Source organism: Lysinibacillus sp. RS11 (genome assembly GCF_042019215.1).
In the GTDB taxonomy this organism is placed as follows: Bacteria; Bacillota; Bacilli; order Bacillales_A; family Planococcaceae; genus Lysinibacillus; species Lysinibacillus xylanilyticus_A.
Window position 1 is genome coordinate 57,672 of the sequence record NZ_CP168124.1, and the last position, 57,671, is coordinate 115,342.

The window sequence follows — 57,671 nt, forward strand, 5'->3', positions numbered from 1 at the left end:
GGTTGTTGTTGGTTTTGACCGTAAAACCATTGAAAAAACAATGCAATTGGTTGAACAATATGATTTTGTTTACGGTGTCATAGGGTGGCACCCAGTAGATGCGATTGATTGTACGCAAGAGGAATTAAATTGGATTGAGGAATTAGCAGCACATCCAAAAATAGTTGGTATTGGTGAAACTGGGTTGGACTACTATTGGGATAAATCCCCAAAGGATGTTCAACAAGCACTTTTCCGCAAGCAAATCCATTTAGCGCAAAAGTTAAATTTACCAATCATTATTCATAACAGGGATGCAACAAAAGATGTTGTACAAATTTTACGTGAAGAAAATGCAGCATCTGTGGGGGGCGTGATGCATTGTTATAGTGGTAGCGTGGAAACAGCACGTGAATGTATTGCTATGAATTTTATGATTAGTCTTGGTGGGCCAGTAACATTTAAAAATGCACGTATGCCAAAGGAAGTAGCGACAGAAATATCGTTAGAGCATTTGATGATTGAAACAGATGCTCCTTATTTAGCGCCTCATCCATATCGAGGAAAGCGTAATGAGCCAGCATTAGTGCCATTAGTTGCAGAAGAAATTGCTCGTTTAAAAGGGTTAAACGTTGAGGATGTTGCACAGGTCACAACAGCAAATGCGAAAAAATTTTTTGGGATTGACATTTAGTAGCTGAGACGCCTCCAATGCTGGGTTTGTGGTTGGGTGAAAAGGCAAGGTCAAATTTCTTTTTCAAAACATTCGGGTTGACAGTGCCAAAACTAGTCCGTATAATCCAACTTTGTATTAAGGAGGCGTTTTTTCATGTCAAATAATTCCATGAAAAACTTGTTCTTAGGATCATTGAGGAGTAAGCAAACAGTGATAAGCATTATTTCACTTGTCCTGTTTGTAACTGTAATTTCATTTGTACTTTATCAAGTTACTAAAAAAACCGTAACGCTTGATGCAAACGGGGAAATAATCAACGTAGTAACACATGCCAAAACTGTAGAACAATTATTACAAGATCAAAATATAGACGTAGCAGAGCATGACAAAATATCACCCTCTCTGAATACCAAAATTGCAAATGGTTTAGCAATTACATGGGAACAGGCAAAAGAAGTAACTATTTCAGTTGATGGAAATCAGTCAAAAGTTTGGACAACTGAAACACAAGTGAAAGACATTTTGAAAGAAGCAAATATCGAAGTATCAGAGCATGACTCATTAGCACGAGGTCTAGATACAGAAGTAGGAGCAGATAACAAAATTGATATTCAAAAAGCGTTTCAAGTAACGCTTGTCGATGGTGTAAACAAAAGACAAGTATGGTCCACTTCGACTACGGTCGCTAACTTTTTAAAACAACAGGGAATTCAGCTAAATGAATTCGATCGTGTCGAGAATAACCTGAAGGACGTAATCACTCCGGGAAGTAAAATCACAGTAGTTCGCGTAGAAAAGGTTATCGATGTAGTGGAAGACTCTTTAGATTTCGCAATTGAAAAGAAGCAGGATGCTTCATTACAAAAGGGAAAACAAAAAGTTGTAACAGCTGGCCAGGAAGGCGTAATTACCCGAACGTATGAAGTCGTGAAGGAAAATGGCAAAGTTGTAGCAAAAAATCTACAATCTGAAAAAGTTGTAAAAGAACCAAAGAAACAAGTGGTAGCAGTAGGTACTAAATCTGTAGTAGCAAGTGCTGCAACTGTATCACGTGGTTCAAAAGAGCCAGCTAGCGGTAAAGAATTTTATGTAACGGCAACAGCCTATACACCTTATTGTAATGGTTGCTCGGGTACATCTGCCACTGGCATTAATTTGCGCTCAAGCTCTGGATTGAAGGTAATCGCAGTAGACCCATCTGTTATTAAGCTGGGCTCAAAAGTTTGGGTTGAAGGCTATGGAACGGCTATAGCAGGAGATACTGGTGGTGCAATTAAAGGTAATAAGATCGACATACTTGTACAAACTGAAGCCCAAGCTAGCAATTGGGGAGTTAGGAAAGTGCGTATAAAAGTATTAAATTAAAAAAATTGTAAAATTAATCAATATGTTTTTTCGCTAATTAGTAGCTTTCCTGTTTTGACTGGCAGGAAAGCTTTTTTATCTTTTTTTAGTCATTTTTATGTTCTAGAGAATGAATCGTAACTAAATTAAATTTACATAAGGTAAGCTGTAGCGACAGAGGCAATAAGTCTGCGCGAAATTGATGAACAACAATACTCAATTCAAGTAAAGAGTATTATATAAGAAGGTGAACGACCGTGTATTTCTGTACAATCGTACAGTGCAGTTGTAAAATGGTCTGAAGATAAGGTAGAAAAGAGGAGCCTTTTTGCAAATAAAAGAAATTATTGTTGTTGAAGGAAAAGATGATACAACAGCTATTAAGCGGGCTACACAGGCAGATACAATAGAAACAAATGGATCGGCTATTTCAGAGGAGACACTCAAGCGAATTCAACATGCACAGGATAAAAGAGGCGTTATTGTTTTTACTGATCCAGATTATCCAGGTCGTCGGATTCGTGCCATTATCGAGGAGCGTGTAAAAGGAGTGAAACACGCTTTTTTACCAAAAGCTAAAACAATTGCAAAAAACGGTAAAGGACTAGGCATTGAGCATGCAGCAGATGAGGATATACGAGAGGCATTACGACATGTCTATACCCCAAATAGTGTTGAGTGCATCATCGATGATATTACTCTGGAGGATTTAATGACAGCACGTTTGATTGGCCATCAACAGGCAAAAAATCGTCGTGATCGCCTTGGAGAGATTTTGAATATTGGTGCAACAAACGGTAAACAACTTCATAAAAGATTGAAAATGTTTCAAATTACAGAAAAGCAATTTGGTGCGGCCGTCGCACAGTTAGATCAGGAGGAAAACAATGCATAAGGATATTGCAACACCAATTAGAACACAAGAGATTTTAAAGAAATATGGATTTTCATTTAAAAAAAGTTTAGGTCAAAATTTTTTAATAGATCCGAATATATTACGTAATATTGTTAGCCATGCAAATTTAACTGAGAATAGTGGTGCAATCGAAGTTGGTCCTGGCATTGGAGCATTAACAGAGCATTTAGCAAGAAGTGCCAAAAAGGTTGTATCTTTTGAAATTGATCAGCGCTTATTACCTGTATTAGAAGATACACTTAGTCCATATAACAATGTTACTATTGTACATTCAGATATTTTAAAGGCCGATGTTGAGAAGGTAATTAATGAAGAGATGCCGGGAATTGAAGATATTATGGTTGTAGCAAATTTACCTTATTATGTGACGACACCGATTTTAATGAAATTGCTCAATGATCGTTTGCCAATTCGTGGCTTTGTGGTCATGATGCAAAAAGAGGTAGCGGAACGTATTACGGCTAAACCTGGAACGAAGGAGTACGGTTCTTTATCAATTGCGATCCAATACTATGTAAAGGCTGATATAGCTATGACAGTACCGAAGACTGTTTTCATGCCACAGCCAAATGTAGATTCTGCGGTAATCCGTCTTATTAAACATGATGAGCCTCCGGTAAAGGTAATTGATGAGGACTTCTTATTTGTGGTAACTCGAGCGTCGTTCGTACAGCGTCGAAAAACGATTTTTAATAATTTGCAATCAAGTTTACCGAATGGAAAGGAACATAAGGAGAAAATTATGGAGGCCTTAACTGCAGTAAATGTTGAACCAACACGTCGAGGAGAAACACTTACTATACAAGAGTTTGGGAAATTGGCAGATGCACTATATCCAACGTTTGCAAAGTAAAGCTTTTTTGTTAATTTTTTTGAGTTTACGTAAAAAAAATAATTTTTTTCATAAAAAATAAGTTGACAATATTTATTGTAGGCTGATAAAATATTATATTTTGTTGACATTTTTGGGCGAATCGCTTATACTAAGTAGTAGTGAGGTGTAAGCGAAAATGCCAAAAACTTTAGCGGACATTAAAAAGTCGTTGGATTGTCATTTGGGTAAACGTTTGCAGTTAAGAGCAAACGGCGGTCGCAAGAAAACGGTCGAGTGTGCAGGGGTATTGCGTGAGACATATCGCGCTATTTTTGTAGTTGAGCTTGATCAAGAGGACAATACGTGCAAGCGCGTATCGTATAGCTACACAGATATTTTAACTGAAGCAGTAGAGATTACATTTTTAGACGAAGCAAAGGCTGCTGTCGCAAAATAGTTTCTAGTACTTATTTCTATATTTTGAAACGCTCATGTATGTTCAAAACTGCATGAGTGTTTTGCGTTTTCTGGGACATACTAAATTCGTCAGTTGTTAAAGGAGGAGTTTATATGCCTAGAAAAGGTATCATGTCACCTCGTTTAAAAGAAGAGATCGCTAAAGAACTTGGATTTTATGATGTTGTGCAACGAGAAGGTTGGGGCGGCATAAAAGCTCGAGATGCCGGTAACATGGTGAAGCGTGCCATTGAAATGGCTGAAAGAGCAAGTAGTGAGCAAGAGCATAATAAGTAGACTATTTTTGAAATAGACCACTTATAAAAGGTAACTTCATTTCAGCAGGGATGAAAACTTCCTGTCGACACAACAACACAACTGACGAGAGAGAACCGTTACACCAAACAGGGGTATACGGTTCTTTTTTTCCGTTTTCGCTTTCCCGTTATGGTAAAATAAAATGAATAATCTTTGTGAAAGATGAACGGCTGTTTATACTAAGGAGGAAGAAAGATGCTTTATGTAAAGGCGCCTGCAAAAATAAATTTAACATTAGATGTACTTTATAAAAGACCAGATAATTATCACGAAGTAGAGATGGTCATGACGACTGTCGATTTAGCTGATCGTATTAGTCTGGAATCTCGCGAAGATGGCGTAATTGAAATAATTTCGACTGATAATTTTGTGCCAAATGATCACCGTAATTTTGCTTATCAGGCAGCGCGTCTAGTTAAAGATACATACGGCATTGGACAAGGTGTATCCATTACTATAGAAAAAGAAATACCAATTGCAGCAGGGCTAGCAGGTGGAAGTAGCGATGCGGCTGCTACACTAAAAGGTTTAAATGAGTTGTGGAATTTAGGGCTATCTATAGACGAGTTAGCTGAATTAGGTGCTAAAATTGGTTCAGATGTTTCTTTTTGTGTCTATGGTGGCACGGCATTAGCAACAGGACGTGGAGAAATAATTCAGGAATTACCTGCACCACCAAACTGTTGGGTAGTCTTAGCTAAGCCAAAAATAGGTGTCTCTACTGCTGAAGTGTATGGTGGACTAAAGGTTGAAGGATTAGCACATCCAAATACGAAACAAATGATTCATGCTATTGAAACAACAAATTATGAGTTACTCTGTGCATCATTAGGAAACGTTTTAGAAACTGTAACATTTAAACTTCATCCAGAAGTAGTAATGTTAAAGGAACAGATGAAGCGCTTTGGGGCAGATGCAACATTAATGAGTGGAAGCGGTCCAACTGTGTTTGGTTTAGTGGATAGTGAAGCTCGTGTAAGCCGCATTTACAATGGTTTACGTGGTTTTTGTGAAGAAGTATATGCTGTCCGAATTTTAGGCGAGCGAAATACACTTGCTTAAAAACGCAAATTTATGTTAATTTTACCTATAAATATTCGTGTTTAGGAGAGGGTCGCATGAAATGGAAACGTAGTGAACGACTAGTTGATATGACGTACTATTTACTAGAGCATCCACATCAGTTGATCCCGCTAACTTATTTTTCAGAACTATATCAATCTGCAAAGTCTTCTATTAGTGAAGATTTAACGATTGTAAAAGAAACTTTCGAAGAAAAAGGAATCGGGTTATTGATAACAGTACCGGGCGCTGCTGGGGGAGTTAAGTATATTCCTAAAATGTCCGAGGCTGAGGTCCGTTTAGTTATTCAGGATTTAAAGGCGGAGCTTGAGCATTCAGATCGTTTGTTACCAGGCGGTTATTTATTTATGACGGACTTACTCGGCAATCCAGATTTAATTAATCGAGTTGGAAAGGTTTTTGCATCAGCTTATGCTGACCAGCAGATTGACGTCATAATGACTGTGGCGACAAAAGGGATTTCTATTGCCCACGCTATTGCAAGACATTTAAATGTACCAGTTGTTGTTGTTAGAAGAGATAGTAAGGTAACGGAAGGCTCTACAGTCAGCATCAACTATGTATCTGGTTCTTCCAGAAGAATTCAGACAATGGTATTATCAAAAAGAAGTATGAAGAGTGGACAAAGGGTGCTTATTACTGACGACTTTATGAAGGTCGGTGGTACAATGAACGGCATGAAAAATCTATTAGAGGAATTTGACTGTCAGTTGGCAGGTATTGCAGTACTTGTAGAGGCTGAGCATGCAGATGAGACGTTAGTAGATGATTATTATTCACTAGTGAAGCTTCATGAGGTCAATGAAAAGGACCGTACAATTGCATTAAGTGAAGGTAACTATTTTTCTAAAAAGGGGAAATGACAAATGAAAGTAGTAGCAACAACAAATGCACCAGCAGCAATCGGACCATATTCACAAGGTATTATTGTAAACGGCATGTTTTATAGCTCAGGTCAAATTCCATTAACAGCAGCTGGCGAATTAGTAGAAGGCGACATCACAGCTCAAACAAATCAAGTATTTGCTAATTTGAAAGCAGTTTTAGAAGCTGCTGGAACTTCTTTAGACAATGTTGTGAAAACAACTGTTTTTATGAAGGACATGAACGACTTTGTTGCAATGAATGAAGTATATGCTAGTCACTTTGGCGATCATAAACCAGCTCGTTCAGCAGTAGAGGTTGCACGTCTACCGAAGGATGTAAAAGTAGAAATTGAAGTTATTGCCATCGTTAAATAAGAAATTTTTTAATCCCGCTAGAAGAGAAGTGATTAGCTCTTTTAGTGGGCTTTTTTTTTAAAGTGTCAGAGCAGCTGACAAACAATTGTCAAAATTTCCGTAATTTAGATGAAATATTATACTAATGAGTATTCAAATTTTTTAGAAAATTTGATAGACTAGAAAAAGGAAAATATTCGGTAATAAAGAATATTAGATTTTTATTTAGGCATCTAAGATGAGAGGTGGTGAGAAAATGGAAGTTACTGATGTAAGATTACGTCGTGTACAGACGGATGGTCGCATGCGTGCGATTGCTTCCATTACACTCGACAATGAGTTTGTGGTTCACGATATTCGTGTAATCGATGGGAATACTGGTTTGTTTGTTGCTATGCCAAGTAAACGAACGCCAGACGGTGAATTTAGAGATATTGCGCATCCTATTAATTCAACGACTCGCAATAAAATTCAGGAGATTATTTTAAACGAGTACCATAATTCAAGCGAAACAGAAGAAGCCGAGAAAACAGAAGAATTAGAAGGAATTGGCGTATAGTTACAAAAGAAATAAGTGTTCATGTAAAAAGCTATTGGCTCATCTTCAAAAGTTGGAGATGAAATTTGATAAAACCTATGCCTTGTATATAAGTTGATTGGATGCTGGGCGACTCATCGGAGCCTAGGTTGGGACTGAAAATCAACCCCATGCTAGGGTAATAATCCAATCTATTCAAATTTTAGTATACATCTGGTTATAGTGTATAATTAGAGCTCTTCTTGATTGGAGAGTTCTTTTTATTTTGTGAATAAGAGAAATAGAGCAGTTTTGGGAAATACATATTAACATTCGAGCATAAGGTGCATTTGATTTGGAAATTCATCTTTTTGTCAAGTCTACACACCTTGAAAATAGATGGATTTTGCTATATAGTCATAAGAGAAAATGAGCGTATTGGAGGACTTACAGATGAGCAACATTTTTGCTGTCATTTTGGCTGCAGGTCAAGGTACACGTATGAAGTCCAAATTATATAAAGTGCTCCATCCAGTATGTGGGAAACCGATGGTACAACATGTGGTGGATCACATTCAAACGTTAGATGCGAATCGCATCGTAACGGTTGTAGGACATGGTGCAGAAAAGGTAAAACAACAGCTTGGAGATAAAAGCGAATATGTTTTACAGGCTGAACAGTTAGGGACAGCTCATGCTGTACAACAGGCTGAGGAAATTTTAGGTAGCGAAGAAGGTACAACATTAGTTGTTTGTGGTGATACGCCACTTATTCGTCCTGAAACGATGCAAGCTTTGTTCGAGCATCATCAAGCAAAGAATGCTAAGGCTACTATTTTAACAGCGATTGCTGAAAACCCAACAGGCTATGGTCGTATTTTACGTGGCGACAATGGACAGGTGGAGCAAATTGTTGAACAAAAGGATGCTTCAGCAGAGCAACAATTAGTTAAAGAAATTAATACGGGCACGTACTGCTTTGATAATAAAGCGTTATTTGAGACATTAAAGCTTGTGAAAAACGACAACGCACAGGGTGAGTTTTATTTACCTGATGTGATTGAAATTTTACAAAAACAAGGCGATGTCGTGGAAGCATATGTAACAGAAGACTTTGAAGAAACACTCGGTGTTAATGATCGTGTGGCTTTATCACAAGCAGAAGGGCTAATGCGTGCAAGAATTAATGAAAAACATATGCGTAACGGTGTGACAATCATTAATCCAGAGACAACGTATATTAGCGCAGACGCAGTGATTGGTAGAGATACTGTCATTCAGCCAGGCTCAATGATTGAAGGTGCGACTGTTATTGGCGAAGATTGTATAATCGGACCAAACACACAAATCATGGATAGCCGAATCGGTGACCGAACAACTGTGCATTCTTCTGTTGTGCGTGAAAGCGCTGTAGCGGAAGACACAGCTATTGGGCCGTTTGCGCATATTCGACCACTTTCTGACATTGGTAGTCATGTGAAGATTGGTAACTTTGTAGAAGTGAAGAAAAGTAAACTGGGTAATGACACGAAAGTATCACACTTAAGCTATATAGGTGATGCTGAAATCGGAAGTAATGTCAATATTGGCTGTGGTTCCATTACAGTAAACTATGATGGGAAAAACAAGTTCCAAACAATTATTGAAGATGATGTATTTGTAGGATGTAACACTAACTTAGTAGCGCCAGTGAAAGTTGGAAAAGGTTCATTTATTGCAGCAGGATCTACAATAACAAAAGAAGTTCCTGAGGATGCACTTGCAATTGCTCGTGCAAGACAAGAAAACAAACCGAATTATGTAAGCAAACTAAATTCAAAATAATTATCAACTAAACAGGAGGCCATCATGCCGTATCATTATGCAAACTCACAATTAAAAATATTTTCTCTTAATTCAAATAATCCACTTGCTCAAGAAATTGCGCAAGAAATGGGTGTTGAATTAGGTAAATCTTCTGTTAAGCACTTCAGCGATGGAGAGGTTCAAATTAGCATTGAAGAAAGTATTCGTGGTTGTGATGTGTTTATCGTGCAGTCTACTTCTGCACCTGTAAACGAACATTTAATGGAGCTTTTAATTATGGTAGATGCTGTAAAACGCGCATCTGCTCGTACAGTAAACGTTGTAATGCCTTACTATGGTTATGCTCGTCAAGACCGCAAAGCAAAGGCACGCGAGCCAATTACAGCTAAATTAGTAGCAAACTTACTTGAAACTGCTGGTGCAACACGTGTTATCGTTTTAGATTTACATGCACCACAAATCCAAGGCTTCTTCGATATTTTAATCGACCATTTGATGGCAGTACCTTTATTATCTGATTACTTCAAATCAAAAGGTATCCCAGAAGAAGAAATCGTTGTTGTTTCTCCAGACCATGGTGGTGTAACACGTGCTCGTAAAATGGCAGAACGTTTAAAAGCACCTATTGCAATTATTGACAAACGCCGTCCAAAACCAAACGTTGCAGAGGTAATGAACATTGTTGGTAATGTTGATGGTAAAGTGGCAATCTTGATTGATGATATTATTGACACTGCAGGAACGATTACAATCGGCGCGGATGCATTACGTGCTGCTGGTGCGAAAGAAGTTTATGCTTGCTGTTCTCACCCAGTATTATCAGGTCCAGCAATCGAGCGTATCGAAAACTCTTCAATTAAAGAATTAGTTGTAACAAATACAATCCAGCTTCCTGAAGAGAAAAAATCTCCAAAAATTACAGAGCTTTCGGTAGCTAAATTAATGGCAGATGCAATCTCTCGTGTTTATGAAAACAAATCTGTAAGTACTCTATTTGATTAATATAAATAAAGATATTGAAAGTGCAGTAATATATGGCGAAAAAAGGACAAATCTACGTTAAAAAGTAGATTTGTCCTTTTTATATGTGTTTTTGTGTGAATTTTCTTATAAAAGAGTATATAGTAAATGTGACTTAATAATATTTACACTACTTTAAAAAAATAGAGGTTTATCACCTAAAGATGGGGATACATTTTGTTAAAACATATTTTATATGAAAAAGTTGATTGGAGTGGAGACTGAGCGACTCCTGGGGGATTAGCGATAGAGGAACGAATACTAAGTGCATCACATCTTGTGATAACGCCTTCGTGACCAACATCGGTGCTGTTGCCGCTGCCGCTTCGCTTTCGCGCAGATAAAAACCTTTTGCTGCCGCTAAGTTAGCACTAAGCTTCCGCACAGAAAACACTTGTTATCCCGACGCCCCCAGGAAAGCGCCCAGTCGGAACGAAGATCAACCCCATGTTATGGTGATGAGCCGAAATAGAGGTAAATATTATTATAGCCTTCAACATATGTCATTATATTTTAAAAAGTGATAGTGACATTGATCGTAAGGCGTAAATAATTTTTCTTGGAAGGGGAAGTATAGATATGAGTACAGTATTAAGTGTTAAAAAGCGCGAAGCTGGGCATCGTTCGACATTAACCCAACTTAGAAAAGGGGGAGCCATTCCTGCGGTTATTTACGGCTATAATTTAGATTCAACCCCAATTTCTATTTCAGCGAAGGAATTCAGAAAATCTATTTTAAAAAATGGACAAAACAGTGTATTTCCAATGGATTTGGACGGGAAAAAAGTGAATGTTGTTGTGTCAGAAATACAACAAAGCTCTTTGAGAGATGAAGTAAATCATATAGACTTTTTTGCAATTAATATGTCTGAAGCATTAGAAGCTGATGTGCCTATTAAACTTGTCGGAGATTCAGTTGGCGTAAGTGAGGGTGGTATTTTGATGCAGCCTAACTTAGAGTTGAAAATTAAAGTAAAACCAACTGATATGCCTGAAGTAATTGAAGTGGATATTACTAAACTCTTAATTGGTGAGTCTATTACAGTAGCAAATATTCGTGAAACAATAGATTTTGAGATTGTTAGTGAAGATGAGCGCATATTAGCAACGATGATGGCTCCAGCTGTAGTAGTTGAAGGAGCAGATCGTACTGAATAAGAGTAAAAATAGATAATCAGGAAAGGCTGTTAAAGAAGGCTATACTTCTTTAACAGCCCTTTTGTGTTTTATGGAAATCCATATACCTCATATAATTAAAAGATTAACAAAGGAGAACGATACTTTATTTGAGACCTATCTGTTTTTTAGTGGATTCTCAACTATAGCTTTTGAAAAGAACCTATACTTTTCTTAGTTAATCAGAGCTTTTGTATTTTTGAATTTTTTCCATTCAAGAAATGTACGAAATGCTTTCTTGGCACACGGTATGGTAAAATAATGACTATTAGATTTGAAAGAAGAGAGGTACTTATGAAAATTATCGTCGGTTTAGGGAATCCGGGTAAACCTTATGAACATACAAGACATAATATTGGCTTTGATGTTATTGATGCTATAGCTGAAAAATGGGGTACACCTTTAACTAATTCAAAGTTTAACGGTATGTATGCAACAGTACATCGTCCTGAAGGAAAGGTTCTACTTGTTAAACCTTTAACATATATGAATTTATCAGGGGAATGTGTTGGTCCCCTTATGGACTATTTTGATATTGATGTGGAAGATTTAATTGTTATCTATGACGATTTAGATTTAGAAACAGGTAAATTACGTCTGCGTCAAAAAGGTAGTGCAGGTGGACATAATGGTATTAAATCATTAATTCAGCATTTAGGCACGCAAGAATTTAATCGCATCCGTGTTGGGGTTAATCGCCCGCCAACTGGCATGAAGGTAGCAGATTACGTGTTATCTAAATTTTCAAAAGAAGACCAAGCTATTGTTGGGGACGCTATTGAAAAGTGTGTAAATGCTATAGAAGCATCTCTTTCAGAACCATTTCTTGATGTGATGAATCACTTTAACAGTAGTAAATAAATATATAAAGAGTTAAAGCTTATTGTGGATATTGCGATCGGTAGCTTGCGACTACGGCCAACTAAACTGTATAGCGTAGTCTTCAACACAATGCAAAAATTATTCTCTTTTCTGAAGGCATAGTAACTATGACATTTAAGCTGAGTGAGAATTGGAAAGTGCATAATCCTTTTTAGAAATGTCTATACTTTAAGTAGAAAGTTGCTTAAAGGAGGATGATTTGGAGATGTCAGTTCGCTATCGATGTCGACATTGTGAAGTAGAAATAGGGACACTACCATTTGATGCAGATGATACAATTCGAAAACTGCATATTTTCGAAATGGGAGAAGCGGATGATTATGTTGAGAAAGATCAACATGGACAAACGACGGTGCACTGCATTTGTGAGCAATGTGAGGATTCGCTGAAACAATATCCAGATTATCACGCACTCAATAAATGGATTCAATAATTGGAAGGATGCTTTGGCGCACTTTCGTGCGTTCAAAGCTTTTTCCGTTTAAAAAATGGACAATAAAGATGCGTATTATAGTACTAGATTCGTAGTAATATGACGAATAGAATTACGCGCTGAAAGGAGCTTTTGACTGTGGAAGTTTTACGACAGCTTGTGTCGCAGGACAAACATATCACATCATTTTTACAGGAGATTCAGAGCGGTCATACTGCATCACAACTTATTACAGGATTAACAGGAAGCGCACGTCCGGTAATGGTCGATGTGTTATTTGAATATGTTAAAAAACCAATCTATATTGTATCTCCTAATCTATTGCAAGCTCAAAAAATGGCTGACGAGCTTGTGGGACTTTTAGGTGAGGAGCATGTTCATTATTATCCTGCGGATGAGTTTATTGCCGCAGACTTGTCTGTAGCCTCTCCAGAGTTACGTGCAGAGCGAATCGCGACACTCGATCACCTAGCTAGAGGTGAAAAAGCTGTGTATGTGATACCAGTTGCGGGCTTACGCAAAATGATGCAGCCTAAAGAGCATTGGCTACAATATTTTTTACAAACAGCAGTAGGCGAGGAAATTCAGACTGAAGAATGGCTACAAACATTAGTAGAGATGGGTTACGTACGTAATTCAATGGTGACGACACCTGGCGAATTTGCGCTACGTGGTGGCATACTAGATATTTATCCACCGTATTTAGAGTCACCTATTCGTATTGAGTTATTTGATACGGAAGTAGACTCTATTCGAACATTTTCAGCGGATGATCAACGTTCCATTGATAAATTGCAAAAAGTTCGCATCCTACCAGCGTCTGAAGTTATTTTGACGAAGAAAGAAAGAGTCGCGTTGGCAAGTCGTTTAGAAGCGGCGTTAGCGACAAGCTTAAAGAAAGTCAAAAAACAAGAGACAAAGGAGTTACTTTATCAGCATATACAATATGATATTGAGTTGTTACAGCAGGGGAATTTACCAGACTACGTAAACAAATATGGTTCGTTATTGTATGAGAAAACTGCTTACTTAGGTGACTATTTTGCACATGATGGGATTGTGCTATTTGATGAGCTTGGCCGTATTCAGGAGGTTATGGAAGCCTGGGAACGTGAAGAGGATGAATGGTTTTTATCGTTAATTGAAGAAGGAAAAATGGTGCATGATGTAAAGCCTGCCTTCTCTTTAAAAGAAATATTAGCAATGCTGTCACAGCAAAAATTATATTTCTCATTATTTTCACGGACATTTGCAGGTGTAACATTTAATAAGACGACAAACTTTTCTTGTAAGCCAATGCAGCAATTTCATGGTCAAATGTCTTTATTACAAAGTGAGGTTGAACGCTGGCTACTTGGTAAATTTACTGTACTTATCGTTACTAGGGATAAAGAACGTGTTAAACGTGTACAGGAAATGCTTGAGGAATATGATATTCATACGACAATCGGTGATCCAACAGAGCCGGGTATTTATATTGTGGATGGTTCACTGTCTAGTGGCTTTGAATTGCCATTACAACGTTTAGCGATCGTGACAGAGGATGAATTATTCAAACAACAGGCGAAGAAAAAAGCACGTCCTCAAAAAATGACGAATGCCGAACGTATTAAAAGCTATACAGAAATTAAACCGGGTGATTATGTTGTACATGTACATCATGGTATTGGGAAATATATTGGTGTAGAGACATTAGAGGTAAATGGTACACATAAGGATTACTTACACATTCGATATCGTGCAGATGATAAATTATATGTACCAGTAGAGCAAATCGATTTAATTCAAAAATATGTGGCATCTGAAGAACGTGAACCGAAGCTACATAAATTAGGTGGAGCAGAGTGGAAAAAAGCCAAAGCAAAGGTATCGTCTGCTGTACAAGATATTGCTGATGATTTAATTAAACTTTATGCGAAGCGTGAAGCAGAGAAGGGCCATGCATTTGCGTTTGACAACGATGATCAGCGTAATTTCGAGGCTTCATTCCCGTATGAGGAGACAGAAGATCAGCTACGTTCAATTGTTGAAGTAAAACGTGATATGGAACGTGAACGCCCTATGGATCGCCTCGTATGTGGTGACGTAGGCTATGGTAAAACAGAGGTAGCAATTCGTGCCGCATTTAAAGCAATTCAAGATGGTAAACAGGTCGCTTTCCTAGTTCCAACAACAATTTTAGCGCAGCAGCACTATGAAACTATTCGTGAACGATTCCAAGACTTCGCTATAAACGTAGGTCTCTTGTCTCGTTTCCGTACAAAAAAAGAACAAACAGCGACATTAAAAGGTTTAAAAGAAGGACAAGTTGATATTGTCGTTGGAACACACCGAATTTTATCTAAGGATCTAACATTCCAAGACTTAGGACTGCTCATTGTTGATGAAGAGCAACGTTTTGGCGTTACACATAAGGAAAAAATTAAACAACTAAAAACCAATGTCGATGTATTAACGCTCACAGCTACTCCAATTCCAAGAACGTTGCATATGTCGATGGTAGGTGTTCGTGATTTATCGGTTATTGAAACTCCACCAGCCAACCGTTTCCCAGTGCAAACGTATGTAATGGAGCATAGTGGTGCATTAGTGCGTGAAGCCATTGAGAGAGAAATGGCACGTGGAGGCCAAGTATTCTATTTATACAATCGTGTAGAGGATATGGCTCGAAAAGTCGAGGAGATTCAACTGCTTGTTCCAGAAGCACGTATAGGGCATGCACATGGGAAAATGACGGAATCCGAATTAGAATCTGTAATATTAGCCTTTTTAGAAGGTGACTATGATGTGCTAGTAACGACAACCATTATCGAGACCGGTGTGGATATACCAAATGTGAACACATTGATTGTCCATGATGCTGATCGAATGGGCTTAGCACAGCTTTATCAATTGCGTGGTCGTGTAGGGCGTTCTAATAGGGTGGCATATGCGTACTTTATGTATCAACGTGATAAAGTTCTTACAGATGTGGCTGAGCAACGATTACAGGCGATTAAAGAATTTACAGAGTTGGGATCAGGTTTTAAAATTGCTATGCGTGACTTATCCATTCGTGGAGCTGGTAACTTGCTTGGGGCCCAACAGCATGGCTTTATTGATTCTGTCGGTTTTGATTTATATTCACAAATGCTAGAAGAAGCAATTGCCGAGCGTCAAACAGGTGTGAAAAAAGAAGAAAAGCCAGACATAGAAATTCTATTGAGTGTTGATGCATATATCCCAGATGCATACATTCCTGACGGCTATCAAAAAATTCAAATGTATAAACGTATTAAAGCAATGGATCATGTGGAAGAATATAGCGAAATCATGGAGGAATTAGCGGATCGCTTCGGTGATCTTCCGATTGAAACAGAACGCTTACTGCGAATTGCACGTATGAAGGTATGGGGATTAGATGCAGGGGTATTATCTGTGAAAGAAAAGCAAAAGATTGTCACACTATTGCTGTCTGCAGAAGGTACAGCGCGAGTTGATGGCGGTAAAATTGTTGAGGAATCCATGAAATTTGAACGTGCTGTCGGTTTTGGTATGGATGGTATGCAATTGAAATTTACGATCGATGAACGAAAATGTGGAAAATACCAACCCTTTGATATTTTAGAAGAAATGATGCAAATTATTGCTAATGCAAAAAAACAACAATAGATGAAAAGCTGATCTTACCTCACGTGGGTAATGATCAGCTTTTTTATTTGGCTAAGCATAAAATGACAAGCGTCGAAACGTCAAAGTCGAATTGATTATTATGGTTCACTAAATTTTTTCATAAATCATTTATAGAAATTTGTTCTGTGGTTAATCTAAGATAAGTTGATTGAAGTTAAAATTCTACATGTTAGAAGCATTTAGAGCAATGGCTTAGGCTTTCCAAAACCTTTTTGAAAAATAAAGTTGGCTGTGAAATCCTTTTTCTTCAGTTTTTGCATAGATTGCTTCATAAAAAACCATACTATTGTTGAATAAAAATTTCATTGTAGCGAAAGCGAGGCATTAAGAATGAAGGCAACAGGAATTGTTCGTCGTATTGATGATTTAGGGCGTGTGGTTATTCCAAAAGAAATTCGTAGGACGCTACGTATTCGTGAAGGTGACCCGCTAGAAATTTATACAGACCGTGAAGGTGAAGTCATTTTAAAGAAATATTCTCCAATTAATGATTTGGGAGAATTTGCGAGAGAATATGTAGAAACATTATATGAAACGTTAGGTACTCCAGCATTTGTAACCGACCGAGATGAAGTAATTGCTGTTTCAGGAATCGGTAAGAAAGAGTACATTAATCGTCGTATTACATCCTTTGCGGAAAGTTTTATGGATGAGCGTTCAACAAAAATAGAAAAAATGGAAACAACTATTGAGATTGTCCCTGGACAATATGAGCAAGTGAAGTCATATTGTGCAACGCCTATTATGGTAAATGGTGATCCAATCGGCTGTATTATCGTTTTGTCTAAAGTGCATTTTGTTGGTGAGGTTGAAGTAAAAGTCGCAGAAACAGCTGCTAACTTCTTAGCGAAACAAATGAATAGTTAATGAAAATTTAAAGTTATTGCGCTGACCTTTTAGGCTGAACAATAACTTTTTTTGTACATAGTTGTATACAGAATATTTATGATGGTGCAATCGGGCGCGTCAAACTTTTGAGATATGCTATACTATTGGCATTGTTATAGAAGGAAAGAGGGCAATTTATGTCGGAACGTTTTGGCATGAAAAGCTACATGAAGGGCGCGGCATTACTTACAATTGCTGCTCTTATTGTGAAGGTTCTTAGTGCAATTTATCGTGTGCCTTTTCAAAATCTTGTTGGTGATGAAGGTTTTTATATTTACCAGCAGGTTTATCCAATAATATCCATTTTTGTTGTGTGGACATCTAGCGGCTTTGCAGTAGCCATTTCTAAAATGCTAGCAGATAATGATTGTATTTTAGACCCGTTGGAGCGAAATCGGAAACGTAGCGGTATTATACGTATTGTTTTTCGCTATTTAACATTACTATCGTTGTTGTTTTTTGGTGTTTTATTTGGTGGTGCTGAAATACTTGCACAGCTCATGGGCGATACTGAGCTAGCACCTTTAATACGGACTGGTTCATTTATAGTGCTTGTCATGCCAGCTCTCGCTATTTTGAAGGGTGGCTTTCAATCAAGAGGTATTATGGAGCCGATTGCTTATGCACAAGTCCTTGAACAAGCTGTGAGAGTATTTGTCATTTTAGCAGGTACATTTATTATTATGACGACGACAAAGTCACTATATAGCGCAGGGCAAATGGCCATTATAGGTACGGTAATTGGCGAAATTGTAGGCTTTTTATTACTGGCGTTTATCTTTAAAAAACGTTTTGGCCTATTGAAAGATCAAAAACTACAGCAACGTGTCGAAAGTTTTTCCGTTATTAAAGAGGTAACGTTACTAAGCTTAAGTGTGAGCATGAGTGGTCTATTGTTACTAGGCTATCAGCTAGTGGATTCCTTTACTATTTATTCACTATTAATCGAAGGTGGTATGGATCAGACGGTAGCTAAGGAAACAAAAGGTATTTATGACCGCGGGCAGCCATTGGTACAGCTTGGAGTTGTCATTGCTTCTTCTCTTTCGCTTGCTATTGTGCCTCTTATTGCACATATGTCTAAAAAACAGGATGGGCGTAGTGCAATTCCGTTTATACAGCTAACGTATAGAGCGTCTGTATTATTTGGATGGGCAGCATCTCTAGGTTTAATACTCGTTATGCCTTATATTAATGCAATGCTTTTTAAAACAGATGCACTATCAGAAGTGCTTATGGTATATGTGTTACAAATTGTTCCTTTGTCGATTATTTTGACATTTACAGCTATTCTGCAAGGTTATGGAAAATTAAAAAAGCCAGCGTTATTTTTAATTATAGGTTTTATATTAAAAATAATATTAAATGTGCTGATAGTTAGTTTCTTCGGAGTATTAGGTGCGGCCATTGCTAATAATGTGGGTCTATTATTTACAGCACTGATGCTTGCTTTCTATTTGAAGAAAATGACGGCAATTCAATTAGCGCCAGCCGATTTTTACAAAAAAGTTGGAATTGCTTCACTCAGCATGGCAATTGTAGTATTAGTTTGGTTACAGTTTGTGCCAGAGTTGTTAAACCAATTTTTATCACCCCGATTTGTCGCAGTGATAGCAGGTTCTACAGCCGTATGTTTAGGTGCATTTGTAATGATTACAGTAATCGCTAAGTTACGAGTACTGGCTGAAAAAGAGTGGTACTTACTGCCGTTTGGGCGCAGAATGGCTGTTTATCAATTATGGTTAAATCGGAAGAAGTAGGTGGATGGATTGAATACATTAACAGTTATTGGCTTAGGTGCGGGTGATTTTGATCAACTGCAAATGGGTGTCTATAAAAAAATAAAAGCGGCTAGAAAATTATATGTTCGTACAGTGGATCATCCAGTATTAGATGAATTATCAGCAGAAGGCTTACAATTTGAAAGCTTTGATGCAGTCTATGAAGAACATAATTCATTCCAGCCTGTGTATGAGGAAATTGCAGAAAAACTTGTGGCTGCGGCATTAATGGAAGATGTAATGTACGCTGTACCAGGACATCCACTTGTTGCGGAGCAGACTGTACAGTTGCTTATTGCAGCGGCGGATGAGGGAAAGGTAAATTTAATCATTGAAGGTGGGCAAAGCTTCTTAGATCCAATATTTGGCGCGTTGAAAATCGACCCGATTGAAGGCTTTCAATTGCTAGATGGCACTAACTTTTCTATGCATGACATTAACATGCGTCAACATATTTTAATAGCCCAAGTATATGATACATTTAGTGCATCAGAAGTAAAGCTAACGTTGATGGAGAAATATGATGATGAATACCCTGTTACTGTAGTTACGGCAGCGGGATCAGCACAGGAAAAGTTAGTAACAGTACCACTTTATGAGCTCGATCAAAGCGTTGAGGTGAACAATTTAACAACGGTATATGTGCCGCCTGTGAAATCACAAGAGGGGGCATTACGAGACTGGACCACTTTCCGTCAAATTATTGCTACTTTAAGAGGGCCAGATGGCTGTCCGTGGGATCAAAAGCAAACGCATGAATCATTGAAAAAATATTTATTAGAAGAGGCACATGAATATTTGGCAGCTGTAGATGCAGAGGATGACTTTGCAATGATTGAGGAGCTTGGAGATGTGTTATTACAAGTATTCCTTCATGCACAAATTGGAGAAGATCAAGGCTACTTTACATTGGAAGATGTTTTAGCTTCAATCAGTGAAAAAATGATTCGTCGACACCCGCATGTATTTGGTGATGTATCGGTAGAAGATGCAGAAGGTGTTGTAGCCAATTGGGAAGCTATAAAAGCAGAAGAAAAGGGTAAAAGTGAGAAGCCGCTATTGGAAGAGGAATACCGAGCGTCCTCAGCTTTACAAACAGCATATAATTATCAAAAAAGAGCTGCAACGGTAGGATTTGATTGGCCTGATGTGGATGGTGCATGGGACAAGTTTGCGGAGGAATGGCAGGAATTTCGTAATGAGGTGACGAAAGGTACAAGTGCGTCACGTCTTGATGAATTTGGAGATGTCTTGTTTACACTTGTGAATTTAGCACGTTTCTACAAGCTATCTCCGGAAGAGGCTATGTTACATGCGAATGAGAAGTTCGCGAGCCGTTTTGGCTATGTGGAAGCAAAGGTAAAGGAAAGCGGAAAACCGTTTTCTGATTATACATTAGAACAATTAGATGCTTTCTGGAATGAAGCAAAGCAGTTAGAAAAGGAGTAAAAATATGCGATTAGATAAATTTTTAAAGGTATCGCGTTTAATTAAACGTCGTACATTAGCGAAAGAAGTGGCAGACCAAGGCCGTATTACGATTAACGGTAAGGTAGCAAAAGCTAGTAGTGCTGTTAAAGCTGGCGATGAGCTAGCCATTCGTTTTGGACAAAAAATTGTGACAGCACGTGTAGAGGAATTACGTGATACTGTGAAAAAAGAAGATGCAGCAAAAATGTTCACTATTTTGAAAGAAGAGCGTCTTGAAAAAATTGAACCTGAATTTATTGATGATGAAGACTAAGTAATACGGACTTATATGTTTGTCTCGTCCTCTTTTGAAGTCCTCAAAAGTTGTTACTGCATATAGCTACAAAAATGCGAATGAATGGTAAAAGTTTAGCAACTTTAATAAAGTTGTCATGCTTTTAAGGTTGTCCGCATAAAGTGAACAGAAGCTAGGACGACTAAAGGAGGAAGAAAATGACGCTACATCAAGAAAGTAACCGTTACACAATTCCATCTGGAGAACATATTTTAACGATTCGTAATCGTAAAAGAATGGACATGACTTCTGTAAAATCAATTGAACGCTTTGATCAGGAAGAGTTTTTTATCAAGACGTCCCAAGGGCATTTGTTAATCCGTGGAGAGGAACTGCATATCGTTCATTTAGATGTTGATAAAGGGTTATTGACACTTGAAGGAACTGTGAAAACCTTACAGTATGACGAGGAGGAAAGTGGCTTCTCGAAAGGTTTCCTTCATAAGCTGTTTGGATGATTGTTAGTGAACAATTTGTTCAACTATTAGTCATGGTTTTGAGCGGTATAGCAGTTGGGTTCATAATTGATAGTGTACGGCTTATTGTTTTTTCGACTCCAAAAAGGTCAAGCCTTCGAAGGTGGATGATGGTATTTGAATTACTCACTTGGATTCTACTGGGAGGGCTGACATACTATTTATTATTTTGGCTGAAGGATGGCGCTTGGCGGGCTTATGACCCGCTAGCGCAAATTGCCGGAATTTTTTTGTATCAAACATTTTTTCAAACATTTTTACGTTTCATCGCAAAAGTTTTGGTGAATATAATATGGAGACCCTTCTGGTTTGTCGTACAATTAATAATTGCTATCATTCGACAAATTTTACAGATATTAATGAATATAGGAGCTTTTATTTTAAGACCTTTTGTCAAAATTTATTCGTATTTGTCCTACACTTTTTTAAAAAAAGTCCGATTTATCAAGTATAATAAAAGACAACAATAATTTTCGGAGGTGCGGGCATGTCTAGACGTCATTCATCAAATGATGACCAAAAAAACTTTACTAAACTTGATAATGACTATGTCCGTAACACGGATAGAGCTATAAATCGTAAAAAACAATTACTGAAAAGAAAACTACGACGTATTGTCTTTTTTACGATTGTGCCAGTCGTTATTATCGCAGCTCTCATAAATATACTTTTTCAACAAAACAAAACACTAGCTGTAAAAGAGAAAAAAAAGGACGAAGCGAATCAGCATCTAACTGAAATGAAGGAAGAGCAAGATTCATTAAATCTTAAAATTAAACAATTAGAAGATGATGAATATATCGCGAAGCTATTACGCAAAGATTATTTCCTATCTGAAAAAGGTGAAATTATTTTCATTATACCGGAAGAGAAAGAAAATAAAGGCGATATACCAGAAAAAAAGGATAAAAAAGAAGTCATACCAGAAAAGAAAGATAAAAAAGACGACTGAAAAGCTATGTATTGTTGACACTCTTTTTTTGTTATATATAATGAAAAGAGAAACTTATTGCAGTAAAAAGTTTGATTAAATTGATTACATGGCTCAAATGAGTCGCTTAATTTTTAAGGAGGAGCATTTTTTTTATGTCAATTGAAGTAGGCAGCAAGGTACAAGGTAAAGTAACAGGAATCACAAATTTTGGAGCATTCGTTGAGCTGCCAGATGGCAAAACAGGCTTAGTACACATCAGTGAAGTTGCTGACAATTATGTAAAAGATATCAATGAGCATCTAAAAGTTGGAGATGAAGTTGAAGTAAAAGTGATGAATGTTGAAGCGGACGGAAAGATTGGTCTTTCAATCCGTAAAGCAAAGCCTCAAGCTGAGAGACCAGAGCGTCCAGAGCGTCCAGCACGTCCTCGTCGCGATAATCGTTCTAATGATCGCAACGAGCGTCATCAACCAAAAGAGAATTTTGAACAAAAAATGGCACGTTTCTTAAAAGATAGTGATGAGCGTCTAGCAACACTTAAACGTGCTACAGAGTCAAAACGCGGTGGTCGCGGCGCAAGAAGAGGGTAGTTTGCTGACTGTTTTAATCGTAGAAAAAGTGTATGAAATAGAGTTGGGATTAGCTTTTATTAAAGCTAATCCCTTTTTTGATAGTTAAATAATATAATCCTCAAAACTTCATAAAAAGGCTATCTCAAAATATACTCTAGCCATACGTCATTATAACTTTTCTAGTAGGGATACATTAAATCCCTACAACGTGGATGTTGGTCTTTTTTTCTTTTTAGGAGCTGGCGCAGGTATTTGTTCAGCAGGTTTTTCTGAAGTCTTTTCTACTGGGTTAACAACCATTTTGACAAGTAAAAACACACCATATACACTAACGGCTAGTCCAGTGATAAGCAAAAATATTTGTACAGCAAAAGGTAAATTAATAAGAATGGATACGAGAATAATCATAGAGCCACTTCCGCAAATTAAAGCAGCTTTTGTTAATGAACCCAAAGGAAATAAACCTCCTAGTTAATTCGTTCTTTTCATTATTAGTATGCCATATTTTTTGTAGACAGTAAAAAACATAAGTACATATGACGTTTCCTAGTACATAAATTTTATAACTGGAAAGGTTACAGCCATATCTTTTTTAACTTCTTTCATCAAATGTCTTTTGTACCGAAAGCGTAGCGACAGGTACAGGTACAGAAGTCCCCTGTCTCTATAGGTGATGAGATGAATGCGGTTTCAAGTCACTTTTCAGTGGGTGTCCAAACATCCGCCGCTGCCGCGTCGCTTTCGCGCAAATAAAACCCTTTTGCTGCCGCTACGCTTTCGCACAGAAAACATCTGCAGGCCTTAGCACAAAGCCGATTCATTCTGAACGCAATGATGCCGAGGCATCATTGATTGTGCAAAAAAATAGGCGCCTCAGAACAATTCTGAGACGCCTATTTGAGATGACCCCTACGGGATTCGAACCCGTGTTACCGCCGTGAAAGGGCGGTGTCTTAACCACTTGACCAAGGGGCCTACTATGGTGGCGGCCGAGGGGATCGAACCCCCGACCTTACGGGTATGAACCGTACGCTCTAGCCAGCTGAGCTAGGCCGCCATTAATATTATGGAGCGGAAGACGAGGTTCGAACTCGCGACCCCCACCTTGGCAAGGTGGTGTTCTACCACTGAACTACTTCCGCATTTATTTTAAGGACAAGTTAAATAATACAAGCCTTTGTTACTAACGTCAAGTAGTTTTCTTAAAAAAAATAATAAAAATATATGGTCAATATAAAAATTTATGAATTGGTTAAAGATTAACTTCTTTCAGCAAGTGTTTTATGTAACGTAAGTGAAACGGCAGTTACAAATATCTGCTGAAAAAGAGGAACTCTGGCTTAAGAGCTTCACATCCTATGAAAATGCCTGAGTGACCAACGTCGTGTTGTTGTTGTTGTTGTTGTTGTTGCCGCTTCGCTTTCGCACAAAAAACATCTGCAGGCTTAAGCATAAAGTTGATCCCGGACGCGATTACACTCCATAGTTTTCGTGGGAATTGTTGCCATATCTCGTATTTATGTATATGTATTCGTCGAAATGTTTATATTTTTTTCTGTCACCGTCAGACAATCTTTCCACACATAATTTTTTATAATAGCCAAAAGTGCAGAAAGGGGATAGTGAAATGACGAGTATTGAATGGTATAACACAGCAAATGTAGACGATGATCAAAAATTAGGAGCGAAAAAAAGGCAATTGATGATTGGCTCCCTACTCTTTTTAACATCCTTTTTTTTAGCTCAATCTGTTGTATTTGAAGCGGCTGTACCTTTCTCGGTTCCTTTTTGGGCAATTATTCGAACGAAGTATAAGGAATATGCCAAATATGTTTTGTTTGGTGGTTTAATAGGGTGTTTTTTCCTTGGTTTTGGACAAGTCTTCATTTTAGCGTTGCAAATTGTTATGTATGAATGTATTATGCGCTTTCGCTATTGGCAGCTGCCACAAAGTATTGCGGTCTCTTTAGCGGTACTGTTTGTGCAGATTATGTGGCAGGGGGTTATGTATCAAGGCTTACCACCGGTGCTTGTACAATTTTATGTAGGCTGTGAAGCAGCTTTAGCTCTTATTATGACACTGTTTATGCAAGTATTGTTTGTTAATTCTTATGAATGGTTTACGAGTCATTGGACATATGAGAAGCTAGGTTCTGGATTAGTTGTATTTGCTGCTATGCTTACAGGGATGCAAGCAATTGTCATAAGCTATTTTTCACTTCCCATTTTTCTATTACAACTATTAATTTGCTTTGGTGCGTTAGTAGGAAGTGTACCATTAGCAACGGTTATTGGAGCCGTGCTCGGGACTCTCATTGGTGTTGCAAAACTTTCATTTTCAGGTATGCTTTCAGTAGCAACTTTAACGGGATTGTGCGCAGGGATGGGAGCTCGCGCTGGAAGGTTTGGTGTAGCAATTGGTAGCATTTTGCCAAGTGTGTTTTTTTTATTTTACGATGCAACATTACCGTTAGATAGTGTCTATTTCACATCGATTGCGATCGGGAGTATTGTTTTTCTAACCATCCCCCAAAAATATTCTGATAAGGTGCGGGACAAACTGTTTCCGCAGCGCGAGGAGGTCTTACTCGCTCGGCAAAATTGGTTAACGGAGCATGTTACGTATAAACTAGAGCATTTCCAGCATTTTGTACAATTTATGAAGGAGCTTGTGTTTGAACGCTTTATGACGGTCCCGATAGAAGAGGCAAAGGAAATATCACCGATGAATACATGTTTAAGTTGCTTCCGCTATGATCGTTGTTGGGGAGCACAAAATAACGGAATGGACAAGCTTATGACGGACTGGTTCCATATGAAAGGCGTTGGAAAGGAATCTGCTCTTCACCGTGTCGAAGAACAACTACGCTTTAAATGTGTAAAATCAACGAAGATTTTTGAAGAATTAGAAACGGAGTTGTATAGAGAGCGCATTAATGGACAGTATTTTCATGGTAAGAAAATGATTGCGCTTCAGCTGCGGGATATGAGCAATCATCTAAATCAATTAATAGCGGAGATGAAAGAAGAGGCTATCTCCTTCGTCAGTGTGGAAAAGGACATTACTCAACGATTAAAAGATGCACATATTGAATGCTTTCAACTAGATGTAATAAGCAATAAGCCTGGAGCACGAAAAATTGTATGTGCCTTAGCACCGGCACGTGTCAATTGGGAGGAAGACACGACAGTAGCTGAACGGATGATACTGCCAATTTTATACGATATTTTTGAAGAACCCTTTGAAATTGAAAAAGTAGTAGCATGTGATGTACCATTTCGTCACATTCAAGTAAGCTTTAGATCAGCTATAAGCTTTGAAGTAGAGTATGATATATATAGCATGTCTAAAGATGCGACGTTATATTCAGGTGATTCCCATGCATTATTTCAATTGCATCCTGGACTATTTGCAATTTTATTGTCAGATGGTATGGGTCAGAGTAAAGAAGCACAGCATGAAAGTAGAAAATTAATACATTTAATGCGGGAATGCTTAAATTACAATATGAACCCAGAAACTGCGATGCATACGTTGCATTATGTTATGTCTTTAAAGCAACAAAATGATATGTATGCAACGCTTGATTTTGCCCTTGTCGATTTACAACACGGTGATTTATGGTCGTGGAAGGCTGGGGGAATGTCTACGTATATTTTACGTGGGAAAGAGGTGCTGAAGGTTGAAAGTAATGCAGCGCCTGTAGGATTTTTATCTATTTCAGCAGTCGAGGCTGAAAAAAGAAAGCTGAAAGCGGGCGATGTAATTTTAATGCACTCCGATGGATTATTTTCAAGTGTGGATGATTGGGACGAGCAGGAGGAGACATTTTTAGCGTATGCGCAGCAGGTAGCAGGCACTACTAAATCCATACAGGAAAAACTAACAACGATTATGCAATCTTTCCAATCTTTTTATAACATTGACGACGATTGCACTGTATTGATGCTAGAAGTTACCCATGTTGTACCTACATGGGCTGTGTTTAGACCAGTTGAACATTCTATGAGTAAATCAACAAAATAGAAAACGAAAAGGGGAGGAGAAGCGTTTGTCACTTGAATTAAAGGTCAAATTATTTATTGAAAAAGAACAATTATTACAGCCAGACGATCATCTTCTCGTCGCCGTTTCGGGTGGATTAGATTCAATGGCTTTACTCCATTATTTTGTTACAACAAAAGAGCAATGGGGGATTACGGTAGAAGCCGTACATGTTGATCATATGCTAAGAGGTGAGGCATCTGCTGAGGATAGAGCTTTTGTCCAAAAATATTGTGATGAGTATGGTGTAAACTTATATGCAAAAGCTATTCCAATACCAGAAATCATGGCTTTAGAAAATGGGAATTCACAGCTTATTTGTCGTAGAGAACGGTATCAATATTTTAAAGAGGTCATGCAAAAAACAAACGCTAGCAAGCTTGTAACTGCACATCATGCGGACGACCAACTGGAGTCAGTATTAATGGCCCTGACAAAAAATGCAACGATAAATGGTATGCAAGGTATACGTTCACAACGCTTTTTTGAAGGAAAATCATTAATTCGTCCGTTTTTAACGGTTACAAAGTCCGAAATAGGGGAATATTTACTTATACAAGGTTTAGATTATCGGGAAGACGCTAGCAATTCTAAAGACACCTATGTACGCAATCGTTTTAGACATCATGTGGTGCCATTATTGGAAGCTGAAAATCCTCGAGTAACGGAGCAGGTGACCCATTTTACAAAACAATTGCAAGAAGATGATGCCTATTTAATGGCATTAGCGGAAGATGTATTTTCTAGAACGATACAAATTAGAAGCGGAAATACATATAGCATGGAAATTGAAGCTTTTCAATTGGTACCACTTGCTTTACAAAGGAGGCTCATTTTAATACTATTAAACTATCTTTACAAAGATTCAAATACGATACAAAGTTATGCTTTATTGACTTCAATTTCAAAGCTTTGTGATACGACAGCTGGGTATGCTGAAGTTCACTTGCCAGAAGATTTTATAGCAGTTCGCCGTTATGGAAAATTAACGATTCAGAAGAAAGACCCATTAGAAGGGCAAACTTCTCCTGAGAAAAAAGTTATTTCAACTGCTAATGGGTGGGCCACATTGACAAATGGTGAACATTTATGCGTAGTCAAGTTGTCTGATTTATCGTCTGAAATGATAACGGATACTGCAAAACTTTTTTATTTTAACGCTAGCAAACTCAAACTTCCACTCTATGTTAGAGCGCGTAAGGAAGGAGACAGAATGCTGTTAAAAGGTATGGATCAGCCGAAACGTTTATCTCGCCTTTTTATAGATGAAAAGATTCCTTTAAATGAGCGAAATAGCTGGCCGTTACTGATTTCTCAATCTGATGAGGTAGTAGCGGTAATTGGTGTGCGTATGGGAATGTTTTTTTCAACCACTCCACAACCTAACGATGATACAGTGCTCATCGTAGACTAAGGTCTTTGTAAAATTTCACCACAAATGGTTGAAAATTTTTTTATACACACGAGGAGGAATCGATATGTTACAAAATGACATCGAAAAAATTATGATTTCAGAAGAACAATTACAAGAAAGAATCGCTGAGTTAGGAGCACAATTGACAGAGGAATACAAAGATGCATTCCCGCTAGCTGTTGGTGTTCTAAAAGGGGCAATGCCTTTTATGACAGACTTAATGAAACGTTTCGATTCTTTCATTGAGCTAGACTTTATGGATGTTTCTAGCTATGGCAATGCCACAGTTTCGTCAGGCGAAGTAAAAATTCTAAAGGATTTAAATACAAGCGTTGAGGGGCGTGACGTATTAATTATTGAGGATATCATTGATAGCGGCTTAACTTTAAGCTATTTAGTAGACTTATTTAAATACCGTAAAGCAAAATCCATCAAAATCGTTACATTGTTAGATAAGCCATCAGGTCGTAAAGTAAACTTAGATGCTGATTATGTTGGTTTTGAAGTGCCAGACGGCTTTGTTGTAGGGTATGGCTTAGATTATGCAGAAAAATACCGTAATTTACCATATATCGGCATTTTAAAACCAGAAGTCTATTCTTTCTAAGAAGTAGGGGTTAACGAAAGTACACCAACTATGAAACGAGAGAGCCTCCAGCGAAGGTCATAGATTTTTGTTTTTAGGCTCATCACCAGAAGTTATCGATGACATTTGTTAAAACGTATGTCATGTATATAAGTTGATTTGAGTGGAGGCTGGGCGACTCCTTGAGGATTAGTGATAGAGGAACGAAGGCTAAGAGCAACACATTCTGTGATAACGCCTTCGTGACCAACATCGTGTTGCTGCCGCTACGCTCTCGCACATAAAATACATGCTTCCCTAAGCGAGGAATAGAGTGCCCAGTCGGAGCGAAAATTAACCTCACGTTATGGTGATGAACTTTTTTTAAGCGTAATTCAAAAATTTAGGCATATTGTTCAGCTGTATCAAGATAAAGGAATAGGTACAACTACGCTGGGATACAATTATGCCGAGGTATACTTGATAAATGCATGAATATGTTTTGATTTCGACAAAAATCGAACGAAACTTTTTTAAAGCAGGGCTTTTCGTTGTATGATGAAATCATGATATGTTAAGATTTTACTTATAATTTTTCTGTTTGTAATGAGGAGGCTGGAGATGAATCGAATATTTCGATATACCATATTCTATTTACTGATTTTCCTGGTGATTATCGGTATTTTTGGTACTTTCAACGGTGGCAATGCACCAACGAAAGAGTTAACTTATGCTGAGTTTCAAGAAGCTCTAGATAAGAAAGAAATAACAAGTGCGACAATTCAACCTGATAAATCAGTATACATCGTTGAAGGTACACTGAAGGGTTATGAAAAGGGTCAAAAATTCACAGTAAATATCCCTCGTGATAACCAATCTTTAATGGACCGCATCGATGAGGCTGCTAAGGATAAGAATAGTAATATTAGATATTTAACAGCGCCGGAAACAAGTGGATGGATTCAATTCTTTACGGGGATTATTCCTTTCATCATTATCATTTTCTTATTCTTCTTCCTAATGAGTCAATCTCAAGGTGGCGGTAATAAAGTGATGAGCTTTGGTAAAAGTAAAGCTAAACTTTATGACGATCAAAAGAAAAAAGTTCGTTTTACAGATGTAGCGGGTGCTGATGAAGAGAAAGCGGAGCTTGTAGAGGTTGTTGATTTCTTAAAAGACCACCGCAAATTCACTGAAATCGGTGCACGTATTCCAAAAGGTATCTTACTTGTAGGTCCTCCAGGTACAGGTAAAACATTACTTGCACGAGCAGTAGCGGGTGAGGCAGGCGTACCATTCTTCTCGATTTCAGGTTCTGACTTCGTAGAAATGTTTGTTGGTGTCGGTGCATCACGTGTTCGTGACTTATTTGAAAATGCTAAGAAAAACGCACCGTGTATCATCTTTATCGATGAGATTGATGCAGTAGGTCGTCAACGTGGCGCAGGTCTTGGTGGTGGCCATGACGAGCGTGAACAAACACTGAACCAATTGTTAGTTGAAATGGATGGTTTCGGAGCAAACGAAGGTATTATTATTATCGCTGCAACAAACCGCCCAGATATTTTAGATAAAGCGTTATTACGACCTGGTCGTTTTGACCGTCAAATTACAGTAGGACACCCTGATGTAAAAGGTCGTGAAGCTATTCTAAAAGTGCATGCGCGTAACAAGCCTTTATCGGATACAGTGGATTTAGCAGCTGTTGCACAACGTACTCCTGGATTCTCAGGTGCCGACTTAGAGAACTTGTTAAATGAAGCTGCACTTGTAGCTGCTCGTAAAAGTAAACGTACAATTAATATGGCAGATATCGATGAGGCATCTGATCGAGTAATTGCAGGCCCAGCAAAAGCTAGCCGTGTTTACTCAGCGAAAGAAAAGAAACTTGTATCCTTCCATGAGGCCGGCCACGTAGTCGTTGGTTTAGAGCTAGATGAAGCGGATACAGTACACAAAGTAACAATCGTTCCTCGTGGTCAAGCTGGAGGTTACGCGATTATGTTACCGAAGGAAGAACGTTTCTTCACAACAAAACAAGAACTATTAGACCGTATTGCTGGACTTCTTGGTGGTCGTGTAGCAGAGGAAATCGTACTTGGTGAAGTATCTACTGGGGCACATAATGACTTCCAAAAGGTAACAAGTATTGCACGTGCCATGGTCACTGAATATGGTATGAGTGAAAATCTTGGTGCAATGCAGTTTGGTTCAAGTCAGGGTGGGAATGTATTCCTTGGTCGTGACTTTAATTCAGATCAAAACTACTCTGATTCAATCGCTTATGAAATTGATAAAGAAATGCAAAAAATTATCGATTCGCAATATGAGCGTACGAAACGAATCCTAACTGAAAAACGTCATTTACTTGATTTAATTGCTAACACATTAATGCAAAAAGAAACATTGAATGCGCAAGAAATCGAGCATTTACGTGACCACGGTGTTTTACCAGAACCAGAGGTTGAAACGGTTGTAGAAAAAACTCTTAAAGTTGAAGTTCAACCAACATTAGATGTAGTTGGTGAACCAGTTGTTAAAAAAGAATTGCTTAACAATGAGCCAGCTCCAACAACGGCTGATCTACCAAAAGAAGGTCAAGAGCCAAACGATACACCTAAAGGTATCGATGAAAAACGTGATTAATATTGGAAAGACTGTTTACTATTTTTGTAAGCAGTCTTTTTCTTTGCCTTTTTTCAGCATAAGATATTAGGATAGAAATATTATTTTACGCAGCTGCGTAATAGAGTTTCTACTATTTGTTCCGTACAAATACATCAGAACGCTTGATGTATAGCCAATATGGATAGGAGTGTTAAAAAGTGGGAAGCATAACATTGAATAATGGTTTAGAAATGCTGTTAGTAGGCTATGGTGTTTCAGCATGGTGTAGTAACAATTCCAAAAACAATGACTCCTACACGTATGACGGAAAATCTAACGGTCTTTGACTTTGCGTTAACAGAGGAAGAAATGGCTCAATTAGATACACTAAATGATGGATTACGTTGTGGACCAGACCCAGAAAAATTTAATTTTAAATAATATGTAAGGAGCTACCTATATGAGGGTGGCTCCTTTCAAAATAAATAAATTTCATACTAAAAAAAGTGAAGTTGATTTCCGTTCCAGGCTACTCGCTTTCCTGTGGGCGAGCGTCGAGCCGCTTCCTCCGCTACGCTCCGTGCAGGGTCTCGCCTGTCTCGCTTTCCCACGGGAGTCGAGTAGCCTTCCACTCCAATCAGCGATAGCGTAAAACGTAATATGGCGACCTATAACATGGAAGTATTGCAGACCTGTTATTGCTAACGCTATGCTTTCGCGCAAAAGCATACATTGTTGAAGCTTTTTTATAACTATAAATAGAGTGCCCTGCCAGAAGACACACGCTAAGTAGATTGGTTGATTGGAGTGGAGGCTGGGTGACTCCTTGGGGATCAGCGTCACAGATGAGACCCTGGAGCGAGCAACGCGAGTGAAGCGGCTCATAGGACGCCCCCAGGAAAGCATCCAGCCGGAACGGAAATCAACCCCACGTTTTGGTGATAGGAAATAAATTATTGAAAGGAGATACCCATGATGAGGGTGACTCCCTTTTGTAGTGAGATGAATGCTATTTCGTAGGAATAAAAGTGTGGTATCATTTTCTAAGTGTTTTAACTTCTTTGTGCAATCGCAAAGGCGATTTCGGATGCAATTATGCCGATGCATAATTGATCTTTACTTTTTGTGCATGAGTATGCATTGTTTTAGTTGTATCAATCGTATAGTGACAGGTACAATTACGATGAGGTGCAATAAATAGGAGGCATCAACCATGATTTTAGTTTTAGATGCAGGGAATTCGAATATCGTTTTAGGTGTCTATGATGACAACGATCAATTAGCCTTCCATTGGCGTATGGTGACAGACCTTCATAAAACAGAAGATGAATACGCAATGCAAGTACTATCTTTCTTTAATCATGCAGGCATTTCATTTGAACAAGTTAAAGGTATTATCATATCCTCTGTTGTACCACCAATTATGTTTTCGTTAGAAGCGATGTGTCAAAAGTATTTCCGTAAAAAACCGCTCGTTGTAGGACCAGGTGTGAAAACAGGATTGAATATTAAATATGAAAACCCGCGTGAAGTTGGCTCAGACCGCATAGTGAACGCTATTGCAGCCCTAGAAGCTTATAAAGCACCGCTGATCATTGTTGATTTTGGTACTGCCACAACATATTGTTACTTAAACGAAAAGGGCGATTATATGGGCGGTGCTATTGCTCCAGGTATTTCTATTTCTACGGAGGCACTCTATACACAGGCAGCTAGATTGCCGCGTATTGAAATATTGCGCTCTCCACATATTGTTGGAAAGACAACTGTATCTGCGATGCAGGCCGGAATTTTTTATGGCTTTGTTGGGCAAGTAGAGGGAATTGTTAATCGCATTAAAGCGCAAAGTAAGGAAGAGCCTTTAGTTATTGCTACTGGAGGATTAGCAAATTTAATTGCTGGGGAGACGCAAGTTATTGATATAGTCGACCCGTTTTTAACATTAAAAGGCTTATATAAGCTATACAAACGTAATCAATAAGAAATGAGGGACATTTCATTTATGAAAGACTATTTAGTACGAGGTTTAGGGTTTAACGGACAGGTTCGTGTTTTTGCAGCTTGTACAACAGCAACAGTAGGAGAAGCGCAACGTCGTCATAATACATGGCCGGTTGTGTCGGCAGCCCTTGGTCGTTCGATGACTGCTGCTACGATGATGGGTGCTATGTTAAAGGGTGAAGAAAAAATCACTATTAAAATTGAAGGAGACGGTCCAATTGGTCCAATGGTGATTGATAGTAACGCTAAAGGAGAAGTACGTGGCTTTGTAACGAATCCTCAGGTTCATTTTGAGTTAAACGAGCAAGGTAAGCTAGATGTACGTGCAGGTGTAGGGACAGAAGGTGCATTAACAATCGTAAAAGACCTCGGCTTAAGAGATATGTTCTCTGGACAAACACCTATCGTATCAGGTGAAATCGCTGAAGATTTTACTTACTACTTTGCTACATCAGAGCAAGTACCTTCATCAGTTGGACTAGGTGTTTTAGTAAATCCTGATAACACAATTCTCGCAGCAGGCGGCTTCATCCTTCAATTAATGCCAGGCTGTGAAGAAGAAACAATCGATGAAATCGAACAGCATCTGGCTACTATAGAGCCAGTTTCAAAAATGATTGAAAAAGGCTTTACACCAGAGCAAATTTTAGAAGCTGTATTAGGAAAGGGTCATTTACAAATTTTAGATTCCATGCCAGTAGCATTTAAATGTCAATGTTCAAAAGAGCGATTTGGTGCAGCAATTTTAGGGTTAGGGACACAGGAAATTCGAGAAATGATTAATGAAGATGGCGAAGCAGAAGCACAATGTCACTTCTGTTTAGAAACATACCATTTCTCAAAAGAAGAGCTAGAAGGTTTTATCGATGAGCTCAACGCGTAATCGAAGACCTTTAAAAACTACACCGTCCAACCAAACGCCCTTATTGCACCGCCGTTTAAAAACTAAACCTGCTTTAACAGTTATTGTAATTTTATTATTAGGAAATATTCTATGGCTTATTGCTTGGTTAATCCCAAATGAAGTTCAAGAAATTGGTAGCGATGAACAAGTCGCTGCCATTGACGGGGATATTATTACACGTCAAGAGTGGATGGTTGCCATGGAAGAACGCTATGGTAAAGAGACACTACAAAATTTAGTGAATGAATCTGTGATGGAAAATGCAGCGAAGAAATATAAAATAAAAGTTACGGATGAAGAGATTGATTTAGAGCTAGCTTTAATGCGTACTGCTCAAGATAAATTTGATACAGCCATGAAAAACCTTTCAGCGGAGCAGCTACGACAAAAAATCCGCTCACAACTTATTTTAGATAAGGTACTGACAAAAGATGTAGTTATTAAAGAAGACAGTATTGAAAAATATTATGAGGAAAATCAGGCACTGTATAATACGAAAACAAGCTATCGTACTAATTTTATCGAGGTGGACTCCAAAAAAGCTGCTGAGGAAGCGTTAAGTGAAATAAAAAGTGCCTCAGATTTTTCAGTACTAGCACGTGAAATCTCAGTAGATAGCGCGTCAGCTAGTTTAGGAGGAGATATCGGTTTCCTTACAGAAAAACAGGAAAATGTTGATCCTGCCATTTTAAAAGCCGCGGAGGCTTTAAAAGTAGGTGAAGTTAGTAAAGCATTTAAGCTTGATAACGGACATTACGGAATTGTACAAGTTCAAGAAATAGTAGAAGGACAATCCTTTACATACGACGATGTGAAAGAACATATTGAACGTGAGCTTGCGCTAGAACAATTGCCACAATCTGTTACACCAGAAGCATTTTGGTCGGAATTCAATGCAACTTGGTATTACGGAGAAGCAAAAAAAGGTAAATAACAGATTGCTCCGAAATGACATCCGCCGGAGGCTTTAGGCCAACTCGATGTTGGTCACTCAGTCGTGTGTTGCTGTCGCTTCGCTTTCGCTACAAAAAAATTTGTAACTGCCGTTTCACTTACGTTACATAAAAGAAGTTAAAGAATCTGCAAGATATCTGCTTGAAAAGTGAGCCAGGAAAACACTGCAGACGTTTAGCGTCAACAGAGTAACGGCTACTCTAGGATATTGAGCAGATTTTTTATTTAACCTAGTTTAGCTAGATGGCAATAAATATTCTGAAAATATAAGTTTTATTGATTGACAATCGAATGGAAAAGTTGATAAAATCAAAATAAGTAAAACCTATGAAAATAGTAGGGATTAGGAGTGGATGGATAAATGAGTAGATTAGCGAACTCGGTAGCTGAATTAGTCGGTAAAACACCAATTGTAAAGTTAAATCATGCAACAGGTGAAAACGAAGGTACTGTTTATGTGAAATTAGAATATTTTAACCCAGGTAGCTCAGTAAAGGACCGTTTAGCTTTAGCGATGATTGAAGCAGCTGAGAAAGACGGTACATTAAAGCCAGGTGGTACAATTATTGAGCCTACTTCTGGTAATACTGGTATTGGTCTTGCGATGATTGCTGCGGCGAAGGGTTATAATGCAATTTTAGTGATGCCAGAAACAATGAGTTTGGAGCGTCGTAACTTATTACGTGCATATGGTGCAGAACTTGTATTAACACCTGGACCAGCAGGTATGAAAGGTGCGATTGCTAAAGCGGAAGAATTAGCTGCTGAGCATGGTTACTTCTTACCACAACAATTCACAAATCCAGCTAATGCTGTTGTTCACCGTTTAACAACTGGTCCAGAGATTGTAGAAGCATTTGAAGGTTTAAAATTGGACGCATTTGTTGCTGGTGTTGGTACAGGAGGTACAATTACGGGTGCAGGTGCTGTGTTAAAAGAGAAATATCCTGATATCGAAATTATTGCTGTTGAGCCAAAAGATTCACCAGTGCTTTCTGGCGGTCAACCAGGACCTCATAAAATTCAAGGCATCGGAGCTGGGTTCGTACCTGAAGTGTTAGATACAGATGTATATTCTTCGGTATTTCCAGTAGAAAATGAGATTGCTTTCGAGGTAGCTCGTAAAGTAGCGCGTGAAGAAGGTATTTTATGTGGTATTTCATCGGGTGCAGCTATCTATGCTGCTATTGAAGCAGCAAAACGTTTAGGTAAGGGCGCAAATGTTCTAGCAATTGTACCTTCTAATGGGGAACGTTATTTATCAACACCATTATATCAATTTGAAGACTAATCTATTTATATTTGTACGTTAGGGCTCCTTTCAACAAGGAGTTCTTTTTTGTTTAACTATAAATTTTTAAATGTAAAAACCTAAAGAAATAAATTAAAGGGAGTGATTTAAAAATATTCGCTTCTAGGCAGTATTCAAGTTAAGATGGAATCACATCAAATGACTTAAAGGGGAATAGCAACTTGAAGACGATACTTACGAAAACAATAACAATGGATGCAGATTCGTTTTTTTATAGCTATAAGAAGCAAACAGAAGCAGAGCAAGCACATGTATTTTTAGAAAGTGGACGTGGAGGGAATTGTACAATAGCAGCTTGGAATCCGTTGGCTACGGCGCAGTCGGTCGAGAATGGTTTGCTTGTAAATTGGAGAAATGGTGAGAGCGAAGTTTTAAACGGTGAGCCTCTTGCTTTGCTAGAGGGATTGTTAGAGAAATATCACCTTTCATACAATGCTGAGCTTCCTGCTTTTCAAGGTGGAGCTATAGGGTTTGTTACATACGATTATGCGCGTAAAATTGAAATGCTACCTAATACTGCAGTAGATGATTTACATGTACCAGATATTTATTTTTATATCTTTGATTGCTGGGCAGTACATGATGTCAAAACAAATAAAGTAACGCTAATGAAGCTAACAGACTGTGACGTAGATTTAGAAGAATGTGCTAAGGCATGGCAAGGGGCAGCGCAAGAAGGATTGCTTTCACGCAAATTTGAAAAAACAAACGCTGTAGAAATAGTGAATGACGAAAGTGAATTGTTAGTATCATTTGCTGGAACTGACTTTGAAGACGCAGTAAGTAAAATTCAAACATATATAGCCCAGGGCGATGTGTTTCAGGTGAATTTATCAGTACGTCAATCCAAAAAATTAAATGCAACTGCAATGGATGTATATGAAGCATTACGTGCATTTAACCCGTCTCCTTATATGGCTTATATAGAAGCGCCGGATTTTGCTGTCGTTTCTGGATCACCTGAGCTTTTGGTGAAGCGTCACGGCAATGAATTGTCTACGCGACCAATTGCTGGCACACGACCAAGAGGGAAATCCGAGGCGGAGGATTTGGCATTAGCGCAGGAATTGATTGATAACGACAAGGAACGTGCCGAACATGTAATGCTTGTTGATTTAGAGCGTAATGATTTAGGACGGGTATCTACATTTGGAACGGTTGAAGTGGATGAGTTCATGGTCATTGAACGCTATTCCCATGTGATGCACATTGTTTCGAATGTACGAGGAGAAATGGCTGAGGGAAAAACGAATGCAGACGTGATCCGTGCCATGTTTCCGGGAGGTACGATAACAGGTGCTCCGAAAATCCGTACGATGGAAATTATCGAAGAGTTAGAACCTGTAAGAAGGGGATTATACACTGGCTCAATTGGCTGGCTAGGCTACACGGGTGATATGGAATTTAATATTGTTATTCGTACAGCATTTGTTAAAGATGGAGTAGCGCATATCCAGGCAGGGGCAGGCATTGTTATTGATTCTGTTCCGGAAAAAGAATACCAAGAGTCTCTAAATAAAGCGAAAGCAATGTGGCAGGCAAAGGCAATGGCAGAGGAGCGAGCAAAATGATTTTAATGATTGATAACTATGATTCATTTACGTATAACCTAGTGCAGTATTTTGGGGAATTTGGTCATGAATTAGTGGTAAAAAGAAATGATGTATTGACGTTGAAAGATATTGAGCAACTTGCACCAGATATGATTGTCATTTCTCCAGGACCATGTAGCCCAAATGAAGCAGGTGAAAGCCTGAACATTATTAAGTATTTCGCGGGAAATATTCCGATTTTAGGCGTTTGTCTTGGTCATCAAGCAATTGCTCAAGTTTTCGGAGGGAAGGTTATACGAGCTGAGCGTTTGATGCATGGTAAAACATCGCCGGTTTTACATGCTGAAATAGGTTTGCATAAGGGAATGCCAAATCCATTTGAAGCAACTCGATACCACTCCTTGATTGTTGAAAAAGAGACATTACCAGCATGTTTTGAAGTAACTGCATGGACAGAAGAAGGCGAGATTATGGGTATTCGTCATAAGGACTATCCAATTGAGGGCGTGCAATACCATCCTGAATCGATTATGACGGAGCAAGGTAAAAAGCTTCTACGTAAGTTTATAGAATTGTATGTAGAGGGAGCGAAGTAAATGCTGTGTTGGATGAACGGTGACTACGTAGCGGCGCAGGATTTGCGCATATCGCCATTCGATCATGGATTTTTATATGGTTTAGGTTTTTTCGAAACGTTTCGAACGTATAAGGGAAAGGTGTTTTGCTGGGAAGAGCATATGGGGAGGTTGCAAACAGCGCTTTCTCAATATCGTATTCATCTTCCTTATACTGAAGGTGATTTACTAAAGGTTGTTCAGCAATTAAATGAACAGGCGAATGGGCAGGATGGCTATTTCCGTTTAAATGTATCAGCTGGAGAACATAGTATCGGTTTGCAGCCGACTGAATATAGACATCCGAATGTTATTGTTTTTCGCAAAGAATTACATGATACACCTAGAGGTATGGAAAAAAACGCACAGTGGCTTGTAACACCTCGTAATACTCCTGAAAAAGGACTGCGAGTGAAATCACATCATTATGGCAATAACGTTCTTGGGCGTTTTGAAATGCCATCTTTGGCGCAACAAGAAGGCTTCTTTTTAACAGAAGATGGCTATGTTGCTGAAGGTATTACATCAAATATCTTTTGGGTGAAAAATGATATACTATATACGCCTTCTCTAGAGACTGGTATTTTACCTGGAATTATCCGAGCATGGGTAATTGAGCGAGCGCAATCTCTAGGGATGAAGGTAATGGAAGGTTTCTATACTAAAGCAGATGTGGAGCAAAGCTTAGAATGCTTTATTACCAACTCTGTACAAGAACTAGTTCCAATTCGTAAATTAGAAAACAAGAAGTTACTAGGCAATGAAGGGCCTGTTTATTCGTGTTTACATGAAGCATTTGTCAATGAAGTGGAACAAGAATAGAAGGAGCGTTAACATGCTAGAAAAATATACAACACCATTAACTATTAACGGTATCACGTTAGACTATACAGCAGAAACTTTCGTGATGGGTATTTTAAATGTCACGCCAGATTCATTTTCAGATGGAGGAAAGTACAATAGTGTTGAAACTGCTGTAGCCCAAGCGAAAAAAATGGTAGCAGAGGGTGCTAAAATTATTGATGTTGGCGGAGAATCAACACGCCCAGGTTATGAGCGTATTTCAGATGAAGATGAAATTGCGCGTATTGTACCTGTTATACAAGCGCTAGCAGCTGAAGTACCAGCGGTTATATCGGTTGATACGTATAAAGCGAACGTCGCACGAGCAGCTATTGAAGCTGGTGCACATATTATTAATGATATTTGGGGAGCAAAAGCAGATCCTGAGATCGCTCAAGTTGCTGCAGATTTAAATGTACCGATTATTTTAATGCATAATCGAGAAAACACTGATTATGGAACTGATTTTTGGGTAACGGCAAAGGCCGATTTAGAGAAGAGTATTGCTATTGCTCATAATGCAGGTATACCAGATCACCATATTATTTTGGACCCAGGAATAGGCTTTGCTAAAACAACTGCCCAAAATATTGAAATGATGCAGCATTTAGAGGACTTAGTAGCAATGGGTTATCCTGTTTTGCTAGCAACTTCCCGTAAATCAATGATTGGTCATGTTTTGAAGCTACCTGTTGAGGAGCGTGTAGAAGGTACAGGCGCAACAGTTGTTTATGGTATTGAGAAGGGATGCCATATGATTCGTGTGCATGATGTAAGGGAAATGGCGCGAGCTACTTATATGGCTGATATATTAGTAGGTAAACGTATTTATAAGGAGGAAGTGTGATGGATTATATTCATTTAAAGGATATGCAGTTTTACGGCTATCACGGTGTTTTAGCAGCGGAAACTACACTCGGTCAACGCTTTCGTGCTAATGTTTCACTTGCTGTAGATATGACAACGGCAGGGGAAACTGATGACTTAAATTATACGGTGAACTATGCAGAGGTTTATGCGTTATGTCGTGATATCGTGGAAGGTGAGCCGTTCAAGCTTATCGAAGCACTTGTATCGAAAATAGCAAATAGTATCCTAGAAACATACTCAGAAAAGGTTAAGGGTGTTCGAGTGGAGCTTATTAAACCAGACCCGCCAATACATGGCTATTATAAAGAAGTATCAGTTGAGGTAACGAGAGGTGATTACGAATGAATGATGTGTATTTATCGATCGGTACAAATATGGGAGACAGATTTGAAAACCTCCAGCTCGCTGTTAAACTTTTAATGGACAAAGCGGAAATTGATGTTGTGCACACTTCTTCAGTTTATGAAACAGCTGCTGTAGGCTACACTAACCAAGCCGATTTTTTAAATATTGCAGTTCATATTAAAACGAGTTATTCATCTTCCGAAATGCTGAAAATTTGCCAATGGGTTGAAAATGAACTAGGGCGTGTTCGTGAGTTTCGTTGGGGCCCTCGAATCATTGACCTTGACATTTTGCTTTTCAATCACGAAAATATTGAAACAGAGAGCTTAGTTGTTCCGCATCCAAGAATGTATGAACGAGCTTTTGTACTAGTACCACTGATAGAAATTGCGCCTATACCGGTTGGAAAACAGCTGCAAAAGGCACACGATATAATGCAACAGGTGGATTGTGAAAAAGAAGGCGTAACTTTATGGCAAGTATCAACAGAGCTGAAATTTATCCAGTCTGTTAATTAGATATATAGGATTAGGTAAAACCTATAGAAGGAGGAAAACAACGTTGAGTCAGACAACGGAGAAGCCGTTTCAAATTGGCGATATTGTCATGGACAACCGTGTCGTATTAGCACCAATGGCTGGAATTTGTAACTCTGCTTTCCGTTTAACTGTTAAAGAGTTCGGAGCAGGGCTAGTATATGCAGAAATGATTAGTGATAAAGGGATTGTCCAGAAGAACGAAAAAACACTAGGCATGCTTTATATCGATGAGCGTGAAAATCCACTTTCATTACAAATTTTTGGTGGTGATAAGGCAACACTAGTGGAAGCAGCCAAGTATGTAGATGAAAACACAACTGCTGATATTATCGATATTAATATGGGCTGCCCAGTTAATAAAATTATTAAATGTGAAGCGGGCGCTCGTTTACTTTTAGATCCGAATAAATTATATGAAATGGTAGCGGCTGTTGTAGATGCAGTAAAAAAACCTGTCAGCGTAAAAATGCGTATTGGTTGGGATGACGAGCATATCTTTGCTGTTGAGAACGCACAAGCCGCCGAACGTGCTGGTGCTTCAGCGGTAGCTGTTCATGGACGTACGCGTGTACAAATGTACGAAGGAAAAGCAAATTGGGATATCATTCGCCGAGTGAAGGAAAATGTGAAAATCCCTGTTCTTGGTAATGGTGATGTAGAAACTCCTCAAGATGCAAAACGTATGCTTGACACTACCGGGGTGGATGCCGTAATGATTGGACGTGCTGCTTTAGGTAATCCATGGATGATTTATCGTACAGTTCAATACCTTGAAACTGGTGAGCTAAAGGAAGAGCCAAGTGTACGTGAAAAAATTGATGTGTGCTTGCTTCACTTTGAACGCCTCATGCAATTAAAAGGAGAAGGTGTGGCGGTACGTGAAATGCGTAAACATGCTTCATGGTATTTAAAAGGTATTCGCGGTAATGGTAAAGCGCGAAAAGCGATTAACCAAACTGAAACTGCGGCAGATCTTCGTGCGCTATTAAATGGACTTGTACAAGACTATGAAGAGTGTGAATCTAAATTAATAGTACCAGAAGCAAAAGAATTAATTATTTAATATATTAAAAAGGCGTCTCGCTGTTCGTTTAGAGGCGTCGATTTTTCTGCCAACTTTAATTTTTAGAATTATTAATCATTTCTTCTTATATGGAAATTAAACCGAAACAGATGATTACAGCAATAAAATTGTGTACAATAGAAATATTATGGACGTAAACGCGGACAATTTAATAAGGAGTGAAACAAGTGTCAAACATAGAAGAATTAAATGATCAGCTTTTGGTGAGACGCCAAAAAATGACGGCTATTCGAGAAAATGGTCAAGACCCATTTGGTAGTCGTTTTGAACGTACACATTTATCAACAGAAGTACGTGAACAATTTGCAGATCAATCAAAAGAGCAGCTAGAGGAAAACCTACAAGAAGTGATTATCGCGGGTCGTATTATGACGAAGCGTGGTAAAGGAAAAGCTGGCTTTGCACATATTCAAGATCTAGCTGGCCAAATTCAAATTTACGTTCGTCAGGATCACGTTGGCGAAGAAGCGTATGAATTATTTAAACAAGCTGACCTTGGTGATATCGTAGGGATTCGTGGTAATGTTTTCCGAACACAAGTAGGAGAGCTTTCGGTAAAGGCTGAAGAGTTTACATTCCTATCAAAAGCTTTACGCCCTATGCCGGAAAAATTCCATGGCTTACAAGATGTTGAACAACGTTACCGTCAACGTTATTTAGATTTAATGACGAATGAGGATAGTAAAACTACATTCATTACACGTTCTAAAATTATTCGTGCCATTCGCAACTACTTGGATAATGCAGGTTATTTAGAAGTTGAAACACCAATGCTTCATACAATTGCGGGTGGTGCAGCGGCTCGTCCATTTATTACACACCACAATGCACTTGATATGGAATTATACATGCGTATTGCTATTGAACTGCATTTGAAACGTCTAATTGTTGGTGGACTTGAAAAAGTATATGAAATTGGTCGTGTTTTCCGGAATGAAGGGATCTCAACACGCCACAACCCTGAATTCACAATGATAGAGCTGTATGAAGCTTATGCAGACTATAAAGATATTATGTCTCTAACAGAAAACCTTATTGCCCATGTAGCTCAAGAAGTTCTTGGGACAACTACAGTTCAATACGGTGAAGATGACATTAACCTTGCTGTAGGTTGGAAACGAGTTCATATGGTAGATGCAGTAAAAGAAGCTACAGGTGTAGACTTCTGGCAACCTATGACTAAGGAACAAGCTCAAGCTCTTGCTAAAGAACATGGAGTAGAAGTTAAAGAAACACATGAGGTAGGACATATTATTAACGAGTTCTTCGAACAAAAGATTGAGGAAACTCTTGTTCAGCCTACGTTTGTTTATGGTCATCCAGTAGAAATCTCACCTCTAGCAAAGAAAAATCCAGAGGACGAGCGTTTCACTGACCGTTTTGAACTATTTATCGTTCGACGTGAGCATGCAAATGCCTTTACAGAACTAAATGATCCTATTGACCAACGTGAACGTTTTGAAGCTCAGTTAGCTGAAAAAGCAGCTGGTAACGACGAAGCGCATGAAATGGACAATGATTTCATTGAAGCATTAGAATACGGTATGCCTCCAACAGGTGGGTTAGGTATTGGTATCGACCGTTTAATCATGCTTCTTACAAATTCACCTTCAATCCGTGACGTATTATTATTCCCAACAATGCGCCACATTACTAAATAAGTGTTTTTAAAGATGAATGAATATAGGTTATACTTTTAGAGTACTATGTTTTGCAGATAAAAATAATAAATAGTAACAGAAGTTTTATTGGGGGCTTGTAATGAATTACAAAATCTTTAACAAACAAGTATTTGAACAGGCACAAGTACGTTCAGTTTCAGATGTTACGTTAACTGAAGAAGAACTTGAAAACGGTATGAAGTTAGCGGTTTCTAAAGTAGATCCGACCCTTACTTTATATTTAGTAGATATTGACGGTCAGAAAAAATTCGACGTCCGTTGGGATGATTCTTCCGAAGTTTTCAGTGGCTGGTATTCTGCGTGGGATAATTTCTCTTGGTGTCTAAGTATAGTTGAAAAACAAAATGATTAATGTAGTAGTTTCTTTAAGAAAAATGAATTGTTTCATTTGATAAGGGACAAACATGATAAGCAGGAGTCAAGGTGCAGGAGAAGCACTTTGGCTCCTGTTTTCGCTATTGAGTATTTGTTAGGGTAATGTGTAGATGACGTAGGTGCGTTCCAGATGTGTAGGAATAGCCAGCTGGTAACTTTGAGGCATTATTGAGGAAGGCTGAAGAATGAGTAGTTTAAAAAGGACTAGAGCTTAACTTCTTTCAGCAAATGTTTTTTGTACCGAAAGCGTAGCGACAGGTACAGCAGTCTCCTGCCGCTATAGATGGTGAGATGATGAATGCGGTTTTAAGTCACTTTTCGGCGTGTATCCAAACACCGGCTGAAATAGGGGGACTCAGGCTAAGAGCTTCACATCCTGTGAAAACGCCTGAGAGATCAACGTCGTGTTGCTTCGCTTTCGCACAAAAAACATCGGCAGGCCTGAGCACAAAGTCGATTCCGGACGCGATTATGCTGAGACATAATTGATTTAGCTTGTTGAGATTTATGAGAAAGAGATGTATAGTAAAACAAATAAAGTAGTAGCTAGAAGATTACAAGAGTTGTTTATTACTCGAAAAAACACAAAATAGCTTACTAACTAATTATTTTAAAAAAAAGATAATTTTATAGCAAAAAAACACTTGCGGATGTAATGAAATCGTGATAAATTATTACTTGTCGTTAAAACGACGCAAGAACAAAAACGGCTTCGAAAAAACATTTCAAAAAGATGTTGACATCGATAACCGAGAGTGATATTATATAAGAGTTGTCGCTTCTGAAAAGGAGCAAAAAACTTCTAAAAAAAGAAGTTGACAACAAAAATAAGAAATGTTATGATATAAAAGTTGCTGAAATGAAACGGCGACGAAATGAACCTTGAAAACTGAACAAGCAAAACGTAATCAATAAAGTTTTTAGTAACTAACCCAGAGTTAGTGAACGAAACAAAATTTTGGACATCAAACATGATGCCAGCAAAACAATTTGAGCTAATCAAATTTCTTTTTATGGAGAGTTTGATCCTGGCTCAGGACGAACGCTGGCGGCGTGCCTAATACATGCAAGTCGAGCGGACAGAGAAGGAGCTTGCTCCTTTGATGTTAGCGGCGGACGGGTGAGTAACACGTGGGCAACCTACCTTATAGTTTGGGATAACTCCGGGAAACCGGGGCTAATACCGAATAATCTATTTTACTTCATGGTGAAATACTGAAAGACGGTTTCGGCTGTCGCTATAAGATGGGCCCGCGGCGCATTAGCTAGTTGGTGAGGTAACGGCTCACCAAGGCGACGATGCGTAGCCGACCTGAGAGGGTGATCGGCCACACTGGGACTGAGACACGGCCCAGACTCCTACGGGAGGCAGCAGTAGGGAATCTTCCACAATGGGCGAAAGCCTGATGGAGCAACGCCGCGTGAGTGAAGAAGGTTTTCGGATCGTAAAACTCTGTTGTAAGGGAAGAACAAGTACAGTAGTAACTGGCTGTACCTTGACGGTACCTTATTAGAAAGCCACGGCTAACTACGTGCCAGCAGCCGCGGTAATACGTAGGTGGCAAGCGTTGTCCGGAATTATTGGGCGTAAAGCGCGCGCAGGCGGTCCTTTAAGTCTGATGTGAAAGCCCACGGCTCAACCGTGGAGGGTCATTGGAAACTGGGGGACTTGAGTGCAGAAGAGGAAAGTGGAATTCCAAGTGTAGCGGTGAAATGCGTAGAGATTTGGAGGAACACCAGTGGCGAAGGCGACTTTCTGGTCTGTAACTGACGCTGAGGCGCGAAAGCGTGGGGAGCAAACAGGATTAGATACCCTGGTAGTCCACGCCGTAAACGATGAGTGCTAAGTGTTAGGGGGTTTCCGCCCCTTAGTGCTGCAGCTAACGCATTAAGCACTCCGCCTGGGGAGTACGGTCGCAAGACTGAAACTCAAAGGAATTGACGGGGGCCCGCACAAGCGGTGGAGCATGTGGTTTAATTCGAAGCAACGCGAAGAACCTTACCAGGTCTTGACATCCCGTTGACCACTGTAGAGATATGGTTTTCCCTTCGGGGACAACGGTGACAGGTGGTGCATGGTTGTCGTCAGCTCGTGTCGTGAGATGTTGGGTTAAGTCCCGCAACGAGCGCAACCCTTGATCTTAGTTGCCATCATTTAGTTGGGCACTCTAAGGTGACTGCCGGTGACAAACCGGAGGAAGGTGGGGATGACGTCAAATCATCATGCCCCTTATGACCTGGGCTACACACGTGCTACAATGGACGATACAAACGGTTGCCAACTCGCGAGAGGGAGCTAATCCGATAAAGTCGTTCTCAGTTCGGATTGTAGGCTGCAACTCGCCTACATGAAGCCGGAATCGCTAGTAATCGCGGATCAGCATGCCGCGGTGAATACGTTCCCGGGCCTTGTACACACCGCCCGTCACACCACGAGAGTTTGTAACACCCGAAGTCGGTGGGGTAACCTTTTGGAGCCAGCCGCCGAAGGTGGGATAGATGATTGGGGTGAAGTCGTAACAAGGTAGCCGTATCGGAAGGTGCGGCTGGATCACCTCCTTTCTAAGGATATTTTCGGAATACAAACCTAGGGTTTGTAAGATTACGTTTTGCGTTCAGTTTTGAAGGTTCATTCTTCTGAATGAAATACTTCAAAACTTGTTCTTTGAAAACTGGATAAAACGACATTGAAATTGTAACAAACACATTTATTTTTTTAAGTTTTTTATAGGCTTAATAACTTGGTTAAGTTATTAAGGGCGCACGGCGAATGCCTTGGCACTAGGAGCCGAAGAAGGACGGCACTAACACCGATATGCTTCGGGGAGCTGTAAGTGAGCTTTGATCCGGAGATTTCCGAATGGGGGAACCCACTACGTTTAATCGCGTAGTATCTTGACGTGAATACATAGCGTCTTGAAGGCAGACCCAGGGAACTGAAACATCTAAGTACCTGGAGGAAGAGAAAGAAAAATCGATTCCCTGAGTAGCGGCGAGCGAAACGGGAAGAGCCCAAACCAAGAGGCTTGCCTCTTGGGGTTGTAGGACACTCAATACGGAGTTACAAAAGAGCGAGTTAGATGAAGCGACTTGGAAAGGTCCGCCAGAGCAGGTAAAAGCCCTGTAGTCGAAAGTTCGTTCTCTCCTGAGTGGATCCTGAGTACGGCGGAACACGTGAAATTCCGTCGGAATCCGGGAGGACCATCTCCCAAGGCTAAATACTACCTAGTGACCGATAGTGAACCAGTACCGTGAGGGAAAGGTGAAAAGCACCCCGGAAGGGGAGTGAAAGAGATCCTGAAACCGTGTGCCTACAAGTAGTTAGAGCCCGTTAATGGGTGATAGCGTGCCTTTTGTAGAATGAACCGGCGAGTTACGATTACGTGCGAGGTTAAGCTTTAGAAGGCGGAGCCGCAGCGAAAGCGAGTCTGAATAGGGCGAATTAGTACGTGGTCGTAGACCCGAAACCAGGTGATCTACCCATGTCCAGGGTGAAGGTGAGGTAACACTTACTGGAGGCCCGAACCCACGCACGTTGAAAAGTGCGGGGATGAGGTGTGGGTAGCGGAGAAATTCCAATCGAACTTGGAGATAGCTGGTTCTCTCCGAAATAGCTTTAGGGCTAGCCTCGTGATGAGAATACTGGAGGTAGAGCACTGTTTGGACTAGGGGGCCATCCCGGTTTACCGAATTCAGACAAACTCCGAATGCCAGATATTTATACACGGGAGTCAGACTGCGAGTGATAAGATCCGTAGTCAAAAGGGAAACAGCCCAGACCACCAGCTAAGGTCCCAAAGTAATCGTTAAGTGGAAAAGGATGTGGCGTTGCACAGACAACCAGGATGTTGGCTTAGAAGCAGCCATCATTTAAAGAGTGCGTAATAGCTCACTGGTCGAGTGACGCTGCGCCGAAAATGTATCGGGGCTAAACGATTCACCGAAGCTGTGGATTGACATCTACGATGTCAGTGGTAGGAGAGCGTTCTAAGTGCGTTGAAGTCAGATCGGAAGGACTGGTGGAGCGCTTAGAAGTGAGAATGCCGGTATGAGTAGCGAAAGACGGGTGAGAATCCCGTCCACCGTATGACTAAGGTTTCCTGAGGAAGGCTCGTCCGCTCAGGGTTAGTCGGGACCTAAGCCGAGGCCGATAGGCGTAGGCGATGGACAACAGGTTGATATTCCTGTACCACCTCCTCACCGTTTGAGAAATGGGGGGACGCAGTAGGATAGGGTAAGCGCGCCGTTGGTTGTGCGCGTCCAAGCAGTAAGGCGTGTGTGTAGGCAAATCCGCACACTGTAACGTTGAGCTGTGATGGCGAGTCCGTATGGACGAAGTTCCTGATTTCACACTGCCAAGAAAAGCCTCTATCGAGGTGAGAGGTGCCCGTACCGCAAACCGACACAGGTAGTCGAGGAGAGAATCCTAAGGTGTGCGAGAGAACTCTCGTTAAGGAACTCGGCAAAATGACCCCGTAACTTCGGGAGAAGGGGTGCTCTTGAGCGTGCAAGCGCATGAGAGCCGCAGTGAATAGGCCCAGGCGACTGTTTAGCAAAAACACAGGTCTCTGCAAAACCGTAAGGTGACGTATAGGGGCTGACGCCTGCCCGGTGCTGGAAGGTTAAGAGGAGTGGTTAGCGCAAGCGAAGCTGCGAATTGAAGCCCCAGTAAACGGCGGCCGTAACTATAACGGTCCTAAGGTAGCGAAATTCCTTGTCGGGTAAGTTCCGACCCGCACGAAAGGCGTAACGATCTGGGCACTGTCTCAACGAGAGACTCGGTGAAATTATAGTACCTGTGAAGATGCAGGTTACCCGCGACAGGACGGAAAGACCCCGTGGAGCTTTACTGTAGCCTGATATTGAATTTTGGTACAACTTGTACAGGATAGGTAGGAGCCAGAGATCTCGGAGCGCCAGCTTCGAAGGAGGCGTCGGTGGGATACTACCCTGGTTGTATTGAAATTCTAACCCATGCCCCTTAGCGGGGCAGGAGACAGTGTCAGGCGGACAGTTTGACTGGGGCGGTCGCCTCCTAAAAGGTAACGGAGGCGCCCAAAGGTTCCCTCAGAATGGTTGGAAATCATTCGTAGAGTGTAAAGGCACAAGGGAGCTTGACTGCGAGACCTACAAGTCGAGCAGGGTCGAAAGACGGGCTTAGTGATCCGGTGGTTCCGCATGGAAGGGCCATCGCTCAACGGATAAAAGCTACCCCGGGGATAACAGGCTTATCTCCCCCAAGAGTCCACATCGACGGGGAGGTTTGGCACCTCGATGTCGGCTCATCGCATCCTGGGGCTGTAGTCGGTCCCAAGGGTTGGGCTGTTCGCCCATTAAAGCGGTACGCGAGCTGGGTTCAGAACGTCGTGAGACAGTTCGGTCCCTATCCGTCGTGGGCGTAGGAAATTTGAGAGGAGCTGTCCTTAGTACGAGAGGACCGGGATGGACACACCGCTGGTGTACCAGTTGTCTTGCCAAAGGCATCGCTGGGTAGCTATGTGTGGACGGGATAAGTGCTGAAAGCATCTAAGCATGAAGCCCCCCTCAAGATGAGATTTCCCATTACGCAAGTAAGTAAGATCCCTCAAAGACGATGAGGTAGATAGGTTCGAGGTGGAAGTGTGGTGACACATGGAGCTGACGAATACTAATCGATCGAGGACTTAACCAAAATGTTTGAAACATTCAATGCACGTTTATCCAGTTTTGAAAGAACAAGAAAGTTTTTTAAAAAAAGCTTGCAATTATAACAAAATGTGTTATAATAAATCTTGTCTTTAAAATAGTCTAGTGATGATGGCAAAGAGGTCACACCCGTTCCCATACCGAACACGGAAGTTAAGCTCTTTAGCGCCGATGGTAGTTGGGGGCTTCCCCCTGTGAGAGTAGGACGTCGCTAGGCATTATACCCAGGAGGATTAGCTCAGCTGGGAGAGCACCTGCCTTACAAGCAGGGGGTCGGCGGTTCGAGCCCGTCATCCTCCACCATTTGCCGGTGTAGCTCAGTTGGTAGAGCAACTGACTTGTAATCAGTAGGTCGTGGGTTCGACTCCTATCGCCGGCACCATAGTTTTGAGCCATTAGCTCAGTTGGTAGAGCATCTGACTTTTAATCAGAGGGTCGAAGGTTCGAGTCCTTCATGGCTCACCATTTAATTGCCAACAAAATATGCGGGTGTGGCGGAATTGGCAGACGCACTAGACTTAGGATCTAGCGCCGCAAGGCGTGGGGGTTCGACTCCCTTCACCCGCACCATTTTTAGAATTTCATAATTGCCAGGATAAATAAATCTTATGCACATGCGGAAGTAGTTCAGTGGTAGAACACCACCTTGCCAAGGTGGGGGTCGCGAGTTCGAACCTCGTCTTCCGCTCCAAATGTGCCGGGGTGGCGGAACTGGCAGACGCACAGGACTTAAAATCCTGCGGTAGGTGACTACCGTGCCGGTTCGATTCCGGCCCTCGGCACCATTTTATTTTTATAATTAGCGCCCGTAGCTCAATTGGATAGAGCGTCTGACTACGGATCAGAAGGTTGTGGGTTCGACTCCTGCCGGGCGCGCCAATAAAACAAACGGAATGTAGCTCAGCTTGGTAGAGCACTTGGTTTGGGACCAAGGGGTCGTAGGTTCGAATCCTGTCATTCCGACCATTTTTTCTTAAATTTTGGGGCCTTAGCTCAGCTGGGAGAGCGCCTGCCTTGCACGCAGGAGGTCAGCGGTTCGATCCCGCTAGGCTCCACCAATTAAAATAAATGAACCTTGAAAACTGAACAAGCAAAACGTAATCAATAAAGTTTTTAGTAGCTAACCTTGAGTTAGTGAACGAAACAAAATTTTGGACATCAAACATGATGCCAGCAAAACAATTTGAGCTAATCAAATTTCTTTTTATGGAGAGTTTGATCCTGGCTCAGGACGAACGCTGGCGGCGTGCCTAATACATGCAAGTCGAGCGGACAGAGAAGGAGCTTGCTCCTTTGATGTTAGCGGCGGACGGGTGAGTAACACGTGGGCAACCTACCTTATAGTTTGGGATAACTCCGGGAAACCGGGGCTAATACCGAATAATCTATTTTACTTCATGGTGAAATACTGAAAGACGGTTTCGGCTGTCGCTATAAGATGGGCCCGCGGCGCATTAGCTAGTTGGTGAGGTAACGGCTCACCAAGGCGACGATGCGTAGCCGACCTGAGAGGGTGATCGGCCACACTGGGACTGAGACACGGCCCAGACTCCTACGGGAGGCAGCAGTAGGGAATCTTCCACAATGGGCGAAAGCCTGATGGAGCAACGCCGCGTGAGTGAAGAAGGTTTTCGGATCGTAAAACTCTGTTGTAAGGGAAGAACAAGTACAGTAGTAACTGGCTGTACCTTGACGGTACCTTATTAGAAAGCCACGGCTAACTACGTGCCAGCAGCCGCGGTAATACGTAGGTGGCAAGCGTTGTCCGGAATTATTGGGCGTAAAGCGCGCGCAGGCGGTCCTTTAAGTCTGATGTGAAAGCCCACGGCTCAACCGTGGAGGGTCATTGGAAACTGGGGGACTTGAGTGCAGAAGAGGAAAGTGGAATTCCAAGTGTAGCGGTGAAATGCGTAGAGATTTGGAGGAACACCAGTGGCGAAGGCGACTTTCTGGTCTGTAACTGACGCTGAGGCGCGAAAGCGTGGGGAGCAAACAGGATTAGATACCCTGGTAGTCCACGCCGTAAACGATGAGTGCTAAGTGTTAGGGGGTTTCCGCCCCTTAGTGCTGCAGCTAACGCATTAAGCACTCCGCCTGGGGAGTACGGTCGCAAGACTGAAACTCAAAGGAATTGACGGGGGCCCGCACAAGCGGTGGAGCATGTGGTTTAATTCGAAGCAACGCGAAGAACCTTACCAGGTCTTGACATCCCGTTGACCACTGTAGAGATATGGTTTTCCCTTCGGGGACAACGGTGACAGGTGGTGCATGGTTGTCGTCAGCTCGTGTCGTGAGATGTTGGGTTAAGTCCCGCAACGAGCGCAACCCTTGATCTTAGTTGCCATCATTTAGTTGGGCACTCTAAGGTGACTGCCGGTGACAAACCGGAGGAAGGTGGGGATGACGTCAAATCATCATGCCCCTTATGACCTGGGCTACACACGTGCTACAATGGACGATACAAACGGTTGCCAACTCGCGAGAGGGAGCTAATCCGATAAAGTCGTTCTCAGTTCGGATTGTAGGCTGCAACTCGCCTACATGAAGCCGGAATCGCTAGTAATCGCGGATCAGCATGCCGCGGTGAATACGTTCCCGGGCCTTGTACACACCGCCCGTCACACCACGAGAGTTTGTAACACCCGAAGTCGGTGGGGTAACCTTTTGGAGCCAGCCGCCGAAGGTGGGATAGATGATTGGGGTGAAGTCGTAACAAGGTAGCCGTATCGGAAGGTGCGGCTGGATCACCTCCTTTCTAAGGATATTTTCGGAATACAAACCTAGGGTTTGTAAGATTACGTTTTGCGTTCAGTTTTGAAGGTTTATGAAAAAAATAAAACTTCTAAGAGGGCCTATAGCTCAGCTGGTTAGAGCGCACGCCTGATAAGCGTGAGGTCGATGGTTCGAGTCCATTTAGGCCCACCATATATACCTCTTGGGGCCTTAGCTCAGCTGGGAGAGCGCCTGCCTTGCACGCAGGAGGTCAGCGGTTCGATCCCGCTAGGCTCCACCATTTTTTTGTTCTTTGAAAACTGGATAAAACGACATTGAAATTGTAACAAACACATTTATTTTTTTAAGTTTTTTATAGGCTTAATAACTTGGTTAAGTTATTAAGGGCGCACGGCGAATGCCTTGGCACTAGGAGCCGAAGAAGGACGGCACTAACACCGATATGCTTCGGGGAGCTGTAAGTGAGCTTTGATCCGGAGATTTCCGAATGGGGGAACCCACTACGTTTAATCGCGTAGTATCTTGACGTGAATACATAGCGTCTTGAAGGCAGACCCAGGGAACTGAAACATCTAAGTACCTGGAGGAAGAGAAAGAAAAATCGATTCCCTGAGTAGCGGCGAGCGAAACGGGAAGAGCCCAAACCAAGAGGCTTGCCTCTTGGGGTTGTAGGACACTCAATACGGAGTTACAAAAGAGCGAGTTAGATGAAGCGACTTGGAAAGGTCCGCCAGAGCAGGTAAAAGCCCTGTAGTCGAAAGTTCGTTCTCTCCTGAGTGGATCCTGAGTACGGCGGAACACGTGAAATTCCGTCGGAATCCGGGAGGACCATCTCCCAAGGCTAAATACTACCTAGTGACCGATAGTGAACCAGTACCGTGAGGGAAAGGTGAAAAGCACCCCGGAAGGGGAGTGAAAGAGATCCTGAAACCGTGTGCCTACAAGTAGTTAGAGCCCGTTAATGGGTGATAGCGTGCCTTTTGTAGAATGAACCGGCGAGTTACGATTACGTGCGAGGTTAAGCTTTAGAAGGCGGAGCCGCAGCGAAAGCGAGTCTGAATAGGGCGAATTAGTACGTGGTCGTAGACCCGAAACCAGGTGATCTACCCATGTCCAGGGTGAAGGTGAGGTAACACTTACTGGAGGCCCGAACCCACGCACGTTGAAAAGTGCGGGGATGAGGTGTGGGTAGCGGAGAAATTCCAATCGAACTTGGAGATAGCTGGTTCTCTCCGAAATAGCTTTAGGGCTAGCCTCGTGATGAGAATACTGGAGGTAGAGCACTGTTTGGACTAGGGGGCCATCCCGGTTTACCGAATTCAGACAAACTCCGAATGCCAGATATTTATACACGGGAGTCAGACTGCGAGTGATAAGATCCGTAGTCAAAAGGGAAACAGCCCAGACCACCAGCTAAGGTCCCAAAGTAATCGTTAAGTGGAAAAGGATGTGGCGTTGCACAGACAACCAGGATGTTGGCTTAGAAGCAGCCATCATTTAAAGAGTGCGTAATAGCTCACTGGTCGAGTGACGCTGCGCCGAAAATGTATCGGGGCTAAACGATTCACCGAAGCTGTGGATTGACATCTACGATGTCAGTGGTAGGAGAGCGTTCTAAGTGCGTTGAAGTCAGATCGGAAGGACTGGTGGAGCGCTTAGAAGTGAGAATGCCGGTATGAGTAGCGAAAGACGGGTGAGAATCCCGTCCACCGTATGACTAAGGTTTCCTGAGGAAGGCTCGTCCGCTCAGGGTTAGTCGGGACCTAAGCCGAGGCCGATAGGCGTAGGCGATGGACAACAGGTTGATATTCCTGTACCACCTCCTCACCGTTTGAGAAATGGGGGGACGCAGTAGGATAGGGTAAGCGCGCCGTTGGTTGTGCGCGTCCAAGCAGTAAGGCGTGTGTGTAGGCAAATCCGCACACTGTAACGTTGAGCTGTGATGGCGAGTCCGTATGGACGAAGTTCCTGATTTCACACTGCCAAGAAAAGCCTCTATCGAGGTGAGAGGTGCCCGTACCGCAAACCGACACAGGTAGTCGAGGAGAGAATCCTAAGGTGTGCGAGAGAACTCTCGTTAAGGAACTCGGCAAAATGACCCCGTAACTTCGGGAGAAGGGGTGCTCTTGAGCGTGCAAGCGCATGAGAGCCGCAGTGAATAGGCCCAGGCGACTGTTTAGCAAAAACACAGGTCTCTGCAAAACCGTAAGGTGACGTATAGGGGCTGACGCCTGCCCGGTGCTGGAAGGTTAAGAGGAGTGGTTAGCGCAAGCGAAGCTGCGAATTGAAGCCCCAGTAAACGGCGGCCGTAACTATAACGGTCCTAAGGTAGCGAAATTCCTTGTCGGGTAAGTTCCGACCCGCACGAAAGGCGTAACGATCTGGGCACTGTCTCAACGAGAGACTCGGTGAAATTATAGTACCTGTGAAGATGCAGGTTACCCGCGACAGGACGGAAAGACCCCGTGGAGCTTTACTGTAGCCTGATATTGAATTTTGGTACAACTTGTACAGGATAGGTAGGAGCCAGAGATCTCGGAGCGCCAGCTTCGAAGGAGGCGTCGGTGGGATACTACCCTGGTTGTATTGAAATTCTAACCCATGCCCCTTAGCGGGGCAGGAGACAGTGTCAGGCGGACAGTTTGACTGGGGCGGTCGCCTCCTAAAAGGTAACGGAGGCGCCCAAAGGTTCCCTCAGAATGGTTGGAAATCATTCGTAGAGTGTAAAGGCACAAGGGAGCTTGACTGCGAGACCTACAAGTCGAGCAGGGTCGAAAGACGGGCTTAGTGATCCGGTGGTTCCGCATGGAAGGGCCATCGCTCAACGGATAAAAGCTACCCCGGGGATAACAGGCTTATCTCCCCCAAGAGTCCACATCGACGGGGAGGTTTGGCACCTCGATGTCGGCTCATCGCATCCTGGGGCTGTAGTCGGTCCCAAGGGTTGGGCTGTTCGCCCATTAAAGCGGTACGCGAGCTGGGTTCAGAACGTCGTGAGACAGTTCGGTCCCTATCCGTCGTGGGCGTAGGAAATTTGAGAGGAGCTGTCCTTAGTACGAGAGGACCGGGATGGACACACCGCTGGTGTACCAGTTGTCTTGCCAAAGGCATCGCTGGGTAGCTATGTGTGGACGGGATAAGTGCTGAAAGCATCTAAGCATGAAGCCCCCCTCAAGATGAGATTTCCCATTACGCAAGTAAGTAAGATCCCTCAAAGACGATGAGGTAGATAGGTTCGAGGTGGAAGTGTGGTGACACATGGAGCTGACGAATACTAATCGATCGAGGACTTAACCAAAATGTTTGAAACATTCAATGCACGTTTATCCAGTTTTGAAAGAACAAAACCTTTCATATAAGGGTTTCAAGATACGAGTAGTTCGAAGAAGCGATGGAGAGAGGGAAGGAGCGTACTCAAGTACGTGACTGACTGAGCGAGAGAAGCTGACGAAGAAATACGACGTATATTGGAAGCCGAAGAGAGCTTCAAGACACAAGTAGTACAAGGAAGCAAACGAGTGAATGAGGGAGCGTACCTCTGTACGTGACCGATTGAGCGAGAGAAGCTGACGCAGTAATACGCCGTATATTGGAGGTCGAAAATAGTCTAGTGATGATGGCAAAGAGGTCACACCCGTTCCCATACCGAACACGGAAGTTAAGCTCTTTAGCGCCGATGGTAGTTGGGGGCTTCCCCCTGTGAGAGTAGGACGTCGCTAGGCAAACCAAAGCCTGAGAATTTTTTCTCAGGCTTTTTTATGTGCACGCAGCATAACTTGATAGTAGAAACTCTTAGCGAAAGACAAGAGTTTCCATGGTGATGTGGAATCTGAAGGAGGAAAGTGGTTGCACTTATAAAGTCATCCATTGAATCAAAAAGGTAAACGTCGCTGAAATGTCCTCGAATGTCGCGTGATGAGAGATTTCATTTCATACAAAACTAGAGTACTTGTTGTTCCGTTTGTAACAAGAAGTACCCTAGTTTTTATTTTATTATCTTTTATGCCCGCTATTAGGTTTATTCTCTACTATTGTCCCTAAAATTCAAGTGCTGTTCTCAAATTGTTGATATAGGATTGACTGACAGGTAGCTCGCTTCCATCTGTTAGAGTAACAATAAAGTTGGAAGTCAGGTCCTTAGCCATTTTTTTAATGAAATGAATATTAACAATATAGGATCGATGAATACGAATAAAGAATGAAGGTAAACGCATTTGAAGCTCTTTAAGTGTGATACTTGTTTTAAATTGCTCCCCCTCTACATAAAACCACGTTTTTTTCTGCAGGCTTTCAATATGAGAGATTTTTCCAATTGCAACAGGATTCCATTCCTCGTCTTGCTTTCCAGTTAAAAATTGAAAGGGCTCTACTTTCTTTTCGGTAAAGGTTGAAGGTAATACTACAACAAGCGCTGCAGGCACATCTAAAATGTTTATAGGGTAACCTATCCCATAATACGGTGTTTCGAATAAGGAATTATCTAAAACTGCGTCTGTCCGTTTCCTCGTACGTAGAACTTGCTCTGCGATGCTACCTGATTGTACTTGTTGGCCTACTTCCAAGTTGATGTTTTGATGTCCAGAATGAAAATAGATATAGGAGTTTTCTGCTGCAATTGCAATGGATGAATTGTCTGGAACCCAGTCTTTTAACATTGAAATAAACTGTTGTGAAATATCTTTTGGCAAAGAATTAAACTCATTATTCATTGTGAATATCCCCCTTGTTTGTAAACAGTTTACCAAATTTCGTCGTTGAAAAAAGCAGTTTCATCATTAAAATTTGGTATTTTATCTAAAAATAATGAAAATTCAGATG

The 57,671-nt window shown here is 40.8% G+C and carries 47 protein-coding genes, 14 tRNA genes, 6 rRNA genes and 1 pseudogene (1 of these 68 only partly in view); 60 read left to right on the top strand and 8 right to left on the bottom strand.

Annotated features, from left to right (window positions below):
* From AB9L17_RS00360 to AB9L17_RS00415, 12 genes are all read left to right on the top strand, one after another.
* Positions 1-673, top strand: partial view of a TatD family hydrolase gene (locus AB9L17_RS00360; RefSeq protein ID WP_068986579.1) — the 3' portion only. 98 nt of this gene lie to the left of the window's left edge; only the last 673 of its 771 coding nucleotides appear in the window; the start codon falls outside the window, past its left edge; its stop codon occupies positions 671-673.
* 135 nt (positions 674-808) lie between these two features.
* Positions 809-2,020 (top strand): G5 and 3D domain-containing protein, encoded by a 1,212-nt coding sequence (locus tag AB9L17_RS00365; protein ID WP_068986580.1) that lies wholly within the window; start codon positions 809-811, stop codon positions 2,018-2,020.
* 307 nt (positions 2,021-2,327) lie between these two features.
* Complete coding sequence (gene rnmV / locus AB9L17_RS00370; protein ID WP_223556235.1) at positions 2,328-2,894, top strand: ribonuclease M5; 567 nt, start codon at positions 2,328-2,330, stop codon at positions 2,892-2,894.
* Positions 2,887-3,768 (top strand): 16S rRNA (adenine(1518)-N(6)/adenine(1519)-N(6))-dimethyltransferase RsmA, encoded by an 882-nt coding sequence (gene rsmA / locus AB9L17_RS00375; protein WP_068986582.1) that lies wholly within the window; start codon positions 2,887-2,889, stop codon positions 3,766-3,768. The genes rnmV and rsmA overlap by 8 nt, the downstream gene beginning before the upstream one ends.
* A 157-nt stretch (positions 3,769-3,925) precedes the next feature.
* Entirely contained in the window at positions 3,926-4,186 is a 261-nt protein-coding gene (gene veg / locus AB9L17_RS00380; RefSeq protein ID WP_053594102.1) for a biofilm formation stimulator Veg, read from the top strand.
* Between the two features lie 113 nt (positions 4,187-4,299).
* Positions 4,300-4,482, top strand: a complete 183-nt coding sequence (locus tag AB9L17_RS00385; protein WP_053594103.1) for a small, acid-soluble spore protein, alpha/beta type — start codon at positions 4,300-4,302, stop codon at positions 4,480-4,482.
* A gap of 216 nt (positions 4,483-4,698) precedes the next feature.
* Positions 4,699-5,565 carry a 4-(cytidine 5'-diphospho)-2-C-methyl-D-erythritol kinase gene (ispE, locus tag AB9L17_RS00390; RefSeq protein ID WP_068986583.1) on the top strand — a complete coding sequence of 289 codons (867 nt, stop codon included), beginning with the start codon at positions 4,699-4,701 and terminating at the stop codon, positions 5,563-5,565.
* 56 nt (positions 5,566-5,621) lie between these two features.
* Positions 5,622-6,449, top strand: coding sequence for a pur operon repressor (purR, locus tag AB9L17_RS00395; RefSeq protein WP_068986584.1), 828 nt, complete (start codon positions 5,622-5,624; stop codon positions 6,447-6,449).
* A 3-nt stretch (positions 6,450-6,452) separates the two neighbouring features.
* The gene (locus AB9L17_RS00400) at positions 6,453-6,827 is read left to right on the top strand and encodes a RidA family protein (protein ID WP_223556237.1); all 375 of its coding nucleotides are present in this window, start codon (positions 6,453-6,455) and stop codon (positions 6,825-6,827) included.
* A gap of 235 nt (positions 6,828-7,062) precedes the next feature.
* The gene (gene spoVG, locus AB9L17_RS00405; RefSeq protein WP_068986586.1) at positions 7,063-7,365 is read left to right on the top strand and encodes a septation regulator SpoVG; all 303 of its coding nucleotides are present in this window, start codon (positions 7,063-7,065) and stop codon (positions 7,363-7,365) included.
* Between the two features lie 411 nt (positions 7,366-7,776).
* Entirely contained in the window at positions 7,777-9,147 is a 1,371-nt protein-coding gene (gene glmU, locus AB9L17_RS00410) for a bifunctional UDP-N-acetylglucosamine diphosphorylase/glucosamine-1-phosphate N-acetyltransferase GlmU (protein ID WP_068986587.1), read from the top strand.
* A 24-nt stretch (positions 9,148-9,171) separates the two neighbouring features.
* Positions 9,172-10,131: a ribose-phosphate diphosphokinase gene (locus tag AB9L17_RS00415; RefSeq protein ID WP_049667363.1), complete on the top strand. Its 960-nt coding sequence runs from the start codon at positions 9,172-9,174 to the stop codon at positions 10,129-10,131.
* A 172-nt stretch (positions 10,132-10,303) separates the two neighbouring features.
* Here AB9L17_RS00415 and AB9L17_RS00420 read toward each other — a convergent pair whose 3' ends face one another.
* The gene (locus AB9L17_RS00420; protein ID WP_375199916.1) at positions 10,304-10,543 is read right to left on the bottom strand and encodes a hypothetical protein; all 240 of its coding nucleotides are present in this window, start codon (positions 10,541-10,543) and stop codon (positions 10,304-10,306) included.
* Between the two features lie 185 nt (positions 10,544-10,728).
* Between AB9L17_RS00420 and AB9L17_RS00425 the strand changes: the two genes are divergently transcribed.
* The 12 genes from AB9L17_RS00425 to AB9L17_RS00480 all read left to right on the top strand — a co-directional run bounded on the left by AB9L17_RS00425 (position 10,729) and on the right by AB9L17_RS00480 (position 22,746).
* Positions 10,729-11,307 (top strand): 50S ribosomal protein L25/general stress protein Ctc, encoded by a 579-nt coding sequence (locus tag AB9L17_RS00425; RefSeq protein ID WP_068986589.1) that lies wholly within the window; start codon positions 10,729-10,731, stop codon positions 11,305-11,307.
* 312 nt (positions 11,308-11,619) lie between these two features.
* Complete coding sequence (pth, locus tag AB9L17_RS00430) at positions 11,620-12,186, top strand: aminoacyl-tRNA hydrolase (RefSeq protein ID WP_068986590.1); 567 nt, start codon at positions 11,620-11,622, stop codon at positions 12,184-12,186.
* A gap of 226 nt (positions 12,187-12,412) precedes the next feature.
* Positions 12,413-12,640: an anti-sigma-F factor Fin gene (locus AB9L17_RS00435; protein ID WP_010857031.1), complete on the top strand. Its 228-nt coding sequence runs from the start codon at positions 12,413-12,415 to the stop codon at positions 12,638-12,640.
* Positions 12,641-12,778: 138 nt separating this feature from the next.
* Positions 12,779-16,291, top strand: coding sequence for a transcription-repair coupling factor (gene mfd, locus AB9L17_RS00440; protein WP_068986591.1), 3,513 nt, complete (start codon positions 12,779-12,781; stop codon positions 16,289-16,291).
* 351 nt (positions 16,292-16,642) lie between these two features.
* Positions 16,643-17,179 (top strand): stage V sporulation protein T, encoded by a 537-nt coding sequence (spoVT, locus tag AB9L17_RS00445; RefSeq protein ID WP_068986592.1) that lies wholly within the window; start codon positions 16,643-16,645, stop codon positions 17,177-17,179.
* A gap of 158 nt (positions 17,180-17,337) precedes the next feature.
* On the top strand, positions 17,338-18,960 hold the full coding sequence (locus tag AB9L17_RS00450; RefSeq protein ID WP_223556246.1) for a putative polysaccharide biosynthesis protein: 1,623 nt from the start codon (positions 17,338-17,340) through the stop codon (positions 18,958-18,960).
* Positions 18,961-18,969: 9 nt separating this feature from the next.
* Positions 18,970-20,430, top strand: coding sequence for a nucleoside triphosphate pyrophosphohydrolase (gene mazG, locus AB9L17_RS00455; RefSeq protein WP_068986594.1), 1,461 nt, complete (start codon positions 18,970-18,972; stop codon positions 20,428-20,430).
* A 4-nt stretch (positions 20,431-20,434) separates the two neighbouring features.
* Positions 20,435-20,725 (top strand): RNA-binding S4 domain-containing protein, encoded by a 291-nt coding sequence (locus tag AB9L17_RS00460; protein ID WP_068986595.1) that lies wholly within the window; start codon positions 20,435-20,437, stop codon positions 20,723-20,725.
* A gap of 179 nt (positions 20,726-20,904) precedes the next feature.
* Positions 20,905-21,204 (top strand): sporulation protein YabP, encoded by a 300-nt coding sequence (yabP, locus tag AB9L17_RS00465; protein ID WP_004229167.1) that lies wholly within the window; start codon positions 20,905-20,907, stop codon positions 21,202-21,204.
* Positions 21,201-21,692, top strand: coding sequence for a spore cortex biosynthesis protein YabQ (gene yabQ / locus AB9L17_RS00470; protein WP_068986596.1), 492 nt, complete (start codon positions 21,201-21,203; stop codon positions 21,690-21,692). Before yabP ends, yabQ begins: the two co-directional genes overlap by 4 nt.
* A gap of 17 nt (positions 21,693-21,709) precedes the next feature.
* A complete protein-coding gene (locus tag AB9L17_RS00475) occupies positions 21,710-22,174 on the top strand; it encodes an FtsB family cell division protein (RefSeq protein ID WP_068986597.1) in 465 nt (154 codons plus the stop codon).
* A 134-nt stretch (positions 22,175-22,308) separates the two neighbouring features.
* Positions 22,309-22,746 (top strand): S1 domain-containing RNA-binding protein, encoded by a 438-nt coding sequence (locus tag AB9L17_RS00480; protein WP_048395331.1) that lies wholly within the window; start codon positions 22,309-22,311, stop codon positions 22,744-22,746.
* Between the two features lie 183 nt (positions 22,747-22,929).
* Here AB9L17_RS00480 and AB9L17_RS00485 read toward each other — a convergent pair whose 3' ends face one another.
* From AB9L17_RS00485 to AB9L17_RS00510, 6 genes are all read right to left on the bottom strand, one after another.
* A complete protein-coding gene (locus AB9L17_RS00485) occupies positions 22,930-23,181 on the bottom strand; it encodes a hypothetical protein (protein WP_068986598.1) in 252 nt (83 codons plus the stop codon).
* A 242-nt stretch (positions 23,182-23,423) separates the two neighbouring features.
* Positions 23,424-23,549: a hypothetical protein gene (locus AB9L17_RS00490; RefSeq protein WP_375199917.1), complete on the bottom strand. Its 126-nt coding sequence runs from the start codon at positions 23,547-23,549 to the stop codon at positions 23,424-23,426.
* An 82-nt stretch (positions 23,550-23,631) separates the two neighbouring features.
* A tRNA-Glu gene (locus tag AB9L17_RS00495) sits at positions 23,632-23,703 on the bottom strand.
* 5 nt (positions 23,704-23,708) lie between these two features.
* Positions 23,709-23,785, bottom strand: a tRNA-Met gene (locus tag AB9L17_RS00500).
* A 10-nt stretch (positions 23,786-23,795) separates the two neighbouring features.
* Positions 23,796-23,870, bottom strand: a tRNA-Gly gene (locus tag AB9L17_RS00505).
* Positions 23,871-24,034: 164 nt separating this feature from the next.
* On the bottom strand, positions 24,035-24,181 hold the full coding sequence (locus AB9L17_RS00510; RefSeq protein WP_375199918.1) for a hypothetical protein: 147 nt from the start codon (positions 24,179-24,181) through the stop codon (positions 24,035-24,037).
* Positions 24,182-24,355: 174 nt separating this feature from the next.
* Here AB9L17_RS00510 and AB9L17_RS00515 point away from each other — a divergent pair, with 174 nt between their 5' ends.
* The 36 genes and pseudogenes from AB9L17_RS00515 to rrf (AB9L17_RS00690) all read left to right on the top strand — a co-directional run bounded on the left by AB9L17_RS00515 (position 24,356) and on the right by rrf (AB9L17_RS00690) (position 56,575).
* On the top strand, positions 24,356-26,755 hold the full coding sequence (locus AB9L17_RS00515; protein WP_068986599.1) for a SpoIIE family protein phosphatase: 2,400 nt from the start codon (positions 24,356-24,358) through the stop codon (positions 26,753-26,755).
* 25 nt (positions 26,756-26,780) lie between these two features.
* Complete coding sequence (gene tilS / locus AB9L17_RS00520; protein WP_068986600.1) at positions 26,781-28,187, top strand: tRNA lysidine(34) synthetase TilS; 1,407 nt, start codon at positions 26,781-26,783, stop codon at positions 28,185-28,187.
* A gap of 64 nt (positions 28,188-28,251) precedes the next feature.
* Complete coding sequence (hpt, locus tag AB9L17_RS00525) at positions 28,252-28,794, top strand: hypoxanthine phosphoribosyltransferase (protein WP_068986601.1); 543 nt, start codon at positions 28,252-28,254, stop codon at positions 28,792-28,794.
* A gap of 579 nt (positions 28,795-29,373) precedes the next feature.
* Positions 29,374-31,398: an ATP-dependent zinc metalloprotease FtsH gene (gene ftsH, locus AB9L17_RS00530; RefSeq protein ID WP_068986602.1), complete on the top strand. Its 2,025-nt coding sequence runs from the start codon at positions 29,374-29,376 to the stop codon at positions 31,396-31,398.
* A gap of 237 nt (positions 31,399-31,635) precedes the next feature.
* Positions 31,636-31,800: pseudogene (locus tag AB9L17_RS00535) on the top strand (aldo/keto reductase); the annotation flags it as partial.
* A 385-nt stretch (positions 31,801-32,185) separates the two neighbouring features.
* The gene (locus AB9L17_RS00540) at positions 32,186-32,311 is read left to right on the top strand and encodes a hypothetical protein (protein WP_263297595.1); all 126 of its coding nucleotides are present in this window, start codon (positions 32,186-32,188) and stop codon (positions 32,309-32,311) included.
* 261 nt (positions 32,312-32,572) lie between these two features.
* Positions 32,573-33,340 carry a type III pantothenate kinase gene (locus tag AB9L17_RS00545; protein ID WP_068986604.1) on the top strand — a complete coding sequence of 256 codons (768 nt, stop codon included), beginning with the start codon at positions 32,573-32,575 and terminating at the stop codon, positions 33,338-33,340.
* Between the two features lie 21 nt (positions 33,341-33,361).
* Entirely contained in the window at positions 33,362-34,243 is an 882-nt protein-coding gene (hslO, locus tag AB9L17_RS00550; protein WP_068986605.1) for an Hsp33 family molecular chaperone HslO, read from the top strand.
* Entirely contained in the window at positions 34,227-35,198 is a 972-nt protein-coding gene (locus tag AB9L17_RS00555; protein WP_068986606.1) for a peptidyl-prolyl cis-trans isomerase, read from the top strand. Before hslO ends, AB9L17_RS00555 begins: the two co-directional genes overlap by 17 nt.
* A 381-nt stretch (positions 35,199-35,579) precedes the next feature.
* Positions 35,580-36,509, top strand: a complete 930-nt coding sequence (gene cysK, locus AB9L17_RS00560; RefSeq protein ID WP_068986607.1) for a cysteine synthase A — start codon at positions 35,580-35,582, stop codon at positions 36,507-36,509.
* 182 nt (positions 36,510-36,691) lie between these two features.
* A complete protein-coding gene (locus AB9L17_RS00565; protein WP_375199919.1) occupies positions 36,692-38,101 on the top strand; it encodes an anthranilate synthase component I family protein in 1,410 nt (469 codons plus the stop codon).
* On the top strand, positions 38,098-38,679 hold the full coding sequence (gene pabA, locus AB9L17_RS00570; RefSeq protein ID WP_068986609.1) for an aminodeoxychorismate/anthranilate synthase component II: 582 nt from the start codon (positions 38,098-38,100) through the stop codon (positions 38,677-38,679). Before AB9L17_RS00565 ends, pabA begins: the two co-directional genes overlap by 4 nt.
* Complete coding sequence (gene pabC, locus AB9L17_RS00575; protein WP_068986610.1) at positions 38,680-39,519, top strand: aminodeoxychorismate lyase; 840 nt, start codon at positions 38,680-38,682, stop codon at positions 39,517-39,519.
* Positions 39,520-39,532: 13 nt separating this feature from the next.
* Complete coding sequence (folP, locus tag AB9L17_RS00580; protein WP_068986611.1) at positions 39,533-40,387, top strand: dihydropteroate synthase; 855 nt, start codon at positions 39,533-39,535, stop codon at positions 40,385-40,387.
* Positions 40,387-40,755 carry a dihydroneopterin aldolase gene (gene folB / locus AB9L17_RS00585; protein ID WP_068986612.1) on the top strand — a complete coding sequence of 123 codons (369 nt, stop codon included), beginning with the start codon at positions 40,387-40,389 and terminating at the stop codon, positions 40,753-40,755. The genes folP and folB overlap by 1 nt, the downstream gene beginning before the upstream one ends.
* Positions 40,752-41,273 (top strand): 2-amino-4-hydroxy-6-hydroxymethyldihydropteridine diphosphokinase, encoded by a 522-nt coding sequence (gene folK, locus AB9L17_RS00590; RefSeq protein ID WP_068986613.1) that lies wholly within the window; start codon positions 40,752-40,754, stop codon positions 41,271-41,273. The genes folB and folK overlap by 4 nt, the downstream gene beginning before the upstream one ends.
* Before the next feature lie 43 nt (positions 41,274-41,316).
* Positions 41,317-42,357 carry a tRNA dihydrouridine synthase DusB gene (dusB, locus tag AB9L17_RS00595; protein ID WP_068986614.1) on the top strand — a complete coding sequence of 347 codons (1,041 nt, stop codon included), beginning with the start codon at positions 41,317-41,319 and terminating at the stop codon, positions 42,355-42,357.
* Between the two features lie 179 nt (positions 42,358-42,536).
* Positions 42,537-44,039, top strand: coding sequence for a lysine--tRNA ligase (gene lysS, locus AB9L17_RS00600; protein WP_223556261.1), 1,503 nt, complete (start codon positions 42,537-42,539; stop codon positions 44,037-44,039).
* A gap of 100 nt (positions 44,040-44,139) precedes the next feature.
* Complete coding sequence (locus AB9L17_RS00605; protein WP_068986616.1) at positions 44,140-44,412, top strand: hypothetical protein; 273 nt, start codon at positions 44,140-44,142, stop codon at positions 44,410-44,412.
* 1,033 nt (positions 44,413-45,445) lie between these two features.
* Positions 45,446-46,997, top strand: a 16S ribosomal RNA gene (locus AB9L17_RS00610).
* Between the two features lie 181 nt (positions 46,998-47,178).
* Positions 47,179-50,106, top strand: a 23S ribosomal RNA gene (locus AB9L17_RS00615).
* Positions 50,107-50,221: 115 nt separating this feature from the next.
* A 5S ribosomal RNA gene (gene rrf / locus AB9L17_RS00620) occupies positions 50,222-50,337 on the top strand.
* Positions 50,338-50,347: 10 nt separating this feature from the next.
* A tRNA-Val gene (locus tag AB9L17_RS00625) sits at positions 50,348-50,423 on the top strand.
* A 3-nt stretch (positions 50,424-50,426) separates the two neighbouring features.
* Positions 50,427-50,502: transfer RNA gene (locus AB9L17_RS00630), tRNA-Thr, on the top strand.
* A gap of 7 nt (positions 50,503-50,509) precedes the next feature.
* Positions 50,510-50,585, top strand: a tRNA-Lys gene (locus tag AB9L17_RS00635).
* Between the two features lie 20 nt (positions 50,586-50,605).
* A tRNA-Leu gene (locus tag AB9L17_RS00640) sits at positions 50,606-50,690 on the top strand.
* A 46-nt stretch (positions 50,691-50,736) separates the two neighbouring features.
* Positions 50,737-50,811 (top strand) — tRNA-Gly (locus AB9L17_RS00645).
* 5 nt (positions 50,812-50,816) lie between these two features.
* Positions 50,817-50,905, top strand: a tRNA-Leu gene (locus AB9L17_RS00650).
* Between the two features lie 17 nt (positions 50,906-50,922).
* A tRNA-Arg gene (locus AB9L17_RS00655) sits at positions 50,923-50,999 on the top strand.
* Positions 51,000-51,009: 10 nt separating this feature from the next.
* Positions 51,010-51,086: transfer RNA gene (locus AB9L17_RS00660), tRNA-Pro, on the top strand.
* Positions 51,087-51,102: 16 nt separating this feature from the next.
* Positions 51,103-51,178: transfer RNA gene (locus AB9L17_RS00665), tRNA-Ala, on the top strand.
* Between the two features lie 145 nt (positions 51,179-51,323).
* A 16S ribosomal RNA gene (locus AB9L17_RS00670) occupies positions 51,324-52,875 on the top strand.
* 93 nt (positions 52,876-52,968) lie between these two features.
* A tRNA-Ile gene (locus tag AB9L17_RS00675) sits at positions 52,969-53,045 on the top strand.
* A gap of 12 nt (positions 53,046-53,057) precedes the next feature.
* Positions 53,058-53,133: transfer RNA gene (locus AB9L17_RS00680), tRNA-Ala, on the top strand.
* A 90-nt stretch (positions 53,134-53,223) separates the two neighbouring features.
* Positions 53,224-56,151, top strand: a 23S ribosomal RNA gene (locus AB9L17_RS00685).
* Positions 56,152-56,459: 308 nt separating this feature from the next.
* Positions 56,460-56,575: ribosomal RNA gene (gene rrf / locus AB9L17_RS00690) — 5S ribosomal RNA — on the top strand.
* The 16S, 23S and 5S rRNA genes sit together here with 11 tRNA genes alongside, the layout of an rRNA operon.
* Before the next feature lie 315 nt (positions 56,576-56,890).
* Here the strand turns inward: rrf (AB9L17_RS00690) and AB9L17_RS00695 are convergent.
* The gene (locus AB9L17_RS00695; protein ID WP_223557133.1) at positions 56,891-57,562 is read right to left on the bottom strand and encodes a LytTR family DNA-binding domain-containing protein; all 672 of its coding nucleotides are present in this window, start codon (positions 57,560-57,562) and stop codon (positions 56,891-56,893) included.
* Positions 57,563-57,671 lie beyond the last annotated feature (109 nt).

Bases quoted from the DNA above. Each gene is read 5' to 3' on its own strand.
- AB9L17_RS00450 (WP_223556246.1), top strand. From the start codon at position 17,338: ATGTCGGAACGTTTTGGCATGAAAAGCTACATGAAGGGCGCGGCATTA.
- AB9L17_RS00460 (WP_068986595.1), top strand. From the start codon at position 20,435: ATGCGATTAGATAAATTTTTAAAGGTATCGCGTTTAATTAAACGTCGT.
- AB9L17_RS00415 (WP_049667363.1), top strand. From the start codon at position 9,172: ATGCCGTATCATTATGCAAACTCACAATTAAAAATATTTTCTCTTAAT.
- glmU (WP_068986587.1), top strand. From the start codon at position 7,777: ATGAGCAACATTTTTGCTGTCATTTTGGCTGCAGGTCAAGGTACACGT.
- AB9L17_RS00385 (WP_053594103.1), top strand. From the start codon at position 4,300: ATGCCTAGAAAAGGTATCATGTCACCTCGTTTAAAAGAAGAGATCGCT.
- AB9L17_RS00695 (WP_223557133.1), bottom strand. From the start codon at position 57,562: ATGAATAATGAGTTTAATTCTTTGCCAAAAGATATTTCACAACAGTTT.
- pth (WP_068986590.1), top strand. From the start codon at position 11,620: ATGAAAATTATCGTCGGTTTAGGGAATCCGGGTAAACCTTATGAACAT.
- AB9L17_RS00425 (WP_068986589.1), top strand. From the start codon at position 10,729: ATGAGTACAGTATTAAGTGTTAAAAAGCGCGAAGCTGGGCATCGTTCG.
- AB9L17_RS00480 (WP_048395331.1), top strand. From the start codon at position 22,309: ATGTCAATTGAAGTAGGCAGCAAGGTACAAGGTAAAGTAACAGGAATC.
- yabP (WP_004229167.1), top strand. From the start codon at position 20,905: ATGACGCTACATCAAGAAAGTAACCGTTACACAATTCCATCTGGAGAA.
- AB9L17_RS00400 (WP_223556237.1), top strand. From the start codon at position 6,453: ATGAAAGTAGTAGCAACAACAAATGCACCAGCAGCAATCGGACCATAT.
- pabC (WP_068986610.1), top strand. From the start codon at position 38,680: ATGCTGTGTTGGATGAACGGTGACTACGTAGCGGCGCAGGATTTGCGC.
- spoVT (WP_068986592.1), top strand. From the start codon at position 16,643: ATGAAGGCAACAGGAATTGTTCGTCGTATTGATGATTTAGGGCGTGTG.
- yabQ (WP_068986596.1), top strand. From the start codon at position 21,201: ATGATTGTTAGTGAACAATTTGTTCAACTATTAGTCATGGTTTTGAGC.
- AB9L17_RS00545 (WP_068986604.1), top strand. From the start codon at position 32,573: ATGATTTTAGTTTTAGATGCAGGGAATTCGAATATCGTTTTAGGTGTC.
- AB9L17_RS00435 (WP_010857031.1), top strand. From the start codon at position 12,413: ATGTCAGTTCGCTATCGATGTCGACATTGTGAAGTAGAAATAGGGACA.
- spoVG (WP_068986586.1), top strand. From the start codon at position 7,063: ATGGAAGTTACTGATGTAAGATTACGTCGTGTACAGACGGATGGTCGC.
- AB9L17_RS00490 (WP_375199917.1), bottom strand. From the start codon at position 23,549: ATGAATCGGCTTTGTGCTAAGGCCTGCAGATGTTTTCTGTGCGAAAGC.
- veg (WP_053594102.1), top strand. From the start codon at position 3,926: ATGCCAAAAACTTTAGCGGACATTAAAAAGTCGTTGGATTGTCATTTG.
- hpt (WP_068986601.1), top strand. From the start codon at position 28,252: ATGTTACAAAATGACATCGAAAAAATTATGATTTCAGAAGAACAATTA.
- AB9L17_RS00555 (WP_068986606.1), top strand. From the start codon at position 34,227: ATGAGCTCAACGCGTAATCGAAGACCTTTAAAAACTACACCGTCCAAC.
- pabA (WP_068986609.1), top strand. From the start codon at position 38,098: ATGATTTTAATGATTGATAACTATGATTCATTTACGTATAACCTAGTG.
- folB (WP_068986612.1), top strand. From the start codon at position 40,387: ATGGATTATATTCATTTAAAGGATATGCAGTTTTACGGCTATCACGGT.
- AB9L17_RS00510 (WP_375199918.1), bottom strand. From the start codon at position 24,181: ATGCTTAAGCCTGCAGATGTTTTTTGTGCGAAAGCGAAGCGGCAACAA.
- AB9L17_RS00515 (WP_068986599.1), top strand. From the start codon at position 24,356: ATGACGAGTATTGAATGGTATAACACAGCAAATGTAGACGATGATCAA.
- purR (WP_068986584.1), top strand. From the start codon at position 5,622: ATGAAATGGAAACGTAGTGAACGACTAGTTGATATGACGTACTATTTA.
- cysK (WP_068986607.1), top strand. From the start codon at position 35,580: ATGAGTAGATTAGCGAACTCGGTAGCTGAATTAGTCGGTAAAACACCA.
- rsmA (WP_068986582.1), top strand. From the start codon at position 2,887: ATGCATAAGGATATTGCAACACCAATTAGAACACAAGAGATTTTAAAG.
- AB9L17_RS00605 (WP_068986616.1), top strand. From the start codon at position 44,140: ATGAATTACAAAATCTTTAACAAACAAGTATTTGAACAGGCACAAGTA.
- hslO (WP_068986605.1), top strand. From the start codon at position 33,362: ATGAAAGACTATTTAGTACGAGGTTTAGGGTTTAACGGACAGGTTCGT.
- AB9L17_RS00365 (WP_068986580.1), top strand. From the start codon at position 809: ATGTCAAATAATTCCATGAAAAACTTGTTCTTAGGATCATTGAGGAGT.
- ftsH (WP_068986602.1), top strand. From the start codon at position 29,374: ATGAATCGAATATTTCGATATACCATATTCTATTTACTGATTTTCCTG.
- ispE (WP_068986583.1), top strand. From the start codon at position 4,699: ATGCTTTATGTAAAGGCGCCTGCAAAAATAAATTTAACATTAGATGTA.
- folK (WP_068986613.1), top strand. From the start codon at position 40,752: ATGAATGATGTGTATTTATCGATCGGTACAAATATGGGAGACAGATTT.
- folP (WP_068986611.1), top strand. From the start codon at position 39,533: ATGCTAGAAAAATATACAACACCATTAACTATTAACGGTATCACGTTA.
- AB9L17_RS00475 (WP_068986597.1), top strand. From the start codon at position 21,710: ATGTCTAGACGTCATTCATCAAATGATGACCAAAAAAACTTTACTAAA.